This window comes from Promicromonospora panici (genome assembly GCF_900608595.1).
Classification (GTDB): domain Bacteria; phylum Actinomycetota; class Actinomycetes; order Actinomycetales; family Cellulomonadaceae; genus Promicromonospora; species Promicromonospora panici.
Genome location: NZ_UWYY01000001.1, coordinates 229340 through 283045, shown reverse-complemented (window position 1 = coordinate 283045; position 53706 = coordinate 229340). Strand labels below are relative to the sequence as shown.

The 53706-nt window shown below is 69.3% G+C and carries 62 protein-coding genes and 3 tRNA genes (2 of these 65 only partly in view); 23 read left to right on the top strand and 42 right to left on the bottom strand.

Annotation, left to right across the window (positions count from 1 at the left end; genetic code table 11):
- The 5 genes in view from EW117_RS01350 to EW117_RS01330 are tightly spaced (at most 36 nt apart) and all read right to left on the bottom strand, a layout consistent with a single transcriptional unit that may run on beyond the window.
- Window positions 1-936, bottom strand: the 5' portion of a protein-coding gene (locus EW117_RS01350) for a hypothetical protein (RefSeq protein WP_129782905.1). The gene continues 165 nt to the left of window position 1, outside the view; 936 of the gene's 1101 nt are visible here — the first part of the coding sequence; the start codon lies at window positions 934-936; the stop codon falls past the left edge of the window.
- A 36-nt stretch (window positions 937-972) separates the two neighbouring features.
- Entirely contained in the window at window positions 973-3198 is a 2226-nt protein-coding gene (locus EW117_RS01345; protein WP_129782904.1) for an FtsK/SpoIIIE domain-containing protein, read from the bottom strand.
- Entirely contained in the window at window positions 3198-3404 is a 207-nt protein-coding gene (locus EW117_RS01340; RefSeq protein ID WP_129782903.1) for a hypothetical protein, read from the bottom strand. Before EW117_RS01340 ends, EW117_RS01345 begins: the two co-directional genes overlap by 1 nt.
- A 15-nt stretch (window positions 3405-3419) precedes the next feature.
- A complete protein-coding gene (locus EW117_RS01335) occupies window positions 3420-3737 on the bottom strand; it encodes a DUF6284 family protein (RefSeq protein WP_129782902.1) in 318 nt (105 codons plus the stop codon).
- Window positions 3734-3991, bottom strand: a complete 258-nt coding sequence (locus EW117_RS01330) for a hypothetical protein (protein ID WP_129782901.1) — start codon at window positions 3989-3991, stop codon at window positions 3734-3736. Before EW117_RS01330 ends, EW117_RS01335 begins: the two co-directional genes overlap by 4 nt.
- A gap of 240 nt (window positions 3992-4231) precedes the next feature.
- Between EW117_RS01330 and EW117_RS01325 the strand changes: the two genes are divergently transcribed.
- Entirely contained in the window at window positions 4232-5071 is an 840-nt protein-coding gene (locus EW117_RS01325; protein WP_129782900.1) for a helix-turn-helix transcriptional regulator, read from the top strand.
- Between the two features lie 3 nt (window positions 5072-5074).
- On the top strand, window positions 5075-5878 hold the full coding sequence (locus tag EW117_RS01320; RefSeq protein ID WP_129782899.1) for a hypothetical protein: 804 nt from the start codon (window positions 5075-5077) through the stop codon (window positions 5876-5878).
- Between the two features lie 171 nt (window positions 5879-6049).
- Here EW117_RS01320 and EW117_RS01315 read toward each other — a convergent pair whose 3' ends face one another.
- A complete protein-coding gene (locus EW117_RS01315) occupies window positions 6050-6616 on the bottom strand; it encodes a hypothetical protein (RefSeq protein WP_129782898.1) in 567 nt (188 codons plus the stop codon).
- A 187-nt stretch (window positions 6617-6803) separates the two neighbouring features.
- On the opposite strand from EW117_RS01315, the gene EW117_RS01310 reads away from it, so the two are divergent.
- Window positions 6804-7391: a hypothetical protein gene (locus EW117_RS01310; RefSeq protein WP_129782897.1), complete on the top strand. Its 588-nt coding sequence runs from the start codon at window positions 6804-6806 to the stop codon at window positions 7389-7391.
- 349 nt (window positions 7392-7740) lie between these two features.
- On the opposite strand, the gene EW117_RS01305 is transcribed toward EW117_RS01310, so the two are convergent.
- The 12 genes from EW117_RS01305 to EW117_RS01250 are packed head-to-tail and all read right to left on the bottom strand — an operon-like array spanning window position 7741 to window position 15169.
- Window positions 7741-8904, bottom strand: a complete 1164-nt coding sequence (locus tag EW117_RS01305; protein WP_129782896.1) for a site-specific integrase — start codon at window positions 8902-8904, stop codon at window positions 7741-7743.
- The gene (locus EW117_RS01300; RefSeq protein WP_129782895.1) at window positions 8901-9107 is read right to left on the bottom strand and encodes a helix-turn-helix transcriptional regulator; all 207 of its coding nucleotides are present in this window, start codon (window positions 9105-9107) and stop codon (window positions 8901-8903) included. Before EW117_RS01300 ends, EW117_RS01305 begins: the two co-directional genes overlap by 4 nt.
- A 29-nt stretch (window positions 9108-9136) precedes the next feature.
- On the bottom strand, window positions 9137-10693 hold the full coding sequence (locus EW117_RS01295; RefSeq protein WP_129782894.1) for a replication initiator: 1557 nt from the start codon (window positions 10691-10693) through the stop codon (window positions 9137-9139).
- Window positions 10690-10962: a WhiB family transcriptional regulator gene (locus EW117_RS01290; protein WP_129782893.1), complete on the bottom strand. Its 273-nt coding sequence runs from the start codon at window positions 10960-10962 to the stop codon at window positions 10690-10692. Before EW117_RS01290 ends, EW117_RS01295 begins: the two co-directional genes overlap by 4 nt.
- A complete protein-coding gene (locus EW117_RS01285; protein ID WP_129782892.1) occupies window positions 10959-11648 on the bottom strand; it encodes a DUF2637 domain-containing protein in 690 nt (229 codons plus the stop codon). Before EW117_RS01285 ends, EW117_RS01290 begins: the two co-directional genes overlap by 4 nt.
- Window positions 11649-11650: 2 nt before the next feature.
- Window positions 11651-13303, bottom strand: a complete 1653-nt coding sequence (locus EW117_RS01280) for an FtsK/SpoIIIE domain-containing protein (RefSeq protein ID WP_129782891.1) — start codon at window positions 13301-13303, stop codon at window positions 11651-11653.
- On the bottom strand, window positions 13300-13551 hold the full coding sequence (locus tag EW117_RS01275; RefSeq protein ID WP_129782890.1) for a hypothetical protein: 252 nt from the start codon (window positions 13549-13551) through the stop codon (window positions 13300-13302). The genes EW117_RS01280 and EW117_RS01275 overlap by 4 nt, the downstream gene beginning before the upstream one ends.
- On the bottom strand, window positions 13551-13796 hold the full coding sequence (locus EW117_RS01270; protein ID WP_129782889.1) for a hypothetical protein: 246 nt from the start codon (window positions 13794-13796) through the stop codon (window positions 13551-13553). Before EW117_RS01270 ends, EW117_RS01275 begins: the two co-directional genes overlap by 1 nt.
- Complete coding sequence (locus tag EW117_RS01265) at window positions 13796-14014, bottom strand: hypothetical protein (RefSeq protein ID WP_129782888.1); 219 nt, start codon at window positions 14012-14014, stop codon at window positions 13796-13798. The genes EW117_RS01270 and EW117_RS01265 overlap by 1 nt, the downstream gene beginning before the upstream one ends.
- 41 nt (window positions 14015-14055) lie before the next feature.
- Window positions 14056-14316: a hypothetical protein gene (locus EW117_RS01260; RefSeq protein WP_129782887.1), complete on the bottom strand. Its 261-nt coding sequence runs from the start codon at window positions 14314-14316 to the stop codon at window positions 14056-14058.
- Window positions 14316-14717, bottom strand: a complete 402-nt coding sequence (locus tag EW117_RS01255) for a hypothetical protein (RefSeq protein ID WP_129782886.1) — start codon at window positions 14715-14717, stop codon at window positions 14316-14318. Before EW117_RS01255 ends, EW117_RS01260 begins: the two co-directional genes overlap by 1 nt.
- Window positions 14717-15169 (bottom strand): plasmid replication, integration and excision activator, encoded by a 453-nt coding sequence (locus EW117_RS01250; protein ID WP_129782885.1) that lies wholly within the window; start codon window positions 15167-15169, stop codon window positions 14717-14719. The genes EW117_RS01255 and EW117_RS01250 overlap by 1 nt, the downstream gene beginning before the upstream one ends.
- Window positions 15170-15246: 77 nt before the next feature.
- On the opposite strand from EW117_RS01250, the gene EW117_RS01245 reads away from it, so the two are divergent.
- The 10 genes from EW117_RS01245 (at window position 15247) to EW117_RS01195 (ending at window position 22860) form a co-directional block, all read left to right on the top strand.
- A complete protein-coding gene (locus EW117_RS01245; RefSeq protein WP_242504004.1) occupies window positions 15247-16152 on the top strand; it encodes a GntR family transcriptional regulator in 906 nt (301 codons plus the stop codon).
- 14 nt (window positions 16153-16166) lie between these two features.
- Window positions 16167-16811 carry an HAD family hydrolase gene (locus EW117_RS01240; protein WP_129782884.1) on the top strand — a complete coding sequence of 215 codons (645 nt, stop codon included), beginning with the start codon at window positions 16167-16169 and terminating at the stop codon, window positions 16809-16811.
- Window positions 16812-16984: 173 nt separating this feature from the next.
- A complete protein-coding gene (locus EW117_RS01235; RefSeq protein ID WP_129782883.1) occupies window positions 16985-17845 on the top strand; it encodes a DUF4393 domain-containing protein in 861 nt (286 codons plus the stop codon).
- Between the two features lie 666 nt (window positions 17846-18511).
- Entirely contained in the window at window positions 18512-18778 is a 267-nt protein-coding gene (locus tag EW117_RS01225) for a hypothetical protein (protein WP_129782881.1), read from the top strand.
- Window positions 18775-19086 (top strand): type II toxin-antitoxin system PemK/MazF family toxin, encoded by a 312-nt coding sequence (locus tag EW117_RS01220; protein WP_129782880.1) that lies wholly within the window; start codon window positions 18775-18777, stop codon window positions 19084-19086. Before EW117_RS01225 ends, EW117_RS01220 begins: the two co-directional genes overlap by 4 nt.
- A 264-nt stretch (window positions 19087-19350) precedes the next feature.
- Entirely contained in the window at window positions 19351-19584 is a 234-nt protein-coding gene (locus EW117_RS01215; RefSeq protein WP_242504003.1) for an ArsR/SmtB family transcription factor, read from the top strand.
- Window positions 19581-19718 carry an SRPBCC domain-containing protein gene (locus tag EW117_RS01210; protein ID WP_207211708.1) on the top strand — a complete coding sequence of 46 codons (138 nt, stop codon included), beginning with the start codon at window positions 19581-19583 and terminating at the stop codon, window positions 19716-19718. Before EW117_RS01215 ends, EW117_RS01210 begins: the two co-directional genes overlap by 4 nt.
- Before the next feature lie 151 nt (window positions 19719-19869).
- Window positions 19870-20388 (top strand): TrmH family RNA methyltransferase, encoded by a 519-nt coding sequence (locus tag EW117_RS01205; RefSeq protein ID WP_129782879.1) that lies wholly within the window; start codon window positions 19870-19872, stop codon window positions 20386-20388.
- An 80-nt stretch (window positions 20389-20468) separates the two neighbouring features.
- Window positions 20469-21911 carry an FAD-binding protein gene (locus tag EW117_RS01200; RefSeq protein WP_129782878.1) on the top strand — a complete coding sequence of 481 codons (1443 nt, stop codon included), beginning with the start codon at window positions 20469-20471 and terminating at the stop codon, window positions 21909-21911.
- Window positions 21912-22008: 97 nt separating this feature from the next.
- The gene (locus EW117_RS01195; RefSeq protein ID WP_129782877.1) at window positions 22009-22860 is read left to right on the top strand and encodes a glycerophosphodiester phosphodiesterase; all 852 of its coding nucleotides are present in this window, start codon (window positions 22009-22011) and stop codon (window positions 22858-22860) included.
- Between the two features lie 52 nt (window positions 22861-22912).
- Here EW117_RS01195 and EW117_RS01190 read toward each other — a convergent pair whose 3' ends face one another.
- The gene (locus tag EW117_RS01190; protein WP_129782876.1) at window positions 22913-23524 is read right to left on the bottom strand and encodes an antibiotic biosynthesis monooxygenase; all 612 of its coding nucleotides are present in this window, start codon (window positions 23522-23524) and stop codon (window positions 22913-22915) included.
- Window positions 23525-24010: 486 nt separating this feature from the next.
- Between EW117_RS01190 and EW117_RS29940 the strand changes: the two genes are divergently transcribed.
- Window positions 24011-25339 carry a D-alanyl-D-alanine carboxypeptidase family protein gene (locus tag EW117_RS29940; protein ID WP_242504002.1) on the top strand — a complete coding sequence of 443 codons (1329 nt, stop codon included), beginning with the start codon at window positions 24011-24013 and terminating at the stop codon, window positions 25337-25339.
- Between the two features lie 54 nt (window positions 25340-25393).
- Here EW117_RS29940 and EW117_RS01180 read toward each other — a convergent pair whose 3' ends face one another.
- On the bottom strand, window positions 25394-25738 hold the full coding sequence (locus tag EW117_RS01180) for a metallopeptidase family protein (protein WP_165362408.1): 345 nt from the start codon (window positions 25736-25738) through the stop codon (window positions 25394-25396).
- A gap of 100 nt (window positions 25739-25838) precedes the next feature.
- Here EW117_RS01180 and EW117_RS01175 point away from each other — a divergent pair.
- From EW117_RS01175 to EW117_RS01165, 3 genes are all read left to right on the top strand, one after another.
- A tRNA-Glu gene (locus EW117_RS01175) sits at window positions 25839-25911 on the top strand.
- A 144-nt stretch (window positions 25912-26055) separates the two neighbouring features.
- Window positions 26056-26129: transfer RNA gene (locus EW117_RS01170), tRNA-Asp, on the top strand.
- Between the two features lie 52 nt (window positions 26130-26181).
- Window positions 26182-26254: transfer RNA gene (locus tag EW117_RS01165), tRNA-Phe, on the top strand.
- Window positions 26255-26357: 103 nt separating this feature from the next.
- Here EW117_RS01165 and EW117_RS01160 read toward each other — a convergent pair.
- The 12 genes from EW117_RS01160 to EW117_RS01105 are packed head-to-tail and all read right to left on the bottom strand — an operon-like array spanning window position 26358 to window position 34186.
- Window positions 26358-27605, bottom strand: coding sequence for a site-specific integrase (locus EW117_RS01160; protein WP_129782874.1), 1248 nt, complete (start codon window positions 27603-27605; stop codon window positions 26358-26360).
- Window positions 27602-27799 (bottom strand): helix-turn-helix domain-containing protein, encoded by a 198-nt coding sequence (locus tag EW117_RS01155; RefSeq protein WP_165362402.1) that lies wholly within the window; start codon window positions 27797-27799, stop codon window positions 27602-27604. Before EW117_RS01155 ends, EW117_RS01160 begins: the two co-directional genes overlap by 4 nt.
- Window positions 27800-27811: 12 nt before the next feature.
- Window positions 27812-29443, bottom strand: a complete 1632-nt coding sequence (locus EW117_RS01150; protein WP_207211707.1) for a replication initiator — start codon at window positions 29441-29443, stop codon at window positions 27812-27814.
- Entirely contained in the window at window positions 29443-29769 is a 327-nt protein-coding gene (locus EW117_RS01145; RefSeq protein WP_129782873.1) for a WhiB family transcriptional regulator, read from the bottom strand. Before EW117_RS01145 ends, EW117_RS01150 begins: the two co-directional genes overlap by 1 nt.
- Window positions 29766-30473, bottom strand: a complete 708-nt coding sequence (locus EW117_RS01140; protein WP_129782872.1) for a DUF2637 domain-containing protein — start codon at window positions 30471-30473, stop codon at window positions 29766-29768. The genes EW117_RS01145 and EW117_RS01140 overlap by 4 nt, the downstream gene beginning before the upstream one ends.
- Window positions 30470-32140 carry an FtsK/SpoIIIE domain-containing protein gene (locus EW117_RS01135; protein ID WP_129782871.1) on the bottom strand — a complete coding sequence of 557 codons (1671 nt, stop codon included), beginning with the start codon at window positions 32138-32140 and terminating at the stop codon, window positions 30470-30472. Before EW117_RS01135 ends, EW117_RS01140 begins: the two co-directional genes overlap by 4 nt.
- A complete protein-coding gene (locus EW117_RS01130; protein WP_129782870.1) occupies window positions 32137-32355 on the bottom strand; it encodes a hypothetical protein in 219 nt (72 codons plus the stop codon). Before EW117_RS01130 ends, EW117_RS01135 begins: the two co-directional genes overlap by 4 nt.
- Window positions 32355-32585 carry a hypothetical protein gene (locus EW117_RS01125; protein ID WP_129782869.1) on the bottom strand — a complete coding sequence of 77 codons (231 nt, stop codon included), beginning with the start codon at window positions 32583-32585 and terminating at the stop codon, window positions 32355-32357. The genes EW117_RS01130 and EW117_RS01125 overlap by 1 nt, the downstream gene beginning before the upstream one ends.
- Window positions 32585-32833 (bottom strand): hypothetical protein, encoded by a 249-nt coding sequence (locus EW117_RS01120; RefSeq protein ID WP_129782868.1) that lies wholly within the window; start codon window positions 32831-32833, stop codon window positions 32585-32587. Before EW117_RS01120 ends, EW117_RS01125 begins: the two co-directional genes overlap by 1 nt.
- Window positions 32833-33330 carry a hypothetical protein gene (locus EW117_RS01115; RefSeq protein ID WP_129782867.1) on the bottom strand — a complete coding sequence of 166 codons (498 nt, stop codon included), beginning with the start codon at window positions 33328-33330 and terminating at the stop codon, window positions 32833-32835. The genes EW117_RS01120 and EW117_RS01115 overlap by 1 nt, the downstream gene beginning before the upstream one ends.
- A gap of 26 nt (window positions 33331-33356) precedes the next feature.
- Window positions 33357-33803, bottom strand: coding sequence for a hypothetical protein (locus tag EW117_RS01110; protein WP_129782866.1), 447 nt, complete (start codon window positions 33801-33803; stop codon window positions 33357-33359).
- Window positions 33803-34186, bottom strand: coding sequence for a hypothetical protein (locus EW117_RS01105; protein ID WP_129782865.1), 384 nt, complete (start codon window positions 34184-34186; stop codon window positions 33803-33805). Before EW117_RS01105 ends, EW117_RS01110 begins: the two co-directional genes overlap by 1 nt.
- 179 nt (window positions 34187-34365) lie before the next feature.
- On the opposite strand from EW117_RS01105, the gene EW117_RS01100 reads away from it, so the two are divergent.
- The 3 genes from EW117_RS01100 (at window position 34366) to EW117_RS01090 (ending at window position 36345) form a co-directional block, all read left to right on the top strand.
- Window positions 34366-35196: a hypothetical protein gene (locus tag EW117_RS01100; protein WP_129782864.1), complete on the top strand. Its 831-nt coding sequence runs from the start codon at window positions 34366-34368 to the stop codon at window positions 35194-35196.
- Window positions 35193-36017, top strand: a complete 825-nt coding sequence (locus EW117_RS01095; RefSeq protein ID WP_129782863.1) for a hypothetical protein — start codon at window positions 35193-35195, stop codon at window positions 36015-36017. Before EW117_RS01100 ends, EW117_RS01095 begins: the two co-directional genes overlap by 4 nt.
- Before the next feature lie 73 nt (window positions 36018-36090).
- Window positions 36091-36345 (top strand): hypothetical protein, encoded by a 255-nt coding sequence (locus EW117_RS01090; RefSeq protein ID WP_129782862.1) that lies wholly within the window; start codon window positions 36091-36093, stop codon window positions 36343-36345.
- 592 nt (window positions 36346-36937) lie between these two features.
- Here the strand turns inward: EW117_RS01090 and EW117_RS01085 are convergent.
- Window positions 36938-37642 carry a hypothetical protein gene (locus EW117_RS01085; RefSeq protein WP_129782861.1) on the bottom strand — a complete coding sequence of 235 codons (705 nt, stop codon included), beginning with the start codon at window positions 37640-37642 and terminating at the stop codon, window positions 36938-36940.
- 639 nt (window positions 37643-38281) lie between these two features.
- Here EW117_RS01085 and EW117_RS01080 point away from each other — a divergent pair.
- Window positions 38282-38734, top strand: a complete 453-nt coding sequence (locus tag EW117_RS01080; protein WP_129782860.1) for a phage holin family protein — start codon at window positions 38282-38284, stop codon at window positions 38732-38734.
- Window positions 38731-39054: a DUF3618 domain-containing protein gene (locus tag EW117_RS01075; protein WP_129782859.1), complete on the top strand. Its 324-nt coding sequence runs from the start codon at window positions 38731-38733 to the stop codon at window positions 39052-39054. The genes EW117_RS01080 and EW117_RS01075 overlap by 4 nt, the downstream gene beginning before the upstream one ends.
- A 64-nt stretch (window positions 39055-39118) precedes the next feature.
- On the opposite strand, the gene EW117_RS01070 is transcribed toward EW117_RS01075, so the two are convergent.
- Window positions 39119-39328 (bottom strand): BldC family transcriptional regulator, encoded by a 210-nt coding sequence (locus tag EW117_RS01070; protein ID WP_108495333.1) that lies wholly within the window; start codon window positions 39326-39328, stop codon window positions 39119-39121.
- A gap of 604 nt (window positions 39329-39932) precedes the next feature.
- On the opposite strand from EW117_RS01070, the gene EW117_RS01065 reads away from it, so the two are divergent.
- Window positions 39933-40145, top strand: a complete 213-nt coding sequence (locus tag EW117_RS01065; RefSeq protein WP_129783089.1) for a DUF3073 domain-containing protein — start codon at window positions 39933-39935, stop codon at window positions 40143-40145.
- A 60-nt stretch (window positions 40146-40205) separates the two neighbouring features.
- On the opposite strand, the gene purM is transcribed toward EW117_RS01065, so the two are convergent.
- From purM to purL, 8 genes are all read right to left on the bottom strand, one after another.
- A complete protein-coding gene (gene purM, locus EW117_RS01060) occupies window positions 40206-41315 on the bottom strand; it encodes a phosphoribosylformylglycinamidine cyclo-ligase (RefSeq protein WP_129782858.1) in 1110 nt (369 codons plus the stop codon).
- Window positions 41316-41358: 43 nt separating this feature from the next.
- Entirely contained in the window at window positions 41359-42906 is a 1548-nt protein-coding gene (gene purF, locus EW117_RS01055; RefSeq protein ID WP_129782857.1) for an amidophosphoribosyltransferase, read from the bottom strand.
- Window positions 42907-42964: 58 nt separating this feature from the next.
- Window positions 42965-43270, bottom strand: coding sequence for a hypothetical protein (locus EW117_RS01050; RefSeq protein WP_129782856.1), 306 nt, complete (start codon window positions 43268-43270; stop codon window positions 42965-42967).
- A gap of 118 nt (window positions 43271-43388) precedes the next feature.
- The gene (locus EW117_RS01045) at window positions 43389-47951 is read right to left on the bottom strand and encodes an ExeM/NucH family extracellular endonuclease (RefSeq protein WP_129783087.1); all 4563 of its coding nucleotides are present in this window, start codon (window positions 47949-47951) and stop codon (window positions 43389-43391) included.
- 399 nt (window positions 47952-48350) lie between these two features.
- Window positions 48351-48725 carry a sterol carrier family protein gene (locus EW117_RS01040; RefSeq protein ID WP_129782855.1) on the bottom strand — a complete coding sequence of 125 codons (375 nt, stop codon included), beginning with the start codon at window positions 48723-48725 and terminating at the stop codon, window positions 48351-48353.
- Between the two features lie 84 nt (window positions 48726-48809).
- Entirely contained in the window at window positions 48810-50972 is a 2163-nt protein-coding gene (locus EW117_RS01035) for an RNB domain-containing ribonuclease (RefSeq protein ID WP_340641061.1), read from the bottom strand.
- Between the two features lie 48 nt (window positions 50973-51020).
- Entirely contained in the window at window positions 51021-51983 is a 963-nt protein-coding gene (locus EW117_RS01030) for an endonuclease/exonuclease/phosphatase family protein (protein ID WP_129782854.1), read from the bottom strand.
- Window positions 51984-52100: 117 nt separating this feature from the next.
- Window positions 52101-53706, bottom strand: the 3' portion of a protein-coding gene (gene purL / locus EW117_RS01025; protein WP_129782853.1) for a phosphoribosylformylglycinamidine synthase subunit PurL. The gene runs 734 nt beyond the window's last position; only the last 1606 of its 2340 coding nucleotides appear in the window; the start codon falls outside the window, past its right edge; the stop codon is at window positions 52101-52103.

Here is a 53706-nt window from a genome sequence, read left to right as displayed (position 1 = left end):
CACGATGCCCAGGCGGACAGCCCGGTCAGCGCTGGTGGGTCCAGCCGTTCGGACCGTCCGGGCCGCCTTGGGCCGGACAGCGGCCCGGACAGTGGAGGTGGTTTGTCCGGCCGCCGGCGTGGCGGACAGTCCGACCATGCTCGTTGCGATGTCCGCCAGTTCGGCCCGGACAGCCTCAGTGGCTCGGTCGGTGTAGTCCGGCCCGGACAGGTGGTCGGACATGACCGGGGTGGACACGTATCCGGCGACGCGGTTGTTGGCCTCGATGTGCAGGCGGGCGACGTCGGTCACGGCGTCGGAGACGGCGGACAGGGAGTCGAGCCACCCGGACACCTGGTGGCGCATCTCGGAGGGCGGGACGGTCCGCAGGGCGACGGCGCGGGCCTTGCGGCGGCGTGCCTCGGCCCGGACGATCGACCGGCGGGCGGCCCCGGATCCGTCGTTGAGGGTGTGCAGGCGGACGGCATCCTCGGTGGTCAGAAACAGGGCGTGCATGCGGGCGGTCTGCCGCATGCTGGACCAGGACGCGCCGGTGGCGAGGTGGCGGTCACCGATCAGGGCGAGGTGCCACATCAGGGCGGCCAGCAGCGGCACGATGAACCGGAACGCGACCGCGCCTGCTGGGTGCCCGAGGTAGACCTCGTGCACGGCGGCGAACACGCCGGAGGCGGACGACAGCGCCCACGTGAGGGTGAGCAGTGTGCCGCCGGGCCGGTTGTCCCGGGCCGCCTCCCGCGCCAGCAGGGCCACGGTGACGAGGGACAGCTCGAACACGCCGGCCGTGGTGTAGGCGGTGACGGGGTCCATGCCCAGGACGTCGATGCCGAACCCGACCATCGCGAGGTAGGCGGACACGGTCGAGATGACGGCGACGGACACCGCTCCCCCGAGGACCAGGCGGCGTGAGCCGCCAGGCTGAGTGTGGTTGGTGCTCATGGTGGTGCTCCCTTCGTGTCGTGCGAGGTCGGGTGGTCAGTCGTCCGAGTCGGACGGGTCGGGCAGTGCGGCGTCGTCGCCCAGGGCGTGGGCGACCTCGGCGCGGACCAGGCCGCGGCGCACGGCGGGCCGCCCGTCCGCGGTGCCCTTGATCGACTTGGACCCGACGCCGTGCCGCTTGGCGGCGGCGTTGACCTGGGTGGCGTCCCAGTCGGCGTACAGCGCGGGCTTGGACTCGGCCAGGCGGGCGGCCAGGACCTCGGACCAGACCTTGCCGTTGGGCCACTCCGGGTCGTTCTCCGGCCACACCGCGAGGAGGTGGTCCAGGATCGTGGAGTGGTCCAGGTCGGCGGCCTCATCCCCGGCGGCCATCCCGGTCAGCAGGCCCTTGGCCTCACGGACGGCGCGGGCCCGTTCCACGATCTTGTCCGCGAGGGCGCCGTCGACGAACGCGCCCCTGACGAGCTGCGGGTCGGACTTCTCTCCGGCGAGCAGGGCGATGCCCTTGTCCTCCTGGGAGAAGATCGTGGCCCGGTGACCCGCCTTGTACATGCTCGTGCCGAGCACCATGTCGTTGGTGGTCACGTCGCCCACGCGCAGGCAGGCACGCAGGCTCAGCAGCGCACTGATACCGGTCGGGATGGCGTCCTTGTTCGGGCGCTGCGTGGCGAGCCACAGCATGATCCCCAGGGCGCGGCCACGGCGGGTGATGTCCTCGGTCAGGGCCGAGATCTCCGCGCCCATGGTGGGGTCACCGAACCCGAGCTGCGACTCGTCGATGACGAACAGCAGCGGCTTGAACCCATACGGGTTACCGATCGCCGCGAGCTCATCGGTGACCTTGGACTCCGGGCACACGTCCCGGGGCAGACCGCGAATGATCCTGGCCCGCCGGCGCATCTCGGCCTGTACCGCCTTCAGGTCGGCCAGCAGCGCCGCCAGGTCGTCCGGGTCGTCGCCGGAGCGGCACACGTGAGCGATAGGGGCGAACGGCATGAGGTCGCCGGTGCCCTTCAGCTCGTGAATGTGCAGCTCGGTACGCGGGTCCAGCGACGCGCCCAGGATCAGCACGCGCAGGAAGAACGTCTTGCCCATGCCAGGCAGGCCACCCACGACGCCGTTGTTGTACATGAGGTTCGTGGACACCGGGCGGCCGCGCTGGTCCTCCCCGATGACGAACGCCTCGAACACGTTGGTCTGGCCCTTGGTGCGGTACTTCCAGTGAGCGACGTCCCGCTCGGACAGGCCCTTGTCCGCGATGAACAGGTTCAGGCGGGACGGGTGAGCCTTGGGGTTGCCCTCGGGCCACACCGTGTCCATCGGCCGGCGCAGCGCCGAGGCCAAACGGTCCTTCCGCTCGATCACGTCCGCAGCCGTGGCACCGGGCGGGAGGTCGATGTGGATCTCCACGCCGCCCGTGGTCGGGAAGATCCGCAGCACCTTGATTTCCGCGTTGCCGCGCTTGGCCTCCCCCATCGAACCCAGCCCGAGGGTGAGCAGTGCGTCCGTGACGACGTCAACGGTGAGCTTGGGGACCTTGCCCTCGTGCGCCTCGGCAATCGGCTTGCCAGCGCGGCGCGTCCCGACGACGCCAAACGCGGTCACGGCCGCGGCACCGGCCGCCACGGCAGCGACGGTCAGGCCCTCGGGACCGGTGTAGGTGTGCAGCGTCACCCCAGCAACGCCGGACGTGAACCCGGCAGCGGCCAGACCACCCAGGCGGGCACGGACGCCGTCGGCGTGCTCCTTACGGAGCGTCTTCCACTCCGCAGTCCCACGGACGCCGGCCATGAGCAGCGTGCGGGTGGCCTTGTTTTCGGCGTCGGTCACCCACCGGGAAAGGCCCCGCACGCACAGCCCGAACCCGAGCCCGGCGCGGGCCAGGAACTTGGGCAGGTACACGAACGGCAGGCGGATGCCGTGGTGCGCGGTCCAGGACGCGACGAACGCGGCCTCACGGCGCGCGGCGGTCCAGAACACTTCCGGCGACTTGGCCCACTCCGGCAGCACCGTCAGCCGAGTGTGGTCCCCGCGGTGCTCGACCACACGCGCAGGGATGGGCGATGCCTCGGGCTCGACGGGCGGGGCGTCGATCACCTCGCCCGAGAGTGAGTTGTCCTCGTCGGCCGGTGCCGCGCTCTGGTCCAGCAGCCCGCCGGCACGGACGGCGAGGTCCGCGGCGGGACGGTTGAACATGGCTTCCAGCTCGGCATCGTCCGGGGTGTGCCCGGCCGGCGTGTGCTCGTCGTTGGGCGTGGTCATCAGGCACCCGCCATCGAGTTGGCGCCCGTGAACAGGTTGTTGAGCAGGTCGTTCAGGGCGTCGACGCCCCACATGCCGAACGACGTGGACGCCAGCGCCAGACCCAGGCACACACCCAGCGTGAGCGTGCCGATCTTGGCGGAGCCGTACTTCACGGCGATGAACGAAACGAGGATCAGGAAGACCAGCAGCGAAACGGTGATCATGGCAAAACTCCCTTGTCAGGCGGTGCGGATGGCAGGACGGATGACGACCCGGCGGGCCGTCGAGAGCGGGACACCCGGAACGAACACCGGGGCCGTAGACATGGCGCGGTTGGTGCTGGTCTCGACGGCGGTACGCATCGCGATGCCGAGAGCGACGACGGCGCGGCGGTGAGCCTTGACCGCCATCTCGTCGTGTGACATAGCCAGGCGGCACTCCGCGTCCACCACGGCGACCTCAGCAGCGATGACCGGCGCCTCAGCGGCAATGGCCGCGAGGTCGGTGAACGTGGGCTCGACGTCGAACACGTCAAAGGCCGTGTAGGTCGGGTTCACGAACCCCACCCCCCACGGCCATTGCCACCGTTGCCACGCTCAGCACTGAGAGCGGCCTCATGGGCCTTGCGGACCCGGTTCTTCATCTCCTCGACCTGACGGCCCAGGGACGACGCCGTACGGCCCACGTCCTTGAGACCGTCGCTCGCCGTGCCGTGCTGCGTCAGGACCCGGGCGGCCTTGTTCAGACCGTCCTGGGCTTCGAACAGGTACCTACGCGCTACGTCCAGAGCACTGATGCGCCTCTGAGACATCACGCCACCCCCTCTGTGTCAGCCCGGACCGCCCATCGGCCCGAGGTACGCCTGCCAGTTCGTCAACCCCTGTTAACTGGGTCACTTACCGGGTATGACATACGAGACCATGACGAGATTGAGTCTGTCAACCCCTATGAACACATCGTGTCACCGGGGGTGGCGGAACCGGCCGTATCCATCCCCCGTTGACACGGGTAGCCTGTTGTAAGCCCCGTTGACTAGGTGGAGGACTCATCCATGTCGGACCTCACGTCCGTGACCGCGATCAGCGACCCGGAAGAGCGGGCCAAGACGCTGTCTGCCCTGATAGACGAGAACCAGGCGACCGGTCAGGAACTTGCTCGACTGCGGAAAGAGGCCCTGGAAGAACTGCTCGCCATGGGCAGGACGCAGACCCAGTTGGCCGAGCTGCTGGGCATCTCCCGGTCGCGAATCTCGATGATGCTGTCCGCCGGCACGAGGCCGGAGCGTGCGTTCTTCGGCACGGGTCGGGTGACGTTCGCGATCGGCAGCAAGCAGGAAACCGGGCGCAGCGACCCCAGCAACATGCTGTCTGCGGAGACGTTCGCCGCATACGAGACGCTGGCAAATGTGGCAAAGGCGAGCGGCCTCGACTCCGACCACGAAATCGTGCCGCCACCGGGCCTCGTGGACCTGAATCGCCCCAACCTCGTGGTGCTGACCAGCCCAAGGCTCCTGCCGTTCGTCGGCCAGGCGATGGGCGCAGACCCACACCTTGGATTCGCCAACGACCAAGACGGCTGGTTCCTCGTGGACCGCACGACCGGCAAGGAGTATCGATCCCCGCGCGACCAGGGCGAGCCGACCGACTACGCGTACATCGGGCGCCTGCCTCGCCCAGACGGGAAGGGCACTTTCCTATACCTCGCGGGCATTCACGCCCAGGGCACCCTCGGCGCTGCCCAGTTCGTCGCAGACCACCTCAAGGATCTGCACAAGGACCTCAAGACCAAGCGGTTCTCAACCCTCGTCGCCTGCAAGTTCGATCCGAACGGCGACCGGAAGATCCTTACGACCGAGCGGATCACGCCGCTCTACCGACACGAAGGGACCTGACGAATGCAGGTCGCGATTGCTGCACAGCCTGGTTCTCCCGACGGGGCCAGCGAAGACAGCACGGCAACCGGTCCTGACATCCTCGTGCTGCTCGACGGCGCGACGGCCCGGACCGGAACCGGCTGTATCCACGGCGTGTCATGGTTCGCCGCCCACCTCGCGGAGGGGATCAAGGATCACGCCGCGCTTGGCCCAGCAGGGGCTCTCGCCGCAGCCATCAGCCAGACCGCCGACCTGCACCGCGGCACGTGCGACCTGACGCACCCGGGCACGCCCTCGGCCGCCGTCGCCATCGTTCAAGTGTCTGAGGGAACGCTGCGCTACCTCGTCCTCGGCGACGTGACAGTTGTGATCGACACGGCGAATGGGCTGCGGGTGGTCAGTGACCAGCGCGTAAGTCAGACGGCATTGGCCGAGCGTGCCGCGGCCGATGCGATGCACGCCAGCGACCCGGCGAAGGCCGCAGCTCTTGTGCGCATGAAGCACGCGGAGTTGGCGGCGCGCAACGTGCCGGGCGGGTTCTGGGTAGCGACCACCGACCCGGCCGCAGCGGAGCACGCGCTCACGGGGGAGATCCCACTCTCAGAGGTTCGTCAGGTGGCGACGCTGAGCGACGGCGCGGCGCGTGCGGTCGACCCGTTCGGGCTCTACGACTGGCCCGGCGCACTTGATGTTCTGCGGGAGTCAGGGCCTGGCGAGTTGATCCGCCAGGTGAGGGCCGCCGAGGCCAGCGACCCCGAGGCGACACGGTGGCCACGGAACAAGCTCTCGGACGACGCGACCGCGGCCTACTGCACGGCCCTGTAGCCCCAACCAGCGAGGGACCGAGCTGCGGGAGGCAGGCGCCGACGCGGTCACAAACAGCATCGCCAGTCTTGATAGCACTCGTGATTCCGGCCTATAAGGCACCCCACAAATCAAGCCCCCACCTGGACAGGTGGGGGCTTCATTCATTGCCAGTTCACAGGCACGTCAGAATCAGCCGCGCCGCCATGGTGCAACCCAGTTCTCCTTGCGACACAGATCGTCGAATTCCAGCGTGAAAATGGTCAGCATGTCCTCGTTGGTGTACAAGTCCTTGAGCCGTGGAGTGACGATGTCACTTGGCGTTACTCGGGTTGCCTCGTCCCCCATATCTTTCCGCGCCTCAATTACAAACTCAGCATATAGACGCAAAAGCACCCTGGCCGGAGCGTCAGCGAAAGTTCCTTGCATAAATCGCCCGAACGCTCTGAGTGCGCCGTCGGATGCATATATGACGGCCCACGTCTGGAATTCACTGATCGAACCGATGTCGGTGCTCGCTGGATCATTACCTGGCGTGAGCGCCTTCCCGAAGGCGGCCAACACAGGCGAATAGACTTCATATTTTTGAACCGAAACCCTCGCCTCAAGCCGTTGGAGCCTCGCAGACTCGTCTTGCGACACTCGGGATTCTCTCGCTGAGCGGCGCGAAGCCACCGCCGCCCACCACGAGATCGCAGCAGGAACAGCTACAAGAGTGATAGCCAGAACTGCCGACTGCCAGGTCATCGGTTCGGACACGTCGGCCCCGACGTCGTCGCGTGGGTGCTTGCACATTCAAGGAGCCGCGCGCTGTGGCGCTTACATTCGCACATCCGTATATCTAACCGAACGACTGCACCATGCGGGGAGCCGCCGTGCAATTTCACCCGGGTGATCAATCCGGCCCTGCGCTTGTCCGATTCGGTCGGCCTGACACACTGGGATCATGCGAAAGATTGACCTAGAGCGCGATCTCAACGTTTTTGAAGGCGAGATAGAACGGATCGAAGAGTATGCGCGCGAGTTGCAGGGTTCAGAATCGTCCGACCAGGCGATCACCTGGGGGCACGAATTGGCGATCATAAAATGCGCGGTGGTTCTGGAGAAACTGACGCTCCGGCTGATCGTTGCCGCGATCAATCTCGACAGCAGGCACCTAAGCGACAAGTTGGACGTCAAGTTTCCAAAGCACATCAGCGTAGAGGTGGCACTCTACCTGGTAACGGGTGGACGCTATTTCGACTACAAAGGTGGTTTTGGAGGCCTCAAAGGCAAGATCCAGGACTACGTAGGCAAGAAGCATTGGCTTTACGAGTCGCTTGCCTCGCTGGACCACAAAGTGATGGACCAACTTATCTACCTCCGGAATTGGGCGGCCCACGAGAGCCCTCAAAGCAAAGTCGCCGCACTCAAGGCTCTAGACCGCAAGGCTGGCGGCTCTGCCGGAGCACACCTCAAGTCACAGGGACGGATGTTTGGATACACTGCCGAGCTCCGCAAGCTGCCCACAGAGATTCGTGCTCGATTCCGTTAGGACGACCACCTCCGAAGAGGCGGAGCGGTCGGCTTCGAGCATCTGGCGATGTCGGTTCCATGTGGCCACGCGCGCCCAGCGGAAACCCCACGGAATGACTGGCATCTAGCAAGCACCTATGTACATCTACAGCACCCGAGTTGGCCGCTTGGTTGCACCGGATGGCATCCATCGAAGCTTAGCGGCTATCGGATGAGACCGTCCGGTTCATAATCCGCGGGTTCCGGGTTCGATCCCCGGGGGGCCCACCACCACGACGGCGTGACCAGGGCGTTCACCACGAAGCGGACCGAGCGGGACGAACCACCGCCGCGAATGTGCGACTTGATGTGCGACGTCGCTACCCGGTTCACGCGGCGTCTCCGTCGTCGTCCGCGCCCTCTGGCTGCGCAAACATGCCATCGAGCGGGCTCTTGGCCTCCCCCACGATCCGACGACCCATGTACACGTCCTGCGTCATCGAGGGACGAGCATGGCCGAGCTGGTCAGCGATCGCGCGAGCGGTCAGCCCCTTGCCGTCGAGGAGAGTTGCGACCGTACGGCGAGCGGTGTGCGACTTGACCCAGGCGAAGTCATCGCCGCGGACCTTGCGCAGCATCTTGCCCGTGTTCCCCACGTCCCGGAGCCGACCCAGTGTGTTCGGGAAGACGAGGTCATCAGGCCCAGCCCCACCCCGCCGCTTGCTCAGCATCACGACCGCCCAATCCGGAAGGCGCAGCGTCCGCTCTGAGGTCTCCGTCTTCACCGCTTCCCGAACGAGGCCCACACCGCGGATCCGCGACACGGTCCAGTCGATCTGCACCACGTGACCGTCCAGGTCGACGTCTTCCCACTTGAGCGCCAGCCCTTCCCCGATCCGGGCTCCAGTCGCCAGCAGGAACCGCATGATGTCGGGCAGCTCGTTCCGCCTGGCGTACTCGCTCCCGTCGAGGAGGGCGAGGAACCGCAGGGCCTCCTCAGCGCTCAAGGCACGTGGTGCCTTCTTCCGCCCTTGCTCCAGTCGACCGACGTCGCGAACCGGATTCGACGGCAGCAGGTCTCGACGTGCCAGCATCCGGCACGTGCCACTCAGGACGGATCGAACCGCCTTGGCTGTCGCGAACCCCTTCCGCTCGTAGAGCCCTGTCAGGAAGACGTCGAGTCGGCCAGTGGTGAGTTCGGTGAACCGGAGTTGCCCAATGTGCGGGTACACCTCCACCCGGGCGTAGCGCTCGTACTGGTCATACGTCGTTCGCTTCCGCCGACCGTTGTCCGCCATCGTCCGAAAGGACCGCAGCCACGCCCGCACCGCATCCTCCAGACGCGCACCTGGTCCGAACATCTCATCGGTGCGCAAAGCCGCATCGATGTTTCGCGTCACTGCTTCACGGGCAGCCTTCTTGTCACGTCCGACTCCAGAACCCCGAAGCCTGATCCCACCGTGGTTCCGGTAGTACTGGAACGCTCGAATGTTTGGAGTCTTGCCGGTGTACGTGATCTCGCCACGCTCACCGGGTTCTAGACGCCGGCTCATGACGCCATCCCAATCGGCAGTGCCTTAAACCAGGAACGGACGTCCTCGGGCCGATAGCGCACGTACTTGCCCATGCGGCGCGAGTCCGGCCCCTTGCCCTCCGAACGCCAGGCGTAAAGCGTTCCGACCGGCACTCCAAGGAAAGCCGAGACGTCCTGCACCGACCACAACCGGTCAGTGATGTCTGTTGTATTGCTGTCCATCAGTAATCCCTCCCCCGTCAGGTCTGGTGTCATCCGGCGTGCCGTTGTGCGGCCTTCCACTTGGCGTATTCGCGTGCTCGAGCTGCGGCAGCCTCCGCGAGTTCCTTCTCGCCGTTGGTGGGCCAGCCGGTCCCGACGTAGGACCACGAGCCGTCGACCACGAGGGTTGCCTCTTCGTCGTCGGCCAGCAGGCGGCGTTCCAGATCGGTCACGTCGAGGGGTTCGCCGGCGCGCTGTGCTTCGGCCGTCAGGCGTGCGAACCGTGCCCGTGCCTGCCGCAGCCGCCCGAGCGTGACGGAGTACTTGCGGCTCTTGGTGGAGAAGTGGCCGCGGAAGCCGAGCATGTGCGCCCACTTGGCCAGCAGCCGGTACGGCGACTCGGCGCAGGTCCCGCAGGCGCACCCGTCTTCGTCCTCCTCGGGTTCGTATCCGGGCAGGCGGCAGGCGGTGGCGGCACGGTCGGCCAGGCGTCGGCATTCCCGGGTGAGCCGGGCCAGGTGCGGCCGGGTTGATGCCGGGTCGACGTCGGTCGACTTCGTGGCGTACTTCGCCAGGTACCCCGCGACCTGTTCGGGCACGAGCGTGTCCGAGGTGCGGGCGTCCTCAGCGGTGGCTTCCGGTAGGCCAGTGCGCACGGTCCGCGCGTCGAGCTGGGACCCGAAGGCCAGCGAACGCGGCACGTCTGCACCATCGACCGGAGGAGCCTCCACCCGCACACCACGCGCCGCCGACTCGATCAGCTCAGCCAGCGTCACCCCATCGACCGGAGCAGCCGAGCCCGGACCGTCCGGACCGTCGAGACGGACCAGGGCGTGAAAGTGGATCAGCCCGCGCGCCTGGTACTCGCCGACCTTGGCGTACTGCACCGACGCCGCACGCTTCAGCTCCGAGTCCGTCAGCCCGAGATACCCCGCCAGGGCACGGCGCAGCGCGATCGTGAAGCGGCGCCAGAGCTCCGGGGCGTGCCACTGCCACACGACGGCGCTAGTCCAGTCGTAGCAGGCCCAGCACAGCGGCGAGCCCACGGCAGGGTCGTTCTCCGTGTGGGCGGTCATGCAGGACTTGGACCGGCCGTGCTCGCAGACCTTGTTCCGGTCGAACGGGCGGCACATCCCGCCGGACTTGTGCCCGTTCTTGGACCGGATGCCGTGCACGTGGCCGAACGACGGCGCGGTCAGCGTCGCGAACACGAGCGGGTTGTCGGCCACGGTCTCGGGCACGGTCTTGCCGCCCAGGAGGCCGGATCGGATCATCGCGAACGTGTCCCGGGCATAGACCCGGGAGCAGGCCGGGCACACGTCCTCACGCCGGTTCCCGCACGGGCGGTACAGCAGCCCCATCGGGGCGTCATCGGAGGAGAACCCGCCGACGACCTCACCCGTGGTCGTGTCGATCGTCATGGAGGAGCCGGAGAGCTTGACCGGGTGCGAGCAGTACCCGACGGCGGCGGCGGTCTCGGAGAACGCGTCGAGGGTGGAGCGCAGGGACCGGCCCCGGGCCGTCTGGGTTGCGAACCCCAGGGCACCGGGACCGACCTCCAAGGGTGCGTGCTCCCCGAAGCCGGGGAACGTTGGTGCGGTGGTCATGCTGCGGCCCCGAGTTCGAGACCGGGCAAGGTGTCCTGCACCGTCACGGGCTCACGCCATTTGGTGCGGTCGTGTCCGGCCCAGAACCCCGCCGTGGTCGGCGTCGTGGCCACTTCCAGGGCGCAGCTGGCCAGGACCGGGCAGGAGGCGCACACGCGGGCCATGAGCGCCCGTGCCAGGGGTGAGGCGTCCTCCGCGATCCAGGGCAGGTCCCGGTTCTCCGGACGGCCACACGCGGCGCCACGCGTCGACTCCGGTGAGGTGATCATGCGTCGGCCCCAACGGCGAGCCCGGGCAGGTCGAGGGCGTCTTGCGTGACCGGCCGGACCCGGCCCAGACGTGGGCGACGGGCGACCGGAGCGGCACCGACCGGGGAGCGCTCCGGCTCGGCCGGCAAAGGGACCGGGTCCGGAATCGGGGCGGGTGTCACGTCGACGGGAGCCGACTCGAGCGCGGCCGGGACAGGCTCCGGTGTGACGTCGACGGGCTCGGCGGCCGGGACCGGCTCCGGCTCGACGACGGGACCATCAGCGACCACGAGGGACGCCAGAGCGTGCGTCGACGTGAGCACGGACAGCGGGGCCAGCGCCACCAGGACGACGCCGACGATCGTGCGCAGCTCGGGACCGACGTCGTAAGCGTGCGCGGCGTTCGCGCCGATGGACACGACCGTGAACCCGAACATGAGCGTCCAGGCCCACGCCGACGAGCGTCCCCGAGCCCGCAGCACGAGCGCCACGAGGCCATAGACGAGGACTGAGGCATCGATGACGACCGGCACGAGGAACGCGAGCGACTCGGGCACCCGACCCCACAGCGCGGCATCCCGCAGCGAGGCGAACGACAGGGCGAACGACGCCAGCGCGACGGCCAGGGTCAGCACGACGGTGAACACGAGGACCGGCCGGGAGTCCGCGGCGATCCGGACGGCGGCCCGGGGTGTGGGGCGGTTCATGATCAGGCCTCCTCAGTGGATGCGGCAGGAGCGGCCGGGCGAGGTGCACGCGGCGTGCGGGGCTTGCGGGGTGCCCGTGGCTTGCGCTGGCGAGGAGCTGGAGCGTCCTCGTTGTCGGGCTTGACCGGCTCGTTCTCGTTCACAGCGCCACGGCGGGCGGCAGCAGCGTCGGCCCAGGCGTTCACGGCGTCCTGGCCACTCCGGGGTGCCGGGGCGGTGTGGTCGGACGGTGCGGCGTAGCGCAGGGCAACGGCGCGGATGACGTCGTCGGGCCAGTAGTCGAACCGGGCCATGGACGCGGCGCCGTCCTCGCCGACGATGTAGGCAGTGCCTGGCTCGTCCTGCGAGATCTCGTGCGCCGGAGCAAGGCGTGCCTGCGGCCCGAGGACCATGTCTGTCTCGATATCCGAGTCCAGGCGCAGGGCCACCTTCTGGGGGTACAGGTTGCGCTGTCCCACGGCTTCCTGGCGGGGGTTTTGCACGCAGGCCAGGACGACGACGCCGAGGGCGCGGCCCTGGGTGAGGATCTTGGACATCAGCCGGTCGGCCTCACGGCGAATCTCGAACTCGCTGTAGGCCATCAGGTCGGCCAGCTCGTCAACGACCAGCATGTGCAGCGGGTCCCCCGGTGTGGGGACGTGCAGGCGGGAGCGGCCGCGCATGGACTCCTTGCGCTGGTCGATCACGCGCAGCAGGGCGCGCAGGACGGGGATTGCGTCTTCGGAGCTGTAGGCGACGTGGCCGAACAGGGCGCGGCCCATCTCCAGCTCGACCCCGCCCTTGAGGTCCAGACCCCACAGCCGGGCGGTGCCGTCGTGGACGGCCGGGGCGAGGTTGCCGACGACGGACCACAGCGCGGAGCCCTTTCCCGCGCCTGTGGCACCCACCACGAGGGTGTGCCGACCCCGCACCACGAGGTTCGCGATCTGGCCCGCACGGGTCCGGCCCACGGGCAGGCTGTCCGGGTTGGCCCGCTCCGGCTCCGGCATCCGAGCGGTTGCCGGGGCAATGCGGTAGGTCGTGAACAGGGCCAGGTCCAGCACCCCAGGCTTGACGGCCGTGGTCTCGTACCCGTGCGCCCGGAACGCCGTGGTGATCGCCGGTGCGGCCCGGTGCAGCGTGTCCGGCGTTTGGCCGGCGAACGTCTCGATCCGGAGCACGACCGCACCCGGAGCGTGGCGCACGTGGCGTAGCCGGGAGATGGTGATGGTGCCATCCGGCCGCCTCGCCGACAGGCCACAGGACTCGGCAACCTTCGGCCACGCGTCGCCCATCGCGCGGGCGTGCATCACTCGCTTGTACCGGCCAGGGGTGATCGCGGCCCACAGGCCGAGGAACAGGCCCGGGGACAGGAACACCAGGAGCAGGAGCACCGGGCCGGTGGTGCGGTCGCCGGGGACCTCCGCGAGGGTCAGGGTGCCCCACCAGCCGACGGCGAGCAGGACCCCGAGGAGCACGGGCAGCGGGTGCTTACCCGCCCACACCGCCAGCGTGCGAGTGAACATCCAGTCCCGGTACGCGATCCACGCGCCGACCCGCCAGGCACGGCCGGACCAGCCGGGACGGCCCACGGTCGCGGTGCGCAGGCGGGCACGAGCAGCAGTGACCCGGGCGTCGAGGCTGGCCCACAGGCCCGTCGTCGTGGTGGCGTTCATCGCTCCCGTGCCTCCTTGTCGGTCTCGTCGGTCTCGTCGGTGGCGGTGCGGTAGGCGTCATGGGCGGCGTCGTGCGCGTCGGTGAGAGCCACAACGGCCCAGTCCAGTGCCTCGGCCAGGGCACCCAGACCGGTCTCTGCGGCCCAGTCCTGCATCCGCCCGACCATGACCCGGGAGGCGTCCAGGTCGTTGCCCATCGCGTTGAGGATGTCCGGGAGGTCCTTCTTCGTGATCCGTCGTGTGAACATCACTCGCCCTCGCTCTCAGCGATCCACCGGCGCGCCACGTCCTCACGAGCAGCCCGGACCCTGGCTGAGACCGCGTTCAGCTCCTCAAGCGCCGGGTCGTGCGCATTGGTGTAGCGGCTGAGGTCTTCCAATGCCCCGATCGAGTTCGAGACGCGGAAATCCGCCTCCAGCAGCCAGTGACGGGCGTTGTTCAGCGCCGCGACCGCGCGCCGGTTGACCTGCCGGGTCGTCTCATCCAGTGCCATCAGCTCATCCCTTCCTCGTGCTCGCGTACGAGTGATTCGGCTTCCTCGATCAGGCCGTGCAGTTGCACACGCACCTGGTAGATCCGTTCGCCCAGGCCCTCATCGAGCGGGACCAGGAACGCTCCGCCGAACGCCAGCAGCGCGTATGCCTCGTTGATCTGTGTCACGCCCTGCCGGGCGGTCTCGACCAGGTCACGGCGCTTTGCCGCGTCGTCCATCCCCTGTTGAGTCGGACCGGCGTAGGCCCATCGCTTCGGCATCAGCTCTGCCCGTTCTCGTCGGGACGGCCGACCCACTTGCCGGACTCGTCGTAGAACTCGGGGTGCTCGGCCCGGTGCGCGATCACGGCCGCGAGCCGGATATCGAAGTGGAGCGCTTCGGCTCCCTGATGCAGATCCCGGGCGGTCTCGGCCGAACCCGTGAACCCCGCAGCGTCGAGCGCCTTGCCCGCACCGTCGAGACCGTTCTTGGCCTCGAACAGGTACTCCCTGGCGGCCGCCAGCGACTCCGCGCGAGTCATCAGGCCACCGCCAGGGCGTAGGGCACCGGGGCGTCGAACTGCTCGAACTCCCCGGGCCGGACCGGGAACGCACGCACCGGCCGGGCCTGCCCGATCAGCGGGCACATCACGCTGAACCGGACGCCGGTCCAGGACTGGCCAGACCAGGACGAGAAGCCATCGCGCTCGTCGCTGGCCGAGAAGTCCTCCACGTGCCCCAGGCGCAGCAGCCGGGCCAGGTGCTCCGCATCGGCCTGGCACTCGACATGGACGGCGATCGCACCGGTGTCCGAGATGGTCACGTACGACGCGCGGCCGTTGACCATCGCCACCACGTCAGCAGCGACCGTCAGCAGCTCCCCCGTCGAGGGGGCGGGAACCGAAGCCACCGCCTCCCCCGGGGTGTGCAGGGCCGCGCTCATCACGCAGCCGCCTTACCCGCGTCCGGACGGGCCGGGGTCGCCACGTCGGCCTTGCCCGGGGCGCAGATGTCCTCCGCCTTGTACGACCACGCCAGACGCGGCCGGTTGCCGTTGTCGTCCACGTACGGAAGCGCCGTCAGGCCCACGAACTCCACGAGGCGGAGCGTGATCGGAGTGCCCGGGATCGAGACCGCCGACGGCGGCACCGGCTGGTGCCGGGCCGGGATCTTGACCGACACACCCGCGTCGTTCTTGTTCCCCTCGTCGTCCAGGTCAGCGACCACCACCTGCCACAGCGGCAGGCCCGTCTCCTTGTCGAGCTGCTGAGGACGCGAACCGTCCTCACGCTTCGGAGCATCGAAGTCCGCCACCGGCTGGACCTCACCCTTCATCACCGCACCGGCCGGGAACACGTCCTGGTGGTTCACCGCGAACCGTCGCTGCATCGCCATGTCTGCATCTCCCTTGTGTCGTGGCTAGGTTGGCTAGCCAGGCTGTACAAGAAGAGATTGCACCAGCCTGGCTAGCCATGTCAAGAGATGTGGCCAACTTGGTTAGCCGGGTTGGCCATGTGGCTACGATTGGCCGTATGGAACTCGACCGGGACGACCCGCGACCGCCCTACCAGCAGGTAGCGGCGGCACTCCGTGCAGCGATCCTCGGGCGCACGTTCCAGCCCGGCGAGCAGTTGCCATCCCAGAACGAACTGGCGACGACGTTCGGCGTCGCGCGGATGACCGTGCAACAGGCCCTGCGCATCATCCGCGACGAAGGGCTGACCGTCTCGCGCCAGGGGAGCGGCGTCTTCGTGCGTGAGCGCGCCGCCCGACCTGCCGGGCTCCGTCCGCACATCGAGCGGATCTTCGACGCCGAGAAGGTCACTATCGATTTCGTCGGCTTCACCTCCGAGACGCTGCACGGCGCGATCACCGAACCGCTCGACAAGATCCGGAGCGGACGCCTCACGCCCCGCGACATTCGGATACGGATCCTCCTGCCGGACATGTCACGCCCCCTCGCGCTGCCCGTCGCCGTGTCGGGTGACGAGGCCGCCAGCGCACGAGCACGAGCACGTTCGGCCGCGATCAGCGCTCGCCACGTCGGCGCGATCCGCGACAGCGTCGAGGAACTGCAGGACATGGGCCTGGTCCGGAGCGCCACTGTGGAATCTCGGGTCCACGGATCGGCCCCGCTATTCAAGGCCTACATCCTCAGCGCAACAGACGTCTTCTTCGGGTTCTACCCCGTCCGGGAGCATGAGGTCCGTGACGGCGACGACCGACTCGCCACGTACGACTCACTCGGCCGGGACTCGGAGCTGTTCCACTACACCGACGACGGCGACCCCGAATCGCCGGGTACGCAGTTCGTTGCACAGGCCCGCCTGTGGTTCGACAGCATGTGGGACACCATCGCCACCAAGGTCACCCCGTGAGCCACGCTGCCGAGGTGTTCGCCGCCGCGGATGCGGTCTTGCTGGACTTCGACGGACCCGTCACGCCATTGATCCCCGCGCCCGCAAACCTCGAAGCCGCGAACGCAGCACGAGCACCAATGTTGGCGCGCAGCGTTGCCCTGGACGACCACATCGGCACGACCAGCGACCACCTCGCCGTCCTGCGCTGGGCAGCCACCAACGCGCCTGAGGCACTGCCCGAGGTCGAGGCTGTGTGCGACGACGCCGAGACCGCCGCCGCGTCCACAGCCGAGCCAACCCACGGCGCGCACGACCTCCTTGCCAGGTGCGATCAGGTCGGCAAGCCTGTGGTCATCGTCAGCAACAACGCCGAAGTCGCGATCCGCGCCTACCTCGAACGTTGGTCGCTGACGTCCTACATCGCCGCTGTCATCGGCCGGCCGACGGGCAGGCCGGACCTCATGAAGCCCAACACCCACACCGTGAACGAAGCTCTGCGGTCCCTCCGCATCGAGGCGAACCGTGCAGTATTCGTTGGCGACTCCTTGTCCGACGTCGAGGTTTCCCGCGCCGCGGGCGTGCCATGCATCGGCTACGCCAAGACGCCGCGCCGAGGTGACGAGCTGCGGGAAGCTGGAGCGGACGCCGTGACCGCCGACATCGCGGAACTCGCGTAGTCGGCCCGCAACGACAATCACCTGGGCTTCACCGCATACATTCCGAGCAGCACGGTGCGCCGGTGTGCGGTGAGCCGCCTCGTCACCATGCGCGATTCATTACTCACTCCATGCCTTGGGTGAAGTTCTGGAGAATATCTCCCTGGCCTTGCCCGAGCGTCTAGGCTCACCCCATGACCGGAGGCGAACTAGTGGCTGGAGCGGCGGTCGTACGCAGTGCGATCGGGGCCTCGGCGAAACTTGGCGGCGACGCCGAGGAAAAGAAGCAGCTTTCTGAGATTGCGAAGGACTCGAAAGCGCTGGAGGTGGCAGCTCAAGCTAGAGCAGACAGGGTTGCCATCAGGCAGATGGCACTTACCAAACTTCTTTCACCGCTTGCCAATTGGGTGGGATACCGGAGCGAATATTTCGAAAAGCAGTTCAACAAGGACCTGGCCGAAAAGCTCGCGGATACGCCTGAGGACCAGCTCGTCTCCCCGTCACCTGTAGTTGCGGCCCAAGCGATGGAGGGACTGTCTTACTCTCTTGATGAGCCAGAACTCAAGGATATGTATTTAAACCTGCTGGCCCGCGCGTCCGATGCTCGGACTCGTGGCTCCAGCCACCCCTCCTTCGCGCAGGTGATTAAACAACTTTCGCCTGAGGAGTCGTCGCGCCTCCTGGAAATACTAAAGACGGGACCGTACGGAATCCCAATGGTGCGAATAAAGATCAATACACCCGGTGGCACGGGCTACCATATCCTGCGCAACCACGTGCTGGAACTACGAAACGTCGCCACGAGGGAGCCTGTAGAAGATCCTCGCATCGCGATATACGTGGACAACTGGGCCAGACTTGGCCTTGTTACGGTGGAATACCAGCAGTTTCGCGTGGGTGATAATGCGTACGCCTGGCACGAATCGCGGCCAGAATTTCTGAACGCGCGAGCCTCACGGCCTGACGAGGAAGCCGAACGTGTCACCTTCGATAAGGGTCTCTTAATTCCGACAGATTTCGGTTTGAGGTTCGCCGAGGCAGTCGACCCAAACTAGGGTTCGGTGTTCCGGCCTCCGGGGCGCGGCTGACGCGGAGCGATGTTGGACCCGAACCCCGTCACGATGCGCAGGTCGGGCGTTCCCATGCGAGCTGTCGTTCGGGCCTAGAAGTGACTACCCACGGAGTTGTGAGGACTTTCTTTACTGGCTCAAGGCGCGGCTCCGCCGCGCTGGGCCGTTCGGCCGGCGGGGGCCCGCGATGGGGCCCCGCGCTCCGGGCGCTTCGCGCCCTGCGCGCACCCCACCGCACCCCGACGGCCTACCGGCCCCAGACATGACGAAGACGGTCCCGACTCCAGTAGTCGAGACCGTCTCTTCGTTGTTCAGCTCTTAGGCAGTGCCTCCGGCGGGCACCTGGGAATCAAGAGGATCGAGGGGACCGCGGCGTCCCTGCTCCTCCGCCATCCATCGGCTTCACCGGGACCCTGACACCGAACCTGTCGTCAGTGCAACAGGTCCCGCCACCCGAGCGGACCACCCACCGACACACGATGAGCGGGACCTGTTGCACTGACGACAGAACCGATGTCCGAGACGCGCCCCGCGCCAACGGATGACGGAGGATCAGGGACCCCGAAGCAGGAGCATGGTGGGGACACAAACCCGCAGCACCAGTCGGCGCGACCCTTGCCAATTAGCAAGGGATGCGTCATGGTGGATTTCATGAGCGAGACTACGACCATCACCATTGCACGCGCCACGAGGCAGCGGCTCGCCCACGTCAAGTTCAACGGCAAGCCGCTCAAGACGGCGGACGAGACCGTGGCCGCCCTCATCGAGGAGCACGAGCGCCGCCAGTTCTGGGAGGCGATGGATGCCATCGACCCGGACGAGTACGAGGCCCAGACCCGTGAAGAGGGCACCTGGCCGACCGAGGGTGAGTACGCCGCCGAGGAGCGGATGATCCGTGCCCAGGAGACCACCGCGTGACCGTTCAGCGCGGTGATGTCATCTGGCTGTCCATGGATCCCACCGTCGGTCGCGAGCAGGCGAAGCACCGGCCGCACCTTGTGTTGTCCAGCCCTCGTCAGCATCGGTCTATGCGACTGGCGATCGTGGTCCCCCTGACCGGCAGCGACAAGCCCTGGCCAACCCGCGTCGAGGTGAAGCCCGGCTCCTACGCGATCTGCGAGCAGCCCCGCACCGTCTCCCTGGAACGCGTCACCCGCCACGACAAGACCGGGTACGACACGACCGCCGTCGCGGCCATCATCCACACCCTGATCGACCCCACCTAGCCCGAGCTGACGGCGGATGCACACCCACATCCGCCGTGCGATATGTGCGACGTTGTGTGCGACGTCAGCCCAAGGTGACCCTGAACGACCGGGAACATCGACACCGAACCAGGCCGCAGAAGTCCTCACGACACGCACTTCCCACTTCTCCGCGGGTTCCGGGTTCGATCCCCGGGGGGCCCACCACCGCGACGACTTCAGACCACCCCCAAGACACTTAGCCCTTGCGTCAAGTATCCGGGCGACCTCGCCAAGGACGCCCCCATGACGCTGCCGTCGTTCATGAAGCACGTGCGCGTGCTTGAGTCGAACGGCCTGATCCGCACCGCGAAGTCGGGGCGGGTGCGCACCTGCGTGCTCAATCGGGAGCGGTTCGCGCTCGTCGAGGACTGGCTCGCGGAGCAGCGCAGCATCTGGACAAGCCGCACCGACCGCCTGGAGCAGTTCGTCACCGAGCAGTCCGTCACCGAGCAGTCCGTCACCGAAAAGGACCCATGAACCCCGAGCTCGATCTCGGCGTCGACCGCATCATCCGCGCGCCCCGCAAGCAGGTATGGGACGCGTGGACCCAGCCGGACAAGCTGGCACAGTGGTGGATCCCAGCGCCGACCCAGTGCCGCGTCGAGCGGTGAGGCCCCGGCGAAAGCACTGGTCAGGACCGTGCCAGGCGGTGTAGCGTCAGCCATCCCTCGGCGAGTCGTTCGCCGCTGTCGATGGACCGGTGCCGCCGCTGAAAGGCACCCCCCTCATGTTCATTCGTCCAGGAGACACCGCCACGACCAGGTGAGCGGGTCCAAGTCGAAGCCGACCGAGCTCCGCCGACGACGACGCACCCGGCAGCACGGCTGCTGGGGCCACCTCGTCGTCGCCCCGCTCTGGGTCGCGTACGAAGCGAACCTCGGGACACTGCTGCGCACGTGCGACGCCGTCGGCGCGTGCCTGGCCGTTCCCCGGACGCCGCACTACAAGGAGGCGCTGGCCAGGGGCGACACGCTGCGCGGGCGGCGGCCCTGCATCCACTGGGTGGCGCCGTCGAAGGAGCGCTGGCTCGACGAGCAGCGGGACGGCGGGTTCCGCCTCGTCGCCGTCGAGCTGGCCGACGGCGCGACGCCCCTGCCGCGCCTCCAACCCGCCCGGACCCCGACGGTTCTGCTGCTCGGGCACGAGCACCAGGGCGTGCCGGACGACGTGCTCGCAGGCGTCGACGAATGCGTCGAGATCCCGATGACCGGCTGGGGTGCGAGCCTGAACGTCGCGGTAGCCGGCAGCCTGGTCGTCTATCGTCTCGCAGGCCTGTCCTGACAGCACATCCACGGAACGAGCACCATCGTGAGGGCTCCGACCGGTACCGTGGTCGCCCGACCCGAAGCTGAGGGGCTCACATGGCACAGCTCGATCGCCGTACGTTTCTGGCAGGCGCCGCCGTAGTCGCGTTCGACCCGGTGACGTCGCACTGGCTCACCAGCCTCCCGGAGAACACCGGGGCCATCCAGATCCCTCACCTCGACGGCGAGCTCGTCACCGACGAGGACGCGCTCACCGAGGCCGGCACCGACTACGGGAACCTCGCCCATCGCCGTCCGCGCGCGGTCCTGCGGCCGGGTTCGGTGTACGACGTCGTCACGGTGGTGCGCTTCGCGAACCAGCACGGGCTCACGGTCGCCGTGCGCGGCCAGGGCCACTCGACGTACGGCCAGGCCCAGGCCGACTGCGGCGTCGTGATCGACTCGCGGACCCTGGCCACGATCCGCGAGGTCACGCCCGAGTACGCGGTGGTCGACGCCGGGGTGCAGTGGCTCGACCTGATCCGCACCGGCCTGACCGCCCGCGTCGCGCCGCCCGTCAGCACGGACTACCTCGGCCTCTCGGTGGGCGGCACGCTGAGCGTCGGCGGAATCGGCGGGGCGTCCCAGCGCTTCGGGATGCTCGTCGACAACACGATCGAGCTCGACGTGGTCACGGGTGACGGCCGCCTCGTGACCTGCTCGGCGGACCGCGAGCCCGAGCTGTTCGAGGCGGTGCTCGGCGGGCTCGGCCAGTTCGCCGTCATCGTGCGTGCCAAGGTCCGGCTCGTCGCGGCGCCGACCATGGCGCGCATCTACACACTGACCTATCCGCAGGTCACCGACCTCACCGCGGCCCAGCGCACGGCCCTGGCCGACGGCCGCTTCGACTACCTGGAGGGCCAGTTCGTCCCCACGGACGACGACGGCTTCACCTTCGTCCTGGAGGCGGGTGCCTGGTTCACCACCGAGCCGCCCGACGACGACGCCCTGCTGGCGGGCCTCGCCCCGGCCGGCATCGACGTGGTGGACATGCCCTACTTCGAGTGGCTGAACCGCCTCTACGAGGAGGTGGAGCAGATCGAGGCGCTCCGCCTGTCCGGGCCCTGGCTGAACGTGTTCCTCCCGGACGCCGCCACCGACGAGCTGGTGACCGAGCTCCTCACGACCCTCACCCCGGCCGACGCCGGCGGCGTCGCGCTGCTGTACCCGACCAACCGGTCCCTGATCACGCGGCCCCAGGTGATGGTGCCCGAGGGTCCGGTATTCTTCCTGCTCGCGCTGCTGCGTGCGGTGAGCCCGCCCGACGACGCCGACGTGGTGCGCCTCATCGCCGACAACGACGCGCTGTACGCCCGGGTCCGCGCCGTCGGCGGCACGCAGTACCCGGTCAACGCACTGCACCTGACCCCGGCCGACTGGCGTGCCCACTACGGCGACCGCTGGCCCGCCGTCCGGCACACCAAGGACCGCTACGACCCGCGCCGGGTGCTCACGCCGGGGCAGGGCATCTTCGAGGAAGCCAGGGGGACCGCCCGGTGAACGGCCCCGGAACACTCCTGTAATTCACGCGGCGGGTCTGGGAAGGCGTCCGATAGCGGCCTAGCGTGGCTAGTGAACCGCAGACCCGGAGGTCAGCATGGCCGTCGCCCGTCCAGCAGTCATCGCCCATCGCGGCTACTCCGCGGTAGCCCCGCAGAACACGCTCGCCGCCGTCGAGGCCGCGTGCCGCGCGGGCGCCGACGCCGTCGAGATCGATCTCCAGCCCACCGCCGACGGCGTGGGCGCCGTGATCCACGACGAGACCGTCGACGCCACCACCGACGGCACCGGCAAGGTCTCCGCCCTGACGTCGGAGCAGGTGCTCGGACTCGACGCCGGCTCGCGCTTCTCCCCGGCGTTCTCCGGGCAGCACGTCCCCACGCTCGACGACGTGCTGGGTGTGCTCGCCCGGCACCCCGACACCGACCTGCTGCTGGAGCTCAAGGGCTCGTGGAGCACCGCGCAGGTCGAGCGGGTCACGGCGACCATCGCCGCCGCGGGATTCGAGGACCGGGTCCTGGTGCAGAGCTTCTGGCCCGGCACGGTCGCCACTGTCCGCGACGTCGCGCCGCACCTCCCGGGCGGCCTGCTCGTCTCCTTCGACCCGCCCGGCCTGCTGCGCCTGTGCGAGCGCCTGCGGGTCGTCGCGTGCAACCCGTCGGTCGCGACGGTCGCCGGCAGTCCGCGGCTGGTGTCCCGCCTGCACGCCGCCGGCCTGCGCGTCATGTCCTGGACGGCGAACGACCCGGCCGCGTGGACCACCCTGGTCTCCACCGACGACGGCGCGGGCGTCGACGCCGTGATCACCGACCGGCCGGAGCGGCTCAGCGGCTGGCTCGACGGCAGGACCGGCCACCCGGTGGCCCCGCCGGTCCAGGTGCCGGGCCGCGGCGGGATCCGGCTGCGGCGGCGCCGCGCACCGGCTCAGCACGTCGTAGCGGGCGCCTGACCCGGCACGTGACGCTCCTGCGGGAGCGTCACGTGCGGGGTCACGCACGGTTTTACGTGCGGTGCAACCAGCCGTGCAGGCGGCGGGTCACCCAGGGGAGCACCCAGTACGCCATGATCGGCGTCAGGATCAGCGTCGAGATCAGCACCTTGAGCACCAGCGGCACGTCGTCCCAACCGGGCACCAGATAGGTGAACAGGACCGTGAACACCAGGTTCACGGGGAAGAACCCGAGCCAGATGCTGGTCGCCTGCTTCCACCGGGGCGGCACCACGACTGCGGCGACGTCGGCCGGCTCGTCGGTCCGCGCCGGGTCGTCGAACCAGCCCTCGATGCCCGTCCGCTGCTGGTAGCGCAGCTCCTCGACGAGGCCGGTGCCCCGCGCCAGCCAGTCGCGGCGCTCGGCGGACTGCTCCCAGGCGGCGAGCCGGTCGGCATCGGCAAACCGGTAGAGCATGTGCCAGTCGCGGGACCCCTCGGCGGCGCGGATCCAGCCCGAGCCGAGGAAGCCGTCCCACCGGTTGGCGAGGTTGACGCCCGACTGCACCCAGCGGGTGACCTCGGGAACATGGTCGGGGTTGACGACGCGGTGGATGGACACGGTCACGGGTTGTCCGGCGGGGGTGGGCACGGATCCGTTCGCGGCCTGATCGTGATGGGCCATGCCCGAAGTCTCACGCATGGCCCGCCGCCCCTCAATGTGAACGTGAACACCCGAGTGTGAACGCGAACACCCCGGGTTGTCGGCCCTTCACTTCTGCACCACCGTCTCCACCCACCTTTTGTGAGGCACGCCTCCGCGCAGGGGGTTACATAACTCTTGGACGGGCGTCCAGCATTGAATGCTGCCGCATGGAGCCACCCCCTTGACCTTCGGGCCGGGCTCCACGCGGCAGTGCCACGACCCCCGCGACACGTCGCGCTCAGTGGCCAGACCGCAGCCGGAGCATGCGTCGCCGTCCACCCCGAGGGAGAACAGCCCCTCACGGTGCCGCCCGTGCCCCGCCGCAGAACGGAAGCTCAGCGTGCCCCAGACGCCGAACCCCGTCGCGCCCAGCACGGCGCGCCTTGTCCCTGCCCCCGAGTGTCGGGAGCGCTCTTGACGCGCGGCAGCCACGCTCTCGTCCCCCGTCGTACGCGACGCCCGGGCGTGCGCGGAGCGCATGCGATCGTCGCAGAGCACTCCCCCCACCCCCTGGTGCGCCGCTCGTCCTTCGCGATAGCCGCAGCGCTGGCCTCGGTCGCGCTGACGACCACGGCGGCGGTCAGCATGACCGCGACCGGTGGCACCACCGCCGGCTCCCCAGGCACCGGCGCGGCCGCCGAGCCGGCCACCCTGCCCGGCGCCGTCGTCCTCGAGCCCCAGATGCGGTCGGCCTCGGAGAAGGCGGACGCCGTCCTGACGGACGCCGTCTACGTCACCCGCGAGGGCGACCTCTCCGCCAAGGAGCGCAAGCGCGTCCGAGCAGCCGCGCAGAACCTGCGAACCCTGGTGGACCAGGCCCGTGAGACGAACGGCACGACGGCCGGGATCCGGCCGGCCGCTGCTGCCTCACGGAACACCGACCGCGCGCCGCTCGGCCAGCCGGGGGCCGACGGCTCGACCGCGGTCGCCGACGCGACCGCCGACGGCGGAGTCCCCGCAGCCGCAGTGGACGTCACCGCACCGACCAACCTGGCCGGCACGACCGTTGGGCTCGCCCCGCTCAGCGAGCAGGGGACCGTCGGCCTTCCCGTCCTCGACACGCCACTCGCGGAGGCGGTCGACGAGGCCGCCGCCGCGCGGGAAGCAGCGGACGCCGAGGACACGAAGGCACCTGCCGCCACGGGTGCACCGTCGGCCGGCCGCATCGAGAAGGTGACGACGTCGCTCCAGCGGCTCATCACCAAGGCCGACGGCGACGCCGTCGTCTCGGTCAAGGCGGGTCCGACGCCCGAGGAGATCGCCGCCGCGAAGAAGGCTGCGGAGGAGCGGCGCGCCGCCCGTGCGGCTCGCTCCGCGGAGCGCAAGGCCGCCCAGGCCAGGCAGGAGGCCGCCGCCCGAGCCGCAGAGGCGAAGGCGATGGCCGAGGCCGCGAAGGGCTACGGCAACGGTCAGATCCCGTCGAGCGTGCTCTGCGGGCTGAGCTTCTCGAGCGAGCAGCTGCGGTGCGACGCTGCGATGGCCCTCGAGGACCTGAACGGCGCATTTCGTGCGACGTTCGGCCGCAGTCTGGACGTGGTCGACGGCTACCGCTCCTACGCGGACCAGGTTTCAGTCGCCGCTTCCCGAGGTGCGCTGGCCGCTGTGCCCGGCACGTCGAACCACGGCTGGGGCCAGGCGATCGACCTGTCCGGCGGCCTCCAGTCGTTCGGCACCGCCGAGTACAACTGGATGAGCGCCCATGCGGGGAAGTACGGCTGGAAGCATCCAGGTTGGGCCGAACCTGGCGGCAGCAAGCCGGAACCCTGGCACTGGGAGTACGGCACCTCGTACTGACCCACGTGCCACCGAGCCGGCCCCGCGAAGCAGCGCTCCGCGGGGCCGGCTCCGTCATGCCCAGCCGAGCTCGTGCAGCCGGTCGTCGTCGATCCCGAAGTGGTGGGCGATCTCGTGGACCACGGTCACGGCCACCTCCTCGACGACGTCGTCACGGGTGTCACAGATCGCGAGCGTCGGGTTCCGGAAGATGGTGATCCGGTCCGGCAGTGCCCCAGCCGCCCACATGTGGTCGCGCTCGGTGAGGGGCACGCCCTCGTAGAGCCCCAGCAGCTCGGGGTCCTCGGTGGGGGCGTCGTCCTCGACGAGCACCACCACGTTGTCCATCTGCGCCGCGAGGTCGGCCGGAACGAGGTCCAGTCCCTCGCTGACAGCCATCTCGAAGTCCTCGCGCGTCATCTCCACCACGCACCCATCATCCCCGACCCGGGCCGGCCGGAGACCGCCAGGTGGACCGTGCAGCGGGGCCGCCGAGTATCTGTAGACTTGCCAGGTCCCAGCCCCCATCGTCTAGCGGCCTAGGACCCCGCCCTTTCACGGCGGTAGCACGGGTTCGAATCCCGTTGGGGGTACGAAGGGGCTCGCCAGAGCCATGTTTCGACTGTTGTGAGGCAGGTCATCCAGCAGGAGTCCGAATCTGATTTCAGATTCGGGCCCGCGGTGGGTTAAGATCCTCACGGTTCGAAACGAGCCCCCCGGTCGCGGGTAGCGTCCAAGGCCCTGTAGCGCAGCTGGTTAGCGCGCCGCCCTGTCACGGCGGAGGTCGCGGGTTCAAGTCCCGTCAGGGTCGCGCGAGAGGCGCCCGGGTTGTCGGTCTCGACTATCCCGGGCGTTCGCGCTAGGGCTCTGTAGCTCAGTTGGTAGAGCGTTCGACTGAAAATCGAAAGGTCACCGGATCGACGCCGGTCGGAGCCACAGCGAAAAACCCCCGGAACCGTTCAGGTCCGGGGGTTCTTCATTTGCTCCGATCAATCCGCCGAGATGACCGGTTAGTGAATGAGTTAGCGAACAGCGCCACTCACCCAGCCTCACTACGGCCCAGTTCGTTCGCGCCGAAGAGCGGTTCCATGTACCAGTCCCCCGCGAAGCCCTCTGGGGCGAAGACGCGGTCCATCGCAGTAGCCGCCGTCTGAATCACCGGCCGCAGCTCATGCCGGTACACCAGTTCCGTGATGGCCGTGCCGCTGTGCCCCGCCAGCCGAGAAATCTCTTCGATGGCAACACCAGAAGCCGACAGTACAGAGATGCACGTGTGCCGCAGGTCTCGCGGAGTCCACTCGTCCGGATCGATCCCAGGCACCCGCGCCAATGCTCGACGGAAGTCACGAGCCACGTTCCGGGCGTTCATCTCCGTACCATTCTTCGTCCCGAACACCAGACCGGTCGGGTCCCAACGCTTTCCCGCCTTGGCCGCCCGCGCCACCTGCCTTTCCCGGTGACGACGCAGCACCTGGACCACGCCCACGGGCAGCCCGAGTGTTCGGCGAGAGAGCTTCGTCTTGGTGTCACCGCCCTCCCGAACCGAACGCCAGACCATGACGCTCGGCGGCACCGGCGGAAACGCTTCGGGGTCGCCGTCCAGATCAACCCGATCCCACCGCAGCGCCCGGACCTCCTCCGTGCGGGCACCGGTCAGGACGGAAACCACGATGTACGCGTGCATCGGATCCGGCTTGGTCAGCGTGAGGACGTCCTCTACCTGTTCGATCGTGAGCGACCGCGACGCCCGACCTTTTCGGCCCTCGGGCACGGCGACGAGCTCGACCACGTTGCGATGTACAAGGCCCCGGGCGTAAGCACGTTTGACCGATCGATTCAGGCACGAGTGCAGGTCCTTAAGGCTGGAGTTTCCTAGCGAGCCTGTCAGGCTGTGCAGCCACTTCTCCACCTCCTGGGCTGTCAGATCCTTCAACTTCCGACCGCCGAGAACCGGCAACAGGTGCCGATTGCAGATGAAGCGGTATCCCTTCCATGTGCTGTCGCCAGCCTTGCCCTGGCCATAGGTAAGCCAGTCCGTCACCGCATCCTTCACGGTGTAGCGGTCGGAGCCCGCAACCAGCCCAGCCTCATGCGCCTTGACCTTCTTGCGCATGCTCTCGACGGCAGCCGTCTCCTTCTTGGCAATACCGGTCTTCACGATGGCCTTGCCGCGACCGTCGTAGCCGACCGTCTTCTGAGCGACATAGCGTTGACGCCGCTCATCCCAGAACACCGTGCCCTCACCGTGCGGGAGCTTCACCTTGGCCGTGCGCTCTACCTCCGTCATGCCGCACCACCCATCGCCGCATCCACGTACTCGCGCAGGGCGTTGACCGGGACCAGCCGACGACGGCCGACCTTGATTGAGCGCACCTGCTCCGAACGAATCAGCTCGTAGAGCCCGGCCCGCGACAAGCACAGCGCCGAGGCGGCTTCATCGACCGTGTACACCAGCCGTTCCACTACTTCCTGCGATTCCATCTCCCACCCCTCCTAAGCCGCCACGGTGGCGGTTGCCGAACGGTTATCCACAGGCCCGGGTGATCCCGGTGGGGCCAGGCCGAGGATGTGTTTCGCCGCGTCGTACTGCCCACGTCGGCGCAGGTGTTCTTGCAGGCTGGAGGCGATCACAGCCGCGTAGGTGAACGAGCCCGCTTCGGGTTCGCGCCAGACGTAGCGGGCGTGCCCGTCGCTGGTCTCCTGCGTGGTCGAGAGCCGGTCGGCGTCGTCGTGCTCGATACCCGCAGCTTCCAGGGCCTGGCGGACGACGGCGGCCCGGTCGGCGCGGTGCTGAGTGAGGGTCTTGCCCGACCACCCACGGGACACCAGGACGCGACGACCGCCCAGGCCGAGGTTTTCCCGGTCGTGCGCCGGGGACAGGCACTTGCCGGGCTTCATGCCGGGCGTGGGGTGCTTGGGCTGGACCCCGTAGCGCAGCCAGTTCGCGCAGTCGGGCCCGCAGGGCAGCACCTTGACCTGGGCGTGCAGCCGGTCCACGTGACGCTCGTAGGCGACCCGGTGAGCGGTGTCGGCCGCGTCGTCGTCACCGGCCGCGTAGGTGCCTGCGATGGACTTGGTCAGGTACTTGCACAGGTACCGCACCGCCCGGTCAGAGTCCGGAGTGCCACCCAGCAGGCCCTTGATGTCCACCTGCTTGCCGAGCCGGACGACGTGCGCCGGGTGCTTGATGTCGGTGGTGGCTTCCTTCCACGTCGTCAGCGCGTCGCCCGTGGTCGGGTCGAGGTAGCTCGAGGTCTCCTCATCCCACACGGGCGCGTCGGTGTGCTCGCCGTAGACGACATCGGCGTCGGTGCACGGCGGCCACCAGGCGGCGAAGTAGGTAGCGGCGGCGACCTGCTGCACGACGGCGCGCGGGATGGTGCCCCGGATGGCGGCGTGCAGGTGCGGCGCAAGGCGCTTCTGAGGCTCGACGGCGGCGAAGTACTGGACCGTGTAGCCCGCGCAGCGGCGCAGGTTCTGCATGAACCGGTCCACGACCCGGGAGAACATCAGCGCATCCAGGGCAGCCTTGCGGTAGTCGTAGGCGCGGGGGTTGACCGGTACCCCGGTGGACTCCCACTTGCCGTCCGCGCGACGTCGACGGCCGATGTCGCCGTATGAGCCGAGGGTCAGGGTGAGGAACATCGAGGGGCGGAACGTGCGGCCGGTCTTGGGGTCGGTGAAGGTGCGCCCGAGGGTGCCGCTGCTCATCTGCTGTGTGGGCAGGTTGGGGATGCCCTCCAGCCGACGAGTGGAGCGCGAGACCCGCTCAGGAGCCGGACCGTCATCCTCCTTCTCGTCGTCGTCCTCGTCGGGCACCGGAGCCGGGGCCGGGGGCAGTTCGGGTTCGTCGTCGCGGTGCCAGCCCTCGCGGCACTGGTGCATCCGCAGACGACGGGCCTTGTCGGCGCAGGGCTTGCACTTGCTCTCACGGGTGGAGCCGCACGGGATCGGCACCATGTGCGTGACGCCGGTCTCGCGGTCGAACACGGACCGCACCACGGGGGAGGTGCAGACCCCGTTTGCCTCAGCAGCAGCACGGGCGAGGTCGCGCGCAGCACGAGCTGCATCATCGACGGCGAGCCCGGTGGTGTGGGTGTCGAGGTCGGTGCGGAAAGTGACCATCAGGCAGCAACCTCCAGGCCAGGCAGATCGAACGTTCCCTGTACCGGCAGGCCGGTGGTCGGGGTTTCGTCGACGAAATCGGACAGTTCTTCGAACAGGTCGGACGTGGACACCTCGCGCCACATCGTGAGGTCGGCACCCGCCCAGAAACCGGCCGTGGTCTCCTTCCTGACGGCCTCCCGAGCGCACGCAGCGGCGACCGGGCAGGAGGCGCACACGCGGAGCATCTGGGCCTGTGCGGAGGCCGAGGGGTTCTCACTGATCCACGGCAGGCCGACATTCACAGGGAGGGCGCAGGCAGCGCCGGTCAGGCGGGCGGTGCTCATGCCATCACCCCCGGCAGGTCGAGGCCCGGCAGAGTGTTCTGCATGGCCATGGGCGAGACCCGGGTACGGGGCGAGCGCGAGGAGGAGCGGACCGGGCCGAGGACCGGCGCCGACGACGAGGCGGGCGATTCGGCCGGCGGCGCAGGCGATTCGGCCGGCGTGGGCTCCGACACGACGGCGGGAGCCTCGATTGCGGGCACGGGCTCAGCGGCAGCCACCTCAGCGGCCTCAGTGACGGGCAAGGTCAGCGACTCCGGTGCAGCGGCCGGAGCCCGGTTGTCGGCCACCACGAGGGAGGCCAGGGCGTGAGTCGAGGTCAGCACCGACAGCGGGGCCAGAGCCACCAGGACGACGCCGACGAGGACCTTGACGGCCGGGCCGACGTCGTAGGCGTGGGCAGCGTTCGCGCCGATCGACACGACGGTGAACCCGAACATCAGGAACCAGGCCCACGCCGAGGACCGGCCACGAGCACGCAGCACGAGGGCCACCAGGCCGTAGACGAGCACTGAGGCATCGATGACGACCGGGACAAGGAACGCCAGGGACTCCGGCACCCGACCCCACAGCGCGGCGTCCCGCAGGGACGAGAACGACAAGGCGAACGACGCCAGCGCGACGGCGACGGTCAGGGCGACGGTGAAGACGAGCACGGGCCGGGAGTCGGCGGCGATCCGGGCCATGGGCCCCGCGGTGCTGTTCATGGTGAGACCTCCTCAGTGGATGCGGCCGGAGCGGCCGGACGGGGCGAGCGCGGTGCGCGAGGGGCACGAGGCTTGCGGGGCTTGCGCTGACGCGGGGTGGGGTTGTCGCTGGCCTTGCTCTGTCCGTTGTCGTTGGGCACGGCAGCATCGACGGCGTGCAGGCGTCGGCCAGCGTTCGTCCACGCGGCAACCGCGTCGGCGTCGGACGGGGGGAGCGAGCCGGAGGGAGCCCGGGCCGGGCGGGGTGCGGCGAACCGGAGGGCAACCTCACGGATGAGGTCGTCGGGCCAGTAGTCGAACCGCATGAGTTCGGGTGAGCCGTCCTCGCGGACGAGGTAGGCGGTGCCCGGGTCGGTCTCCAGGATCGTGTGCGCCGGAGCGAGGGCCATCGCGGGGCCGAGGACCATGTCAGTCTCGATCTCCGAGTCGAGGCGCAGGGCGATCTTCGTCGGGTAGAGGTTGCGCTGTCCCACGGCCTCCTGACGGGGGTTCTGCACACAGGAGACGACGATGACGCCGAGGGCGCGGCCCTGGGTGAGCAGCTTCGACATCAGCCGGTCGGCCTCGCGCCGGGTCTCGAAGTCGGAGTACGCCATGAGGTCGGCCAACTCGTCGACGACCAGGACGTGCAGCGGGTCGCCCGGGGTGGGCTCATGCAGGCGGGACTTGCCCCGCATGGCCTCCTTGCGGCGGTCCATGATGGCGACGAGTTCACGCAGCACCCTCAGGGCGTCGGTGGACTCGTAGGCGATGCGGGTGAACAGCGCGCGGCCCATCTCCAGTTCGATGCCGCCCTTGAGGTCCAGCCCGGAGAACTCCACCAGGCCGGTGTGTGCGGCCGGGGCGAGGCCTCCGACGACGGACCACAGGACCGAGCCCTTGCCCGCGCCCGTGGCACCGACGACGAGCGTGTGTGTGCCCCGGACCTTGAGGCGGGCAACCTTCCCGGAGCGGGTACGGCCCACAGCCAGACCATCGGGCGTCGCCATCTCCAGACGCGGCGAGGCAGCCGTAGCCGGGGCGATGCGGTCCGTGGTGAACAGGCCCAGGTCGAGGACCCCGGGCTTGACGGTCGTGGTCGAGAACCCGTGTGCCTTGTAGGTCGTGGTGATCGCCGGGGCAGCCCGGTACAGGGTCTCCAGGGTCTGACCCGGCATGGTGTGGATGCGCAGGACGGTCGCACCGGTCTCGTACCGGATCTTCGACAGCTTCGGCACGATGACCTCGCCGCCAACCTGCCGCTCACCGATCCCGCAGGCAGCGGCGACCTTCGGCCAGGAAGCGGCCATCTTGCGGCCGTGCATCCGCACCAGGTACCCGTGCGGGGTGATCGCGGCCCACATTCCGTGCACGAGGCCCGGGGACAGGAGCACCAGCGCCAGGAGCACCGGCCCGGTGGTCAGGTCCCCGGGGACCTCGGCGAGGGTGAGGATGCCCCACCACCCGAACGCGACGACTGCCACGAGCACGGTGAACAGGGCGTGCGTGGCCATCCACACGGTCAGGCCACGGATGAACATCCACGTGCGGTAAGCGATCCAGGCCAGCACACGCCAGGTGCGGCCGGACCACCCGGGGCGCCCCACGGTGGAGGCGCGAACAGCGGCACGAGCCGAGGCGATCCGGGTAGCCAGAGCGGCCCGCAGGCCGGTGAGCGTGGTGTTCATCCCTGCATCCCTTCGATGTGGTCCGACTCGACGACGGCCATGTGCATCGACATCTCGATTGCCTCGCGGGCTTTCTGGATGTCGGGTGTGGCGGGGCCTTCGCCGAGGATGTTCGCGGCGAGTCGCAGGTCGTCGTCCGCGTTACCGAGATGCCGCATGACCTGCTCCAACTCGCGCAGCCGACGACGGTCCGTCGCGTCCAGTTCGCGTCCCATCAGCGCTCTCCGGGCTTGTCGGCGGCGTCGCGGTAGGCGTCCTGAGCCGTCGCGGTCGCCTCGTTGATCGCCCGAGCGGCGACGCGCAGAGCCTCGGCCAGCGTCTCCAGGCCGTTCTCTCCTGCCCACTTCTGCATGAACCGCACCATCTCGTGCGTCTCTTCGAGGTCCTGGCCCATCCGCGAGAGCGGGCCCGTCGTGTCCTTCTCGGTGTTCCGTCGTCCAAACATCAGCGCTCTCCTTCGCTCTCAGCGATCCACCGGCGGCGGACCTCTTCTCGTGCGGCCCGGATCCGGACCGTCAGGGCGTTCAGCTCTTCCAGCGCCGGGTCATGCGCGTTGGTCACGTTGCTCAGGTCCTCCAGTGGCTGAACGGCCTTGATGACGCTCACGTCTGCTTCCCGCAGCCCCCAGACCGCTGCTTCCAGCGCCGCGACCGCGCGCTTGTTGACCTGCCGGGTTGTCTCGTCCAGTGCCATCAGCGCTCTCCGTTTCGCTCAGCGGCCAGCCGCGCCCGCAGGTCGAACCCGGCATCGGCGGCGGTGACCCACGCGAGGTTCACGGCGTCGGCCAGGTCGTTGTGCAGCGTGGTCTCTTCCTGTACGGCGTCCATGGCCATCGCGGCCTGGCGCAGTTGGTCCGTGCCGCGCTCAGCGGTGCGAGCAGCCGTCTCCAGTGCTTCGATGACTCGGCGGTTGACGCGCCGGGTAGTGCGTGTGCGTGGCATCAGTGCTTCTCCGTTCCATCCCTCACCCGTGCGGGCGATCCAGAGCAGTCCGAGGAAGACCGGCACGCTCACACTTGCGCCGGTCAGGAACGCGACGACCCCCGCGAGGATCAGCCAGGCCGCGTCAGCCCCCAGCCCGATCCCGAAGGCGGCAAGACCGAGACCGGTCAGGCACCACAGGAACCGGGACGCGTGGAGCAGGGCCCAACGGGCCGTGCCCGAGGGGGCGGGAACCGAAGCCCCCGCCACCCCCGATGCATGACGCGGCCGGTTCATCACGCAGACGCCTTCACGGGCTCGTCGGCCGACTCGTCGTCGGTGTCGCTGCCGTCACCGAACAGCGGGACCGACTCCCACCCGTCCCGGGCACCCGGGCCCGTGGGCGTGGGGTGGTCGGCCAGGTCCTCGAACGCGAGCACCCGAGCCCAGACCAGGGACTCACCGGGCGCACTGGTGACCCAGCCCGACCAGTACCGGCGCAACTTGCGAGGCGAGCCGGGAACTACGGCCTGCTCCTCCGGGGTCAGGTCGAGCCGAGCCGCGACGCGCTCTGCACCTGCGAAGTCCTCCGCGTGCACGGTGACCTCGACCACCGGGATGCTCGGTGAGTAGCCCTCCGGGAAGATCCAGCCCGAGTGAAGATCCACGCTCAGGGCCTCGATCGTCCACAGGCCGTCCAGGACGATGATCCCGGCTACGAGGTTGCCCACCGGCGCGGTCATCAGGCAGCCGCCTTCTGAGCCGCAGTGTCGGCCATCTGCGCGATAGCAGCGGCCTCCCACGAGGTCGTCAGGCCACCGCTACGGCGGTCCACCCGGACCGAGGCCACCAGGTCCTCGAACTGGATCGGCGTGAACAGCGACGGCGCGGGCATCTGCATGGCCGGGACCGTCACCTTGACCGACTCCGTGGAGACACGGCCCCAGGACTCGGACTGGTACACGACCTCCACGCCCCACAGCGGGAGACCCGTGTTCTCCTGCCGGGCCTGGTTGTCACCCGGACGGCGCTTGCCCTCGGCCGTCTCGACCCACTCCATGACCGGCTCCACGACACCGGTCGCCACCATCTGCTGTCGGTTGCTGTCTACAGCGAACGTCGCCATCTCTACATCTCCTGTGTTTATGGGCCTAAACATGTCGCCCGCGTCTCGACCCCTTCGAGTTGAGGGGTCTAAACACGAAGGTAGGTCACAGTCGGCCGTTGCGTCAAGGGGTCTAAACTCGACAGCGTGCAACTTACGCACGGATCCGTGTCTAACTCGACGAACAGTGAGCCCAACCCATGGACGTGAGCCGCGACGAGTTCGAGGCCTTGCGGGCGGATGCTGATCCCATCCGTCAGGCCCGACGCGCCACGGAACTTCTGGTGATCTACGGCCAGCGAACGACCGAACTCGCACGGCTGCGCAGAGCCGCGATAGACCGCGCCCACGACGAACTCGGCATGTCGTACACCGAGGTCGCGAGCAAGGTTGGCATCACCAAGGGCAGGGTCACGCAGCTTCGGAAGACCGCGCCACCCGTCGAGCGTGCGTTCTTCGGTGTAGGCCCAGTCACGGTCGGTATCCCGCTACGAGCGATCGGGGACCGCGCGCACGCCGTCATTGCATCTGAGGACGACGTCGCCGCCGAACGTCTCACGGGCATCCTCGAATCGCTCAGCCTCGCCGCCGAACGATTCCAGATCCCACCAACTGGCGAGTGGGACCCACCAGCCGACGCCGTGGCAATCTGTGGGCCCAAGTCGTCTCACGTCACAGCGGAAGCCATCAAGGCCGACCCCTACCTCTCGTTCGAGCCGGACGAGGATGGACGCTGGGTCATCACCGACCGGGACACCGGGGACGTGTTCGTCTCTCCCGCAGACACAGGTGACCCGACTCAGGACATCGCCTACATCGCCCGGCTCAATCGGCACAGCAGGGTGCTTCTCATCGTCGCGGGTGTCCACGCCCTCGGATCAGTAGGTGCCGTGGAGTACCTGCGTCGGCACCTGGCCGAAACCTACGCAGCTGTGGGTGATGCTCCGTTCTCGCTCGTCGTCACGAGCACATTCGACGGAACTGCCGTCAAAGGCACCGAGGCTCTGTGGGGCCCGAGGGTGCATGCATGACGATCCACGTCGCGACGCTAGCCGGAGGACGCAACAACCAGGACCGCTACACAGCCGGTGAAGGTTTCGCCGCTGTGCTCGACGGCGCAACATCTGTCGCTGGCGACCGGTCCCACGACCCCGGCTGGTACGCCGAACAACTCGCGCATGCCATCGGTGAAGCGGTACAGGACGGTGACGCCCTCGCCGACGTGGTTGCCAACGCGATCCGCGTCGTGCGTGATGCCCACGGCCTGACCTGGGACAGCACACCAACAAGCACAGTCGCTCTCGCACGATGGTCCGATGACGTTGTCGAGACGTACGTCCTGGGCGACAGCTACGCCGTCATCTTCCACGTCGACGGCACCGAAACAGTTCACACGGACGATCGCCTGGACAGTGTTGGGGTTGCCGCACGAGCCGCATACCGGAGACGGCTAGCCACCGGACATGGATACGACGACGAGCACCGCGCAATCCTCCTCGAACTCCAAGCCGAACAGGCTCGCCGCGTCAACCGGTCGGGTGGCTACTGGATTGCTGGAGCACAACCCGAAGCCGCCCACCACGGCATCACGACCACCGAAGAACGGACGGCAGTCTCAGCGCTCCTACTCGCGAGCGACGGTGTCGACCCCGAACGACACCCCGAAGCCACCGTTTGGCGCGACCTCTACGACGAAGCCACCGAGCACGGCCCTGGACAGGTACTTCACCGGATCCACGTGGCCGAAGAATCTGATCACGAAGGCCGACGTTGGCCGCGCTCGAAGCCGCACGACGACAAGACCATCATCGCTGTAGATCTCGACCGTTCTACTCGGCCACGCCCCGCGTGAGAACGTGTGGAGGTCGCGTGCTGGCTGGTGCCTGGGGTCGCCGCCGCGATGCGCCGGGCGCACAATCAGTCCCATGAACCTCACCTATCAGCAGATCTTGGACGAGGTCGAAGCCTCGAACAAGGCGCTCATCGAACTTGAGCGTGCGCGCGGGGCCGACACGGACAGCGGTTTGCCCATCGTCTACAGCCAAGGTGATGTGGAACTCGGCAGGGCGATCGTGCGCCACCAAGAGGCGCTGAACGCCAGCTGGCGGGCACTTGGCCTTCCGGAGCAGAGGCTGCTGGACCCGGAGACTCTGCTTCCGATTCCCGAGGCGGACCGCTGAGTCCGACTGAGGCACTGCCGAATTGACCTCTACAAGATCAAGGCGCGCCTGACGGCGCGCGGGCCCGCGCCTCCGGCGGGGCCCCGCGATGGGGACCCCCGCGCGGCGGGCCTGGCGGCCCTTGCGCCACCCCCACCGCACCCCACCTCCAGCGCGAGCCCACATACGACAGACCCGGTGGGCCGTGCCCACGCAGGTGCCCACATGGCGAATCGCGGGGCCTCGTAATGCCTGATCAGGCGTGGTGTCCGGAGGGGGACTTGAACCCCCTACCCGGATAGGCAGTTTCCAGCGCCTCCGGCGGGCACCGCAGGAATCAAGAGGATCGAGGGAACGCGGCGCCCCTGGTCCTCCGTCATCCATTGGCTTCACCGGGACCCTGACACCGAACCCGCCGGCAGTGCAACAGGTCCCGCCGACCACGAGCACCACCGCACCTCGAGCTGCACGAGCGGGACCTGTTGCACTGCCGGCAGAACCGATGTCCGAGACGTGCCCCGCGCCAACGGATGACGGAGGACCAGGGACCCCGAGCCGGGAGTATGGCCGGGTTACAGACCCGCTCGGAGCCGGCTGGTCCTGGTGAGAGGCCTCACGAGGCTCTGGCCGGTGGCAGCGTCCCGGCCCAGACCCGGAGGTCCCGCTGTGCGGTCTCAAGCCGGCCGCGCAGCACCGAGAACTCCGCGTCCTCGAAGTCCTCGCCGGAGTGCAGGTACTCGTGCCGCGCCCGGTCCGCGGCGGCGATCCGCCAGAGGTGTTCGGTGAGCAGCCGCTGCTCGCCGGCCGAGCTCTTCCCGGCCCGGGCGATGAGGCGCACGACGAGCTTGTCAGCGCCGAGCCGGGCGCTCCCCAGCACTCCGGGCGCCTCGAACTGCTCGAACTGCCGGACCGCTCGTTGTGCTCGTCTGTCGAACGGTATGACGAACGCCAGCGCGATCGCCACGTAGACCCCCGCTGGCACCGCGACGTTCGTCCAAGGATCCCTCGTCAGGTCTCCCGGTCGGCTCGCCCACGACCAGACGGCGAACAGGACGGCCGGCCATGCGCAGAGCAGCAAGTTGGCCACGCGGGACCGCCGCAGGAGGAGCCGGGCCGTCCGCGTCATCCCGGCGAGCTGCGTCCGGATCCGTTCGACCTCCGAAGGGTCGGTGGCAGGGTCGATCACGACCACCGACCGCCGGACGACGGCTGACCGTCCCTCTTCCAGGAATGGAACGAGCACCGAACCCGACCTGCCGATGATCCACGCGAGTCCCAGAAAAAGACCGGGCATCGGAGCCAGCCAGACGTTCTGCACGAACCAGAGGTTAGCGCCCGGACAGCCGGTCCACGGACACGCCCGACCACGCCTAGAGTCAGGGAATGTTTCCCTGGCTCGAGAGGGTGACAGCCCGTTCGAACCGGGCCGAGGTCCGGAGGGCGTCTCCTCGCACGTGAGACGCCCTCACGCCTTCTCCGGCAACGACCCCATGGTTAGCGAACCAGTTAGTGGTTGCCCGGCAGCACCGGCTTCCGCGCACCGTCGTCGGTGGACGCTCGATCCGCTCAACCACTGGGCTCCGGACCCGTCACGGAGCGTCTAGAGCGCCTGAAAATCGAAAGGTCACCGGATCGACGCCGGTCGGAGCCACAGCCAAGGATCGCAGGATCCAGCGATCTCGATGGGCCGCACCTCTTCGGAGGTGCGGCCCATCGGTATTTCCGGGGTCGCGGAGCCGGGTCTCGGATCGCTCGCAGGAACCGCGACTTCTCAGCCCCTGTGAACATCACCCTCAGCCGCCTCCAAGGCAATTCGTTCCACTATTTGCGGATTGCCGCATGCTCTTCTTCAAGCCCTTTCCTCGAAGCCACGCCGCGCCAGGAATTGCCCCATGCGCTCTTGACCTGTTGAGTTGTCTTCAGCGGCAGATGCCGAAACCGGGGCACGGGAGGGCAGATGATCGAGGACGTGAAGGCCGACAGCCACACGGGGGCTGCGAGCGGCGCCCCGGCGGGCGCACCGGAGCCGGACAAGCCCGCCTCGCTGGGGAAGCTCGTCGAGCAGATCTCGGAGCAGGCGTCCCGGCTCGTGCGCGCGGAGATCGCGCTCGCCAAGGCCGAGCTCACCGAAAAGGCCACGAAGTCCGGGATCGGCATCGGGCTGCTCGTCTTCGCGCTCCTGATCCTCGTCTACGCCGTCGGCGTGCTGCTCCTGGCCGCCGTGTACGGCCTGGGCACCGTGTGGCCGCTCTGGCTGTCCGCGCTCGCCATCGGCGGCTTCATGCTGCTCGTGACGACCGTCCTCGCGCTCGTCGGCGTGCAGCTGCTGAAGAAGGCCGCCACCAAGCCCGAGAGCGTCCAGCGCGTGAAGGACGACATCGCGTCGATCAAGGAGGGGATGCACCGATGAGCACTCCGACCAAGCCGCCCGGCAACGGCGAGCTCCAGGCCGAGGTTCTCCGCACCCGGGCGGACCTCGCAGCGGCCATCGACGAGCTGACGACCCGCCTGAGCCCTGGCTACCAGGCGTCCCGCATCGCACACGACGCCAAGCAGGCGGCGAGCGATGCCGGCGCCATGGTCAGCGGATCCTTCGACAACAAGAATGGCCCGGCGCAAGATCCGCGCCGGGCCCGCAACGCCAAGGTTCTGATAGGAGCCACGCTCGGTCTAGTCGTCCTCGGTACGGCGGTTGCCGTCACCGCTGTGCTCAGGCGCGCGCGGGGCTGAGCTGGGGGGCAGCACCCGGCGCGCCTTCGTCCTACCTGCCGACCAATCCGTCAACGACGTCCGACTAGTTGTCAGAGTCGCCCGAGCTGTCCGCTGCCGCACCGAGCAGCGCCCGAACCTCGGACTCCTTGTAGCGGCGGTGACCGCCAAGTGTCCGGATCGACGAGAGCTTTCCCGCTTTTGCCCAACGCGTTACTGTCTTTGGGTCAACACGGAACAAGCTCGCTACCTCGGCAGGCGTGAGCAGGACCTCGGATTCTCCGTGGATGGACATCCCCGCACCTCCTCCGGAACGGTGCCGGCCTGGCCGTACCAGGCGGTTGACGACACCCGCTCTTGCACCATTGTTAGCAGCAAACGGGATTTAGGCGACTTGGGGACGCGGTTTATTTCCTCACCTTCTCCGCCGCTCGCCACGCGCGCCCGTTTCGGGCGAGTCTCGGACACGTGCGACACGCCGACACGGCTATCCGGTACGACTTCACCCGCGGGCGCCGGTTGTCACCCCGATGCGCGCGAGCGACATCCGTCCGTCAGCCAGGAGTCTGCAAAGCATCGGCGGCGTCTGCTCCGTGCGCACGAGGCAGACGCCCCGACCGGAGCCCTGCGGTCTCGACCAGGACGCGGCAGTCGCCAGCGTGCGGCAAATCACTTATCAAGCACTGGCCAAGCACTGGACGGTGTGGGGCGCGATGCCGGGCGCCGTGGCGACTCCGAACGATCCGAATGTCACATCGGAGGATGGGACGAATCACGTCCACGGACTGGAAGAAACGCCGTACCAGCATGTAACGTTGGAACCTGGACAGACGAAACGCTACGGGGCCGCACGTCCATGCACGGTGCCGCCCCGCTCCTACGTTGAGGGGGTCGGAGCCATGGGCCGCGGCCGTCAGAAGGCAAAGCAGACCAAGGTTGCTCGCGCGCTGAAGTACTACAGCCCGGACACCAATTATCACGCCCTCGAGCAGGAGCTCAGCGGGGACTCTCACACGGATGTTGCGACAGAGTCGCGGTGGGAATCCTCGGAGGACGAGGAGTACGACAACAGGTACTCCGACTGGGCAGAGCAGGACGGCAACACACGCTGAGGGTGCCGGCGCGTTTGCGCCGGCCCCGCGTCCGGTCCTCGGCCAGGCCCTGCCACCGCGTCAGACGCGGTAGTCGTTCACCAGCCTGACCGCTCCGCCGGACACACCCTTTGTCCCCGCGACCAGGTCTTCCTGCGCCGCGGCGGCATTCAGTGTGTCGACGCTTCCGAGTGTCCACGCGGGTACACCCAGCGTCGAGAGCCGTGCGAGTGCTGCGTCAGCACCGTCCGCGCCGACGACCGCCACCATGCCCACGCCCAGGTTCAGCGTGTTCTCCAGGTCCCGGTTCGGCACGCCGCCCAGCTCCCGCACCATGCGGAACACCGCCGGCACGTCCCAGGACGCCCGGTCAACCGTAGCGACGAGGCCCTCCGGGAGCACCCGTGCCAGGTTCGCCGCGAGCCCGCCGCCGGTGACATGGGTGAACGCGTGCACCTGTGCGGCCTCGTCCGCCGCGAGAGCCAGGCAGTCCGAGGCGTAGACGCGGGTCGGCTCCAGGAGCTCCTCGCCCAGGGCGCGGCCCAGCTCGTCCACGTGCCGGTCCAGCGACCAGCCCGCGTGCTTGATCACCGCGCGCACCAGGGAGTAGCCGTTGGAGTGCAGGCCGCTGGATGCCAGAGCGATCAGCACGTCGCCATGCTGGACCCGGTCCGGGCCCAGCACCTTGTCGGCCTCCACGATGCCCGTGGCGGCGCCTGCGACGTCGTACTCGTCCGGCTCCAGCAGACCCGGGTGCTCTGCCGTCTCGCCGCCCACGAGGGCGGTGTCCGCCACCTCGCAGGCCTGGGCGATACCGCGCACGATATCCGCGATCCGCTCCGGCACGACCTTGCCCGTGGCGATGTAGTCGGTCATGAAGAGCGGCTTGGCCCCCATCACGACGATGTCGTCCACGACCATGCCCACCAGGTCGAACCCGATCGTGTCGTGCTTGTCCATCGCCTGAGCGATGGCGACCTTGGTGCCGACGCCGTCCGTGGACGTCGCCAGCAGCGGCGCGCGGTAGCCCTTGAAGGCCGACAGGTCGTAGAGGCCGGCGAAGCCGCCCACGCCCCCGAGCACGGCCGGACCCTGCGTGCGGCGCACGGCGTCCTTCATGAGCTCGACGGCCTTGTCGCCCGCCTCGGTATCAACGCCGGCGGCGGCGTACGTCAGGCCTTCGGATGTCACTGGTACTCCAAGGAGTGATCGGTGCTGGTGCAGCAGGGTGTGGTCACGGATGGTCGAGCGCGGTCGAGCCGCCGGTGCTCACGGCGAGCTGCTTGAGCCCGTCCTCGGGCGGGCCGAGCGGCAGCTCCGCCTGCTCGAGGAGGTGCTTGCCCAGCTGGTCGTCCGGAGGCAGCTCGATCGGGTACTTGCCGGTGAAGCACGCCGCGCAGAGCTGCGAGCTGGGCTGTTCCGTGGCGGCGATCATGCCCTCGGTCGTGATGTAGCCGAGGCTGTCGGCGCCGAGCGACTGGCCTATCTCGTCCACGGCCAGGCCGTTGGCGATGAGCTCCGCCCGCGACGCGAAGTCGATGCCGTAGAAGCAGGGCCACTTCACCGGCGGCGACGAGATGCGTACGTGCACCTCGGCGGCGCCCGCCTCCCGCAGCATGCGGATCAGGGCGCGCTGGGTGTTGCCGCGCACGATCGAGTCGTCCACGACGACGAGGCGCTTGCCCTTGATGACCTCGCGCAGCGGGTTGAGCTTCAGGCGGATGCCGAGCTGCCGCAGCGTGTCGGACGGCTGGATGAAGGTGCGGCCCACGTACGCGTTCTTCGTGAGGCCCTGCCCGAACGGGATGCCGGACTCCGCCGCGTAGCCGACGGCGGCCGGGGTGCCGGACTCCGGCGTCGGGATCACCAGGTCGGCGTCGACAGGGTGCTCGCGCGCCAGCTGGCGACCCATCTCGACCCGCGCGGCGTGCACGGAGCGACCGTTGATGGTGTTGTCGGGCCGGGCCAGGTACACGTACTCGAAGACGCACGCGGCGCGCTCGGCCTGGGCGAAGCGCTCCGAGCGCATGCCGTCGGCGTCGATGCAGATGAGCTCGCCCGGCTCTACGTCGCGCACGTAGGAGGCACCCACGATGTCGAGGGCCGGGGTCTCGCTGGCGACCACCCAGCCGCGGTCGAGGCGGCCGAGCACGAGGGGACGCACACCCTGCGGGTCACGCGCCGCGTACAGGGTGTTCTCGTCCATGAAGACCAGGGAGAACGCGCCGCGCAGGCGCGGCAGCACCTCGAGGGCCGTGGCCTCGAGCGTGTGGTCGGCGTCGCCCGCGAACAGCGCCGTGATGAGAGCGGTGTCCGTCGTGTTGCCGCGGGCGAGCTCGCCCCGGCGCTGCGCGCCGTACCGCTCGGCCACGAGGTTGACGAGCTCAGCCGAGTTGGTGAGGTTGCCGTTGTGGCCGAGGGCCACCGTGCCCGACGCCGTGGCGCCGAGCGTGGGCTGGGCGTTCTCCCAGGTCACGCCACCGGTGGTGGAGTACCGGCAGTGCCCGACGGCGATGTGGCCGGTCAGGGCGTTTAGGGCTGTCTCGTCGAAGACCTGGGAGACGAGTCCCATGTCCTTGTAGACGAGGATCTGCTCACCGTTGCTGGTGGCGATGCCCGCGGACTCCTGTCCGCGGTGCTGGAGGGCGTACAGACCGAAGTACGCGAGCTTGGCGACCTCCTCGCCGGGTGCCCAGACCCCGAAGACGCCACATGCGTCCTGGGGGCCCTTCTCGCCGGGCATGAGGTCGTGGTTGAGTCGGCCATCTCCGCGCAGAGGCATGTTCCGAGTATCCCATGCGGCCGGATCGAAGTCGTCAGCCCGGCCTGTGACCTCTGTGTCAGCGCCCGCGCAGGCTCCGGCGGTCCGCGAGCACCGCGAACAGGCCGGCCAGGAGGGTGGTCACCATCGTGACGAAGGCCGTCAGCACAGTGATGTACACGCCCGGTTTCATCATCGCCGCCCCGGAGGGCGAGTTCACGAGGTAGAGCGACAGGCCCAGCCCGAGCACGATCCCGATCAGCGCACCCGTCCAGAAGAACGCCTTGTAGCGCGGGGCGCGGCGCACGCTGGCCGGGTCGATGACGTCGCGCACGTCCACGTCCACGTCGTCGGCGGAGTCGCTCGGTGCCTGGGTTTCACTCACGAAACCAGAGTACGCACCCCTGTCGCCGAAGTAGAACCAGGGCGAAGTAGAACTGCAGCGCACCCTTCACGGGGTGCGCTGCAGTTCTACTTCGCTGCAGTTCTACTTCGCCCTGGTTCTACTTCGGCGAGATGAGCTTCCAGGGGCTGCGCTTTCCTACGCCCGGGATCTGGAGGATCGTCGGGCGGGTCGCCTCGTAGACCGAGCCCTGGTAGGTCACCTGGTCGCCCCACCAGTAGAGCTTGAACGGCCGCCACGCCGGAGCCTCGGGCTCCTCGGGCGCAGCCGCCTCGACGGTCACCGGTAGCCGGACCGTGGTGCCCGACGGCGACGCCTGCACCAGGAGCTGGTACGCACCCGCCGCGGTCCCGGCCGGGATCGTGACCGACGCCGACGTCGCGCCGTCGGTCACCGTGCCGGTGCCGAGGGAGACGCCTTCCGCTGCCGCGCCGCCCACCGGGACCAGGAAGGTCTCGACGGCGGTGTTCTGCGGCGAGCCGAGCGACGTCAGGTTCAGGCCCGACAGGCTGACGTCGGTCGAGGCGCCCGCCTGCACGGTGCCCGGCAGCGCCGGGGTGACCGTGCGGGTACGGGCGAAGCTCGGCGTGATCGGGGAGGAGCTCTCCAGGTAGGAGATCCACGCCTCGCGGTCCACGAGGCCCGAGTCGCGTCCGTTCGTGCCCTCGGTGAAGACCCGGAAGTTGTCACCGCCGGAGATCAGGAACGAGAACGTCGCGACGCGGTACTCCGCGGCCGGGTCCACCGGCACGCCGTCGACGGTGATCGACGAGACGTTGTCGCCGGGCGTCGCGTTCGCGTCCGCCGTGGAGACCGTGTACGAGACGTTGTCCGACAGCCCCAGCGCCAGGTACGGGCGCGAGGGACGGTTGCCGTTGACGTCCGTCTGCCACTGCTGTTCGAGCAGCGTGTCGAGCTGCGCGCCCGTGAGGGTGATCGTCCACAGGTTGTTGACGAACGGCAGCACCGCGTTGGCCTCGGCGTAGGTGATGATGCCGTCCTCGCCGAAGTAGAGCTCGTTGCGCAGACCGCCCGGGTTCACGACGCCGATGTCGGCGCCGCCCCGGTCGTCGCTCGCGAGCGAGTCCCGCAGCGAGTTCGCGACGAGGTTTCCGAGCGCCGACTCCGACGCACGGTCGTCACGGTTGCCGCCGGTGTAGACGCCGTCCGTGTACGAGCCGCCCGCGAACGCGGTGGTGACGTCGGCCGTCACCTCGCCGATCGGCTGCGCGCCGATCTTCTCGGCCTCGGCCAGTGCCGCGTCCACGATCGTGTCGACCTTGGCGACCACCGGGTAGTCGGCGATCAGCTCGTCGGCCGGGGTGCTGGTGCGCGCGACGTTCTCAACCGTGTAGTCGGTGACGTCGAACGACTCCGTGTCCACGGTCAGTGACACGTGGCCCAGGAACTCGCCGTAGTTGCCGGTCTGGATGATCGGCCGGGTCTCCCCCACGGCTCCGGGGACCGGTGCGTCCCACGCGTACTTCTTGTGGGTGTGGCCGGTGAAGATCGCCTCGACGCGCGGGTCGGTGTTCTGCACCAGGTCGGCGAACGGGCCGCCGGCGGCGACCTCCTCCTCCAGGGACGAGCCGTCGGGCGTACCCGCGCCGGCGCCGTCGTGCGCGAGGGCCACGACCAGGTCGGCCTCGCCGTTCGCGGCGTCACCGTCGAGCAGCTCGTCCGTGACGCGGTTGATCGCCTCGACCGGGTCGCCGAACTCGAGCCCCTCGATGCCGGACGGCGTGACCAGCGTGGGGGTCTCTTCGGTGACCACGCCGACGAAGCCGACATCGACGCCGTTGACCGGGACCACCTGGTACTCCGGCAGGGCCGGCTCGCCGGTGGCCCCTTCGTAGACGTTGGCGCCGAGGATGCCGAAGTCGGACGCGGGCACGACGCGGTCCGTCAGATCCGTCATGCCCTGGTCGAACTCGTGGTTGCCGACCGCAGAGGTCTCCAGGCCCAGCGCGTTCAGCACGTCGAGGGTGGGCTGGTCCTGCTGCAGCGCGGAGGCGAACAGCGAGGCCCCGATGTTGTCACCGGCCGAGACGAAGGCCGTGCCATCGGGGTTCTGCGCCCGCAGCTCCTCCACGGTGCCCGCGAAGTTCACGGTGTTCTGATCGATGCGGCCGTGGAAGTCGTTGATGGCGACGAGGTCCAGGTCGACCGAGCCGGGCTCGGTGCTCGTCCCGGCGAGGTCCAGGCCCACGAGGACCGGGTCGTGGTCGGAGGACCGGAACGGCGTCTCGTCGTAGAGGATCGACGCGTTGTAGTTGTACCGGCTGTACTCGTTCGCCACCGGCTCGTACGCGTTGATGTTCCAGATGTCGGTGCCGGTCACCAGGTCCGCGGCGGCCGGGGAGGCGAGCACGTGGTCGAGCGAGCCGACCATGCCGTCGAAGTTGTAGGTGTACTCACCCGTGCTGGGCCCGAGGTCGGTGTAGCCGGCGTCGGTGAGGACCTTGATCGGGTCCTCCTGCTCGTAGGCGTTGAAGTCGCCGACCAGCAGCACCTTGTCGGTCCCCGCCGCGGCGGCCTGGGCCTCCGCGAAGGTCGCGAGCGCCGTCGCCTGCCGCGTACGGGACTCGTTCGAGGCACCCTGGCCGTCGCCCTGGTCCGGGTCGCCGGGCCACGGGCCGGCCGAGCCCTTGGACTTGAAGTGGTTGGCGACCACGAGCACGTCGTCGCCGGCGTCAGCGGCGCCACCCACGGGCTGGAACGCCTGGGCCAGCGGCTGGCGGGCGTTCTGGAACGCCTCGTCGCCGACCAGGATGGTCGAGTCGCCCACCGGCTCCGCCGTAGCGGTCCGGTAGATGAACGCGTTGCGGATGACGTCCTCGGCGTCGGGCACCTCTGCCGGCGAGGCCGCGTACGCCCAGGTGCCGGCACCCTCCGCCACGTTCAGCGCGTCCACCAGGTTGCCCAGGGCCTCGTCCCGGGGTCCGCCCAGGGCCGCGGTGTTCTCGATCTCCAGCAGCGCGACGACGTCGGCGTCGAGCGCCGAGATCGCCGCGACGATCTTGGTCTGCTGGCGCTGCAGGTCCTCCTCCTCGGCCGCGCCGCGGGCGTCACAGCCGCCCGAGACGGTGACCGGGTCGCCCGCGCGGTCCGTGTAGTAGGTGCAGCCCGCGAGCTCGTCGCCCGTGGTGCTGAAGTAGTTCAGCACGTTGAACGTCGCGACCTGGAGGTTGCCGCCGACCTCGGCGGGCGCGTCCTCGCGCGTGTTCTCGAAGGTCGCGGGCTGCACGGCGTCGGCAACGGAGGGCGTCAGCTGGGACGTCGGCTGGAAGCCCCACGCGTCGTACCGGTAGTCCAGCACGACAGGACGGGTGAACGTGACCGCGGCGCCCACGCGCAGCGGCGCGCCGCCGGTCAGGTAGGGCAGCGGCTTCGACTTGTTGGCGGTCGAGTTGTAGTTCAGCGACGACCCGTCGTCGAGCAGCACGCCGCGGGCCGCGTTGTCCGCGACCTGCGCGTCGTACTCCGCCGACCCGGGCCGGCCCGCCGTCGTGGGCTGGACGAGCGGGCTGTCGCCGGCCGCCAGGCCGACCGTGCCGTAGTAGTTGGTGTCGTAGTTGTCGGTCACCGTGAAGGAGCCCTGCGGCGCGAGGAGCATGCCCTCGAGGGCCTCACGCTCGGCCGCGGTGGCGGGCCAGGCGGTCGCCGTCGGCTCGACCGCTGCGGGCTCGTCCAGGACGGTCCAGCCGCCCGACGACGGGGTGAGCTCCGTCAGCCCGTTGAACTCGGAGACCGTGCCGGTCACTTCCACGTGGTCGCCGGCAGAGAGGTTGGCGGCGGCCACCGCGGAGAACACGAAGAGGCCGTCCGACGCGCCGGGCGTCGGATCGTCGCCACCACCGGTGCCGGCGGTCTGGACGTAGAGGCCGTTGAATCCGCCGGTCGCATAGACGGCCGTGACGACGCCACGCGTCGTCACCGTCGCGCCCGCGAGCGGCGAGGCGTCACCGGTGCCCTGGATCTCGGCGATCGGGGTGACCTCGCCGGGCTCGGTCGGCTCCGACGGGGTGGGGCTGGGCTCGGGCTCCGAGCCCTCACCGTTGCTCGGGGTCACCTCGGCGGTGAACACGAAGTCCGTCGAGTTGTCGCCCGCTTCGCCGGTGCGCTCCAGCGACCCGACGACGCCGGTGCCCTGGCCGGCCGGGCCCGGAGCGGTCTCGAACGTGTCGGCCGTGCCGTAGCCGAGCAGGTCGACGACGCCCGCGGCGCCCTCGGCCGGCACGGAGCCCTTGGCGGGCGTCACAGCTGTGGCCTGCGAGGCGAGTGCGACCACGCCGGCCGTGCCGCTCGGGTTGAGGCTGCCGATGGCGTCGGGCGTGGGGAGCGGCTCGCCGTTGGCGGCGTTCGACGCACCCTGCACCAGGTAGTGCCCGCCGGCAGCGATGGTGCCGCTCAGCGCGGTGATCCCGGAGAAGGACGCGCCCGTGGCGGACTTGTACTGGACCGACCATCCGTCAACGCTGACCGGCTGGTTCGTCGGGTTGTAGAGCTCCACGAACTTGTTCCGGTACGGCTGGCCGGAGCTGCCGCCCACGAGGTATGCCTCGCTGATCACGACGTGCCCGGAGTCCGGGCCGTCCTCGGTGGCGGCGGGCGCGGCGAAGGCCGCCGTCGCCGGCACGGCCAGCGCTGCGGAGAGCGCCACTGCGACCGCGGCCCTGCCATGGGATCGGGGGTGCGGTCGCTGGGACCGGAGCGTGCTGGGTCTCACGCTGACTCCTTCTGCAATAGCCGACCGTAGGTCGGGGTGGAGTGCCCTGCTGCTGGACGTCTTGTTCGGCGGCGTCGCCGCGGCCGAGCGCGTATCAGGCGCGAGCAGTCCGGCACGGGCGCAACCAACCAACCACTGCATCGTGAACCGGCGGTTACGGCCCGACACCCGCCCGGAAAACTGACGTTCCCGCACCGGGTGAACCTGCCCGCAACCGAGCCACGAGATCGTCGCTGAGGCTAGCGGGTGTCACTGACATCCGCTGCCCCGCACACGCCGACGATGTCCGGTTCACCCTGTAAGGAGCCGAGGCGCCGGCTCGGGGTCCAGCCCTCACTCCGCCGGGCGTTCGACCGTCAGCGGCAGCAGGTAGGAGATGTCGGAGCGCTCGCCGGAGGCGCGCACCCGGCCGTCCGCGACGGCGTCCGCCCAGGCCACGGTGCCCGTGGCGAGGCCGAGCCAGGTGTCCGGATCGGTCTCGACCACGTTGGGCGGCGTCCCGCGCGTGTGCCGCGGCCCGGCCACGGCCTGCACCGCGCCAGCAGGCGGCACGCGCACCTCGACGGAGTTGCCGGGCGCCCGGTCGGCCAGCTCCTCCAGCGTGTAGCGCACGGCGGTGGTCACGTCCCGGCGCTCCGCCTCGCCCTGCGTCCACGCGGTGACGGCGGTGCGCCCGGCGGCCGGATCGGTCCGGCGCCGCGGGGGCACTACCGGCCCGCCAGGAGGTCGCCGCGCCGCGTCCGAGCGGCGGGAACAGCATCGATCATGGGGCAAGTATCGCGGACCGCCGCGTCAGTAGCGGTAGGCGTCCGGGGCCCGGCCCTCGACGGCGAGCAGGTCCGCCGCCACGACCACCGGCAGCTCGCGCGACGCCACTGCCTGGTACTCCGCCCCGTACATCGCGTCCGTGAGCGGGTCCAGCCCCACCGCGGGGACCGGCTGCGAGAGCGGTGCGAGCCGTCGGGGCGACGGCGCGTGCCGCGGCCACGGCTCCGAGAGGGGCACCTCGTCCCTGACCTGGGGCCGCACGGGCCGCCTGATCGGCGGGTAGCCGACGCCGTGCCCCGGATGCGACGGGACGGGGGCCGCCTCGGCCGAGGCCGCCGCGCCGACGTCCGGGACCTGCCGCGGGGCAAAAGCGGGCTCCGGGCGGACCTGCGCGGCCTGGCGCCGTCGGGGAACCGGACGAGGGCCGGGGCTCGGACTCGGCTCGGGCTGCGGAGTCGGCTCCGGTCGTGGAGTCGGCTCCGGTCGCGGGGCAGGCTCCGGCCGGGCAACCGGCTCCGGGTCCGCCGTCGCCCCGCGCCCCCGGCGGGACTGCACCACCGCCCCGTGCGCAGGGAGCGGACCGTCGGCAGGGGGCGTGAACGGCGCGGGCGGAGCCGCCTGGTGCGAGGTGTCCGTCGGCGAGCGCCTCCCCGTGGTGGACCGACGCCCATCGCGCTCGGTGGTGCCGGTTCGGCGAGCCACCTGGTAGTCCGTGCTGCCGTCGAACAGCGTGAACATGACCCGCCGCGCGGCGACGTCGGCCTCGGCCAGGGTGACCTGCACCTCGTCGCCCAGCGGGAGGCGCGGCCCCGTCACACGGGCACGGACGGCGGGGTCCTGCAGCACCACCTGGCCGCGCTGCACCTCCTTGGTGTCGTCGTCGACGTCGACGACGACACCGTGGAACTGCTCACCCAGCCGGTCCGCGAGCAGGGACGCCTCGACGATGTCGACGCACTCGCGCTCGAACGACGAGGCTCGGCGCCCGGTCTCGGCCATGACCCGGGGCAGGTGGGGCATGGCCTCCAGCACCCACGCGGGCACGGGTGTGCCGGCGGAGATGGCGAGGCAGATCTCGGTCGTGTAGCGGTCGACCAGCCGCCGCAGCGGGGCGGTGACGTGCGCGTAGTCGGCGGCGATCGCGGCGTGCCGGGTGTGCTCGGGCGCAGGCACGACGGCGCCGGTCGGCCCGGTCATCCCGAACGAGATGTACCCGGCGCCGCGGAACAGGGTTGTCGCCTCGTTCAGGAACGCCGCGTGCTCGGGGATGCGCGACACGAGGGTCGGGACCAGGCGCGCGTACGGCAGGGTGTCCGGCCAGTCGATCTGCAGGGCCCGGGCCGTGCGGCGCAGCCGGGCCAGGTCGCGCGGATCCGCCTCCGGGAGCATGCGCAGGATGCCCACGCCCGCCTCGCGCATGAGGTGCGCCGCCGCGATACCCGTGAGCAGCGAGATCTGCGCGTTCCACTCCTCGACCGGCAGGGTGCGCCGGAACGACAGCGTGTACGTGCCGTCCTCGCGGCGCTCCACCTCCTGCTCGGGCACCTCCAGCGAGACGCCGCCGCGGGCGAGCTCGAGCGACTGGCGCAGGCGCCCGACGTCGGCCAGCAGCTGCAGCGACTCGCTCGCGGTGCCGGCGTCGAGGGTGGACTGCACCTCCGCGTAGGTGAGCCGCTCCCGGCTGCGCACGAGCGCCCGCTCCAGCGCCGCGCCGGTGATGATGCCGCGCGAGCTCAGGGTGACCGTCCACAGCACGGCCGGCCGGTCCTCCTCGGGCAGGAGGCTCGCCGCCCCCTCGGACAGGATCTTCGGGTGCAGCGGGGTGCGCGCGTCCGGCCCGTAGACCGTCATGCCCCGCTTGCGCACCTCCATGTCGAGGGCGCCACCCGGCGTCACGAAGGCGCCCAGGTCTGCGATGGCGTAGTGCACCACGTAGCCCTCGCCGGACTGTTCCACGTGAACCGCCTGGTCCAGGTCCTTGGAACCGGGCGGGTCGATGGTCACGAACTCGATGTCGCGGCGGTCGGTCCGGCCCGCTGAGAAGTCCTGCTCGACAGCCGCCCGCGCCTCCTCGAGCACGTCCTGCGGGAACATCGCGGGCAGGCCGACCTCGGCGCGGAGCGCCGCGAGGGCACTGCTCACGTCGGCGGGGGCGGCGGGCGCGAGGCGCATCTGACGAGTCGGCACAACTGCGAACATAAGCCGGTTCCGCGCTCCCCGCGCGGTGTCGCTGTGCTATTCCACGACGACGGTCGCCAGGAGCGCCCGGTGGTCGGTGCCGGGAACCTGCATGGAGACGACGTCGGAGACCGGCATGTCCTTCTCCACCACCACGTGGTCCAGCGCGAACAACGCGGGTACCGGGTTGCCTTCGGGCCAGGTCACGGTCGGTCCGGCGCCCCATTCGCGTGTGGCGTCCACGAACCGTGAGCCGAGCACCTCACGGAAGCTGGCGTGGTCGTAGGTGGCGTTGAAGTCGCCGGCCATGATCTGCGGCGTCTCGTCCGCGTGGACCTGGTCCGCGAGCTCGACGAGCTCGGTGCGCCACGTGGTGGTCTCCGCGAGCATCGGCGGGTAGGGATGCACCACGGTGACCCGCACCTCGGTGCCCCCGACGTCGACGAGCGCGGACGGCATCGCGAAGCTCGTGCCCCGTCCCTGCTCCTCGTCCGTCAGCGGCATCGACGCCCAGAGGCCGCTGCCCGCGGGGCTGTCCACCACGGGGACCGTGAGGCTGTGCGCCAGCAGGTCGTCGAGACCTGCATCGACCAGGGCCACCTCGAAGTCCGGGGTCAGCTCCTGGACCGCGAGCACCTCGACGTGCTGCGACTCCACCAGGTCGACCACCGTCTCGGCGTCGGCCTCCCCGTAGCGGGCGTTGAGCGTCATGACGCGCAGGGTGCCGACGTCGGCCGGATCGGCTGCCGTGGAGCTCTCCGGCGGGACGAAGAAGGGCGCCGTCCAGTACACGAAGCCGGCCAGCGAGGCCGCCAGCAGCAGCGTCAGCACCCAGCGGCGGGAGAAGAGCGCGATGATCAGCAGCGGGAGCGCCACCAGCGCCGCCCACGGCATGAACGCGACGATCTGCGGCAACGGGATCACGTTGTCGAACGGGAGCACCCTGGCGAACGCCACCAGGAACAGGGGGATCGCGATGATCCAGAGCACGACGGAGAGGAACCCACGGACAAATCGCACCCCCGGACCCTACCGCTCCGGGGCGGTTCCATCGTGGTCGGCAAAAGGTCAGGTGATCGGCAGTCCGGACTGCCGATCACCTGACCTTTCGCCGACCGCCCGCGGCGGCGCCGGGGCTCAGCCGAAGATGCGCGGGAGCGTGCCCTCGAACGCCTCGCGGGCCTCCGCCAGCGGGATCTCGAACTGGCCTTCGATCACCACGGCGTCGCCACCGGTCGTGCCGAGCCGCAGCACGGGCACGTCGGCGCCCTCGGCGAGGTGGGTCAGCTCACCCTCGTGCTCGGGGTCGACGGCGACGATCACGCGGCCCGTCGACTCCGAGAACAGGGCCACGAACGGGTCGACCTTGTCGCGGCCGGTCACGCCCTCGAGCGCCACCGACGCGCCGACGCCGAAGCGCAGCGAGGCCTCCAGCAGAGCCTGGACCAGGCCGCCCTCGGACAGATCGTGCGCGGCGGCCGCGAGGCCGGTCTTCCGCGCCTCCACGAGTGCCGAGGCCAGCGCCTTCTCCGCGGCCAGGTCCACCCGCGGCGGCAGGCCGCCGAGGTGCGAGTGCACGACGTCGGCCCACGCCGAGCCGTCGAGCTCGTCCCGCGTGGTGCCGAGCAGGAGGAGCGACAGCCCCTCGGTCTGCCAGCCGGAGGAGAGCGCGGTGCTGACGTCGTCGAGCACACCCAGCACGCCCACCACGGGGGTGGGGTGGATCGACGAGTCGATCTGGCCCGGCTCGCCGGTGCCGTTGTAGAGCGAGACGTTGCCACCCGTGACCGGAACGCCGAGCTCCTGGCACGCGTCGGCGAGGCCCTCGATCGCCTCGACGAGCTGCCACATCGAGTCGGGGTGCTCCGGCGAGCCGAAGTTGAGGCAGTCCGTCACCGCGAGCGGCGTGGCGCCGGACGTGGCGACGTTGCGGTACGCCTCCGCCAGCGCCAGCGCGGCACCCGTGCGCGGGTCGAGCTTGCCGTACCGGCCGTTCGCGTCGGTCGCGAGCGCGACCCCGAGCCCGGTGGACTCGTCGACGCGGACGACTCCGCCGTCGTCGGGCTGGGCGAGCGCCGTGTTGCCCTGGACGAAGCGGTCGTACTGGTTGGTCACCCACTCCTTGGACGCGAGGTTGGGCGAGGCCAGCAGCGTCAGCGCCGTCTCCCGCAGCTCGGCGCCGGACGCCGGGCGAGCGAGGCCTGCCGCCGTCGTCGAATCGGCCTGGAGCTCGTCCTGCCAGGACGGGCGCGCGTAGGGCCGGTGGTACACGGGCCCCTCGTGCGCCACGGTCTTCGGGTCCACGTCCACGATCCGCTGGCCGTGGTGGTCGATCGTGAGCCGGCCGGAGCCGTTGACCTCGCCGATGACGGCGGTCTCGACCTCCCACTTCTTCGTGATCGCGAGGAACGCGTCGAGCTGGTCCGGCCGGACCACGGCCATCATGCGCTCCTGCGACTCCGACATGAGGATCTCGCCGGCGTTCAGCGTGGGGTCGCGCAGCAGGACGTCGTCGAGCTCGACGTGCATGCCGCCGTCCCCGTTCGAGGCGAGCTCCGAGGTGGCGCAGGAGATGCCCGCCGCACCGAGGTCCTGGATGCCCTCGACGACCTTGGCCGAGAACAGCTCCAGACAGCACTCGATGAGGACCTTCTCCATGAAGGGGTCGCCCACCTGCACGCTCGGGCGCTTGGCGGGGACGCCGTCCTCGAACGTCTCGGACGCGAGGATGGAGGCGCCGCCG

Excerpts from the sequence above, each read along its gene's own strand:
- EW117_RS01125 (WP_129782869.1), bottom strand. The coding sequence starts at position 32,585 with ATGTTTGGACGACGGAACACCGAGAAGGACACGACGGGCCCGCTCTCG.
- purF (WP_129782857.1), bottom strand. The coding sequence starts at position 42,906 with ATGCCTCTGCGCGGAGATGGCCGACTCAACCACGACCTCATGCCCGGC.
- EW117_RS01260 (WP_129782887.1), bottom strand. The coding sequence starts at position 14,316 with ATGACTCGCGCGGAGTCGCTGGCGGCCGCCAGGGAGTACCTGTTCGAG.
- EW117_RS01195 (WP_129782877.1), top strand. The coding sequence starts at position 22,009 with ATGGCCGTCGCCCGTCCAGCAGTCATCGCCCATCGCGGCTACTCCGCG.
- EW117_RS01130 (WP_129782870.1), bottom strand. The coding sequence starts at position 32,355 with ATGGGACGCGAACTGGACGCGACGGACCGTCGTCGGCTGCGCGAGTTG.
- EW117_RS01090 (WP_129782862.1), top strand. The coding sequence starts at position 36,091 with ATGAACCTCACCTATCAGCAGATCTTGGACGAGGTCGAAGCCTCGAAC.
- EW117_RS01215 (WP_242504003.1), top strand. The coding sequence starts at position 19,351 with ATGACGCTGCCGTCGTTCATGAAGCACGTGCGCGTGCTTGAGTCGAAC.
- EW117_RS01275 (WP_129782890.1), bottom strand. The coding sequence starts at position 13,551 with ATGTTCACACGACGGATCACGAAGAAGGACCTCCCGGACATCCTCAAC.
- EW117_RS01245 (WP_242504004.1), top strand. The coding sequence starts at position 15,247 with ATGTCAAGAGATGTGGCCAACTTGGTTAGCCGGGTTGGCCATGTGGCT.
- EW117_RS01140 (WP_129782872.1), bottom strand. The coding sequence starts at position 30,473 with ATGAACAGCACCGCGGGGCCCATGGCCCGGATCGCCGCCGACTCCCGG.
- EW117_RS01235 (WP_129782883.1), top strand. The coding sequence starts at position 16,985 with ATGACCGGAGGCGAACTAGTGGCTGGAGCGGCGGTCGTACGCAGTGCG.
- EW117_RS01340 (WP_129782903.1), bottom strand. The coding sequence starts at position 3,404 with ATGATCACCGTTTCGCTGCTGGTCTTCCTGATCCTCGTTTCGTTCATC.
- EW117_RS01250 (WP_129782885.1), bottom strand. The coding sequence starts at position 15,169 with ATGGCGATGCAGCGACGGTTCGCGGTGAACCACCAGGACGTGTTCCCG.
- EW117_RS01330 (WP_129782901.1), bottom strand. The coding sequence starts at position 3,991 with ATGTCTCAGAGGCGCATCAGTGCTCTGGACGTAGCGCGTAGGTACCTG.
- EW117_RS01110 (WP_129782866.1), bottom strand. The coding sequence starts at position 33,803 with ATGACCGCGCCGGTGGGCAACCTCGTAGCCGGGATCATCGTCCTGGAC.
- EW117_RS01080 (WP_129782860.1), top strand. The coding sequence starts at position 38,282 with ATGATCGAGGACGTGAAGGCCGACAGCCACACGGGGGCTGCGAGCGGC.
- EW117_RS01295 (WP_129782894.1), bottom strand. The coding sequence starts at position 10,693 with ATGACCACCGCACCAACGTTCCCCGGCTTCGGGGAGCACGCACCCTTG.
- EW117_RS01305 (WP_129782896.1), bottom strand. The coding sequence starts at position 8,904 with ATGAGCCGGCGTCTAGAACCCGGTGAGCGTGGCGAGATCACGTACACC.
- EW117_RS01190 (WP_129782876.1), bottom strand. The coding sequence starts at position 23,524 with ATGGCCCATCACGATCAGGCCGCGAACGGATCCGTGCCCACCCCCGCC.
- EW117_RS01290 (WP_129782893.1), bottom strand. The coding sequence starts at position 10,962 with ATGATCACCTCACCGGAGTCGACGCGTGGCGCCGCGTGTGGCCGTCCG.
- EW117_RS01200 (WP_129782878.1), top strand. The coding sequence starts at position 20,469 with ATGGCACAGCTCGATCGCCGTACGTTTCTGGCAGGCGCCGCCGTAGTC.
- EW117_RS01325 (WP_129782900.1), top strand. The coding sequence starts at position 4,232 with ATGTCGGACCTCACGTCCGTGACCGCGATCAGCGACCCGGAAGAGCGG.
- EW117_RS01070 (WP_108495333.1), bottom strand. The coding sequence starts at position 39,328 with ATGTCCATCCACGGAGAATCCGAGGTCCTGCTCACGCCTGCCGAGGTA.
- EW117_RS01285 (WP_129782892.1), bottom strand. The coding sequence starts at position 11,648 with ATGAACCGCCCCACACCCCGGGCCGCCGTCCGGATCGCCGCGGACTCC.
- EW117_RS01135 (WP_129782871.1), bottom strand. The coding sequence starts at position 32,140 with ATGAACACCACGCTCACCGGCCTGCGGGCCGCTCTGGCTACCCGGATC.
- EW117_RS01095 (WP_129782863.1), top strand. The coding sequence starts at position 35,193 with ATGACGATCCACGTCGCGACGCTAGCCGGAGGACGCAACAACCAGGAC.
- EW117_RS01155 (WP_165362402.1), bottom strand. The coding sequence starts at position 27,799 with ATGGAATCGCAGGAAGTAGTGGAACGGCTGGTGTACACGGTCGATGAA.
- EW117_RS01105 (WP_129782865.1), bottom strand. The coding sequence starts at position 34,186 with ATGGCGACGTTCGCTGTAGACAGCAACCGACAGCAGATGGTGGCGACC.
- EW117_RS01225 (WP_129782881.1), top strand. The coding sequence starts at position 18,512 with ATGAGCGAGACTACGACCATCACCATTGCACGCGCCACGAGGCAGCGG.
- EW117_RS01120 (WP_129782868.1), bottom strand. The coding sequence starts at position 32,833 with ATGGCACTGGACGAGACAACCCGGCAGGTCAACAAGCGCGCGGTCGCG.
- EW117_RS01270 (WP_129782889.1), bottom strand. The coding sequence starts at position 13,796 with ATGGCACTGGATGAGACGACCCGGCAGGTCAACCGGCGCGCGGTCGCG.
- EW117_RS01210 (WP_207211708.1), top strand. The coding sequence starts at position 19,581 with ATGAACCCCGAGCTCGATCTCGGCGTCGACCGCATCATCCGCGCGCCC.
- EW117_RS01300 (WP_129782895.1), bottom strand. The coding sequence starts at position 9,107 with ATGGACAGCAATACAACAGACATCACTGACCGGTTGTGGTCGGTGCAG.
- EW117_RS01255 (WP_129782886.1), bottom strand. The coding sequence starts at position 14,717 with ATGAGCGCGGCCCTGCACACCCCGGGGGAGGCGGTGGCTTCGGTTCCC.
- EW117_RS01145 (WP_129782873.1), bottom strand. The coding sequence starts at position 29,769 with ATGAGCACCGCCCGCCTGACCGGCGCTGCCTGCGCCCTCCCTGTGAAT.
- EW117_RS01310 (WP_129782897.1), top strand. The coding sequence starts at position 6,804 with ATGCGAAAGATTGACCTAGAGCGCGATCTCAACGTTTTTGAAGGCGAG.
- EW117_RS01100 (WP_129782864.1), top strand. The coding sequence starts at position 34,366 with ATGGACGTGAGCCGCGACGAGTTCGAGGCCTTGCGGGCGGATGCTGAT.
- EW117_RS01280 (WP_129782891.1), bottom strand. The coding sequence starts at position 13,303 with ATGAACGCCACCACGACGACGGGCCTGTGGGCCAGCCTCGACGCCCGG.
- EW117_RS01320 (WP_129782899.1), top strand. The coding sequence starts at position 5,075 with ATGCAGGTCGCGATTGCTGCACAGCCTGGTTCTCCCGACGGGGCCAGC.
- EW117_RS01075 (WP_129782859.1), top strand. The coding sequence starts at position 38,731 with ATGAGCACTCCGACCAAGCCGCCCGGCAACGGCGAGCTCCAGGCCGAG.
- EW117_RS01150 (WP_207211707.1), bottom strand. The coding sequence starts at position 29,443 with ATGGTCACTTTCCGCACCGACCTCGACACCCACACCACCGGGCTCGCC.
- EW117_RS01065 (WP_129783089.1), top strand. The coding sequence starts at position 39,933 with ATGGGCCGCGGCCGTCAGAAGGCAAAGCAGACCAAGGTTGCTCGCGCG.
- EW117_RS01345 (WP_129782904.1), bottom strand. The coding sequence starts at position 3,198 with ATGACCACGCCCAACGACGAGCACACGCCGGCCGGGCACACCCCGGAC.
- EW117_RS01265 (WP_129782888.1), bottom strand. The coding sequence starts at position 14,014 with ATGGACGACGCGGCAAAGCGCCGTGACCTGGTCGAGACCGCCCGGCAG.
- EW117_RS01160 (WP_129782874.1), bottom strand. The coding sequence starts at position 27,605 with ATGACGGAGGTAGAGCGCACGGCCAAGGTGAAGCTCCCGCACGGTGAG.
- EW117_RS01180 (WP_165362408.1), bottom strand. The coding sequence starts at position 25,738 with ATGACGCGCGAGGACTTCGAGATGGCTGTCAGCGAGGGACTGGACCTC.